We start from the raw sequence: 55,334 nt of genomic DNA on the forward strand, positions 1-55,334 counted from the left end.
AAGTGAGGCGCTGCCTCCGCTCCCCCGCCCGGCACCGTTTTGGTCGTGCTGCCGTTGAGGGGCATCGCGGTGGCCGCGCTCACCCTGCCAGACCGCTGCAGCCAGCGCGAGGACGCGCTGGGCGACGCGGACGGCAACGCCCTCGAAGGTCCGGCCGCCGTGCTGTTCCAGGACGCCGTCGCGCAGCGGGCACCTATGGGTGGTAGAGGGCGTGGGCGAGAGCCAGATCGGCAAGCCCGTCCTGACCGAGGTTGAAGAAGTAGTTCACCTGCCATGCCTGCGTGCTGCGGGCCTGCCGGTTGATCGTGGTCACCCACGGCGGGTAGACGCGGAATCCGCGCTTCCCGCCGAAGCCGTTACAGGAGACGATGTTGCGCTCGCACAACACCTCGCACGGGAAGACGAACTGTCCGAAGCCGTCGTCGTCGCAGCTGCTGATGACGAAGAGGTCCACTCCGTCGTCGGCGTCGAAGGGCCGGATCGGCCCCTCTTCAGACCGCTGCCACACGGTGACGAACTGGCCCACCTTCGCCGGGGTGGTCTTGGCCACGCGGAACCGAACCGAGCGGTCATCGAGCGTGAACGTGCAAGCCGCGTACTCGGCACTCTCCGGTTCGGGCACCGGCAGCGAGCAGACGAAACCGCTCGGGTCGTACACCAATGCCTTCGCTGCCAGCAGGTCACCGTGAAGCCCCGTCCACGGCTGATTCGAAACCATGCCGTCATCCTGCCATCGGCACCCGTGCGCACTGTTTTGGCCCTCATACCGCTAGCCGCGCACCGCCACCCCCGAACCCGAGGTACATCCTCCGGACAGAGCCCAGGCGAGTCGTTCCGAATACCGACGGTGTGTCCGGGAACACGGACAGGGCATCCAAGATCGATCTGTGATGAATGACGGACATTGTTGACGGCGGTGGAGACAGGGCGGGCGTCCAGATGGCCGGAGGCGGGGGTCGCGAGCAGAGCGCGGCGTGGTGCGGCTGCCGGGCCGTGGGCTGTGCGTGGCACACGCCCGACACTGCGGTCCGGCCGGTCCGGCACCGTGAGGAGCTTGAGCAGGCGCGGTGCGGGGGCCCGGTGGTCCTGGCGGTGTACGGGGACCGGTTCGGGCGGTTGTGGCGGGTCGCGGAGATCTGTGCACGGTGCGCGGCCGCCGTGCCCGACTGCCGCGTCCTGCCGGCCGCGTCACAGATCGCTGCCCTTCGCGGGCAGCCCCACCAGGCCCCGTCGATCATGGCCCGCAGGAGTCCACGCCGCGGACCGGCGCCGGACGGTCGAGGCGGGGAACGGAGCTGTCTTCGCTGTGGTCCGTGGTGCCCCTGTGAAGACCGACGGACTGCGCTTGGCGGCTTGCCCCTTGGGGCTCACTGGGTGCTGGTCAGGGCCCCGGGGAGAGTCCTGTTCGTCCGACTTGATCACGTGTCGGCGCGGCCCGATCCGGCTCGGAATCAGAGTTCAGTTGGCGGCAGGCCGAGGTGGTCGTGCCATGCTTCGCGTCCTGCGGGTGTCACGAGCAGGGCGCGGGTGGTGCCGACGCGCGTCATCCATCCGGTGGTGAGTGCGTGGGTGCACAGGGCGGCGCCCACGGCGCCGGCCAGGTGGGGACGGCGCTCGGTCCAGTCAAGACATGCGCGTACTGGTGGGCGGCGTGAACCGGTGGGCACCGTGATGCCGATCCCGGCAAGCCAGAGGGCGCCCTTGTCGGTCAGGCCCGGTTCGGGTCCCCACTCCAGCAGTCCGCGTTCGACCATCGCGTCGGTGATCGCCAGTGCGACGGTTCCGGCCAGGTGGTCGTAGCACAGCCGGGCGCGGGCGAGTGCCTGCTGTCGGCCGGAGGCCGACAGTGAACGTGGCCGGGCTTTGTCCTGCGGGGCCAGCGCGGCGAGGCTTTCGATCAGTTCGACCACCCTGCGGTCGGCTACCCGTACATAGCGGTGGCGCCCGTGTCGCTCCTCGACGAGGAGTCCGCCGTTCACGAGCAGGTTCAGGTGTGAGGTCGCGGTGGACGGTGCGATGCCGGCGTAACGCGCGAGCTCATTTGCCGTCCACGCCCGGCCGTCGAGCAGCGCGAGGCAGAAGGCAGCCCGGGTGCCGTCGGCCAGTAGTTTGGCCACCCCTGCCAGGTCCACGCCCACGTCCTGACCTGCGCGCTGAATGTCCACGGTGTCCATTGTCGCCGACGTCTCTTCGACGGCCGTCGAAGCGTCCGCGTCCTAGCGTCGGCACGTGCGCAGGGCTCACCGGCCCCGCATCTGCCCGCGAGGCCGCACCGCCTCCGCTCACGTACTGGAGCAACCATGACTTCGTCCGACATTGCCGTCACGGGCTCCCACCAGCCTGAATCCCGGACGGGCTTCGTACTCACGGACGCCCCCGCCCCGGCGGACATCGCGGCGATCTCCGATGCGCTGGACCGCTTCAACGTCGAGCACACGGGGATCGCCGACCGCAGACCTCTGGCCGTCCTGGTCCGTGATCCCGCAACGCGGCAGGTGGTCGGCGGGCTGACCGGGCGTACCTCGCTCGGGCTGTTCTTCCTCGACCTCTTCTACCTGCCACCCCGGTTGCGGGGCAGCGGGCTGGGAACACAGATCCTCCGGAAGGCCGAGGACGAGGCCCGTGCTCGTGGCTGCCGCACGGCCACGCTCTACACGATCACCTTCCAGGCTCCCGGCTTCTACCAGAAGCACGGGTGGAAGCGGCTGGGAGAGGTGCCCTGCGATCCGCCGGGCACCAGCCGCGTCTTCATGACCAAGGACCTCACCGCACCAAGCGGCGAATCAGTTCGGTCCCGGTAAGGTCGCCGTGCTCGTTGCACCATCATCTGTTCCGTCCGCTCCGCTCCTGCCACAGGCCGCGTCCCGGGTGTCACGGGCCGAGGCGGTGGTGCCGTCCGGGCTGCTCGACGCGCTGGCCCGGGTGCCCGATCCGCGCAATCCGCGCGGCGTGCGGTTCCGGCTGGCGACGCTGCTCGCGGTCGGAGTGTGTGCTCTCACCAGCGCCGGCCACAACTCCCTGACCGCTGTCGCCGAGTGGGTACGCCGCTGCGACCAGGATGTCCTGGCTCGACTGGGCTGCCCCTTCGATCCCTTTACCGGACGGTTCAAGGCTCCGGGCGAGCGCACCCTGCGCGATGTGTTCGCCCGCCTCGACCCCGCGCTACTCACTGCCGCCGGCTTCGCCAGGCTCACCACACTCCGGCCCCGCCCGGTCTGCCCGACAGCCCCGGACGGGACCGTCGAGCGCGAACAGCGCCGCGCCCAGCGCGAGACAGACCCTCCGCAACCGCGTCGTACGGCCTTCGCCGTGGACGGCAAATGCCTGCGCGGAGCGGTCCGCGCGAACGGCAGCCGCGTCTTCGTCCTGTCCGCAGTGCGCCACCACGATGCGTTGACTGCCGCTCTGCGCGAGATCGGCGCGAAGACGAACGAGATACCCGAGTTCGCTCCGCTGCTGGACACCCTCGATGATCAGGACCTGACCGGCTCCGTCGTCACCGTCGACGCCCTGCACGCCCAGACGAGCCACGCCCGCTACCTCGTCAAGGACCGAAACGCCCACTACCTGCTGTCGGTGAAGAACAACCAGCCCACCCTGGCAAGCCAGTTGACGAATCTGCCCTGGAATCAGGCACCGGTCCTCAACCGCTCCCGCGACCGCGGACACGGCCGGGACGAGGTCCGCGAGGTGAAGGTGGTGAGCGTGGACGGCCTGCTGTTCCCCCATGCCCGCCAGGTTGTTCGCATCCACCGAAAACGCCGCCGGATCAACACATCGAAGTGGCGGACCGAGACTGTCTACGCCGTCACCGATCTCGCGGCACACCAGGCGACTCCCGCTGAGATCGCAGCCTGGGCACGCGGCCACTGGATCATCGAGAACACCGTCCACTGGACCAAAGACGTGACCTTCGCCGAAGACGCCAGCCAGATCCGCCGCCACCGCACCCCCGCGGTCATGAGCGCCCTGCGCGATCTCGCCCGCGCCACCCTCCACCGCTCCGGATGGGCCAACATCGCCAGCGGCCGACGAGCCCACACCCATCCCGCAGCCACACTCACCCTCCACGGGATTCCATGATCAAACCAGGCGAACGCGACTCTCCCCGGGGCCCTGGGGTGCTGGTGTAGGCCAGGAAGTCGGCAACGGCGGGTATTCCGCGGCGACGGGTGAGTTTTTTGCGGAGGTCCGCGAGGGTGTTGGTGCCGCGTGCGGAGGTGACGCCTCCCATCCGGTCGACGGCGTCGTGGGCGGTGGCTACGGCGGCGTCGACGTCGCCAAGGCTGAGGTGGGCTTCGGCGAGCCGGGACAGGTAGATGGCGTGGCCGCGGGGGAAGGCATCTGCGTTGTATGCCTCCTGGGCATCAGAGGCTTCCAGGAAGTGAGCGAGGGCCCGCTTGGGGTTGCCGAGGTTGAGGGCGGAGCTGCCGAGTAGTTGGTGCGCTTCGCCGAGGTTGTACCAGTAGACGCAGGGAAGATCGTCTTCGATGGGCCCGGCGTGCTCGTAGGCGTCCAGGGCGGCGTTGGCGGACCGGTCGGCGGCACGGGTGTCGCCGGCGTGCGCGTGGGCCCGGCAGGCGCGGGCGTGGAGCATGGAGGTCATGCGGGCTGAACCGGTCCTCGGGGCCTGGGAGAGGGCGGCCTCGATGAGGTCGACGGCACCGCGGGGGTTGCCGGTCGAGTAGTGCTGGATGGCCCAGAACGAAAGGGTGTTCGCTGCGACCACGGGGTCGTCGGCGCTGGCGGCGGCCCGCAGGGCGGTGGCGTAGTGGCGTTCGGCGGCGGCCGTCTTCCCGCTGTCGTAGGCCGTCCAGCCCGCGGAGCGGGACGCTTCGGCTGCGGCCCCGAACAGGCGGCGCTCGACGCCTTCGCCGAAGGAGGCGGTCTTGAGGGTGGTGGTGATCAGGCGGAGTTCGGCGCGGGCCGCGTCGTAGACGTCGCCGGAGCCGACGGTGTCATCCAGCCGGCGCAGGCCCTCAAGGCGGTGCTCGAAGAGGGCGGGGACGTCGGCGCCGATCCGGCGGCCGGCGGTGGGTGCGGTTCCCGCTGGGGAGGCGGCGGACCATTGCGCCACAGTGGCGCCGAGGGTGACGGACGTGGTGATCAGAAATTGCCTGCGGTCCACCGGACCTCCTGTGATCTCCAGCGCGTGCACCGTCCCCGTGGACGTCCACGGGAGGGCGAAGAGGGTGTGGTCCGGCAGGGCTACGAGGAGCCAGCCCGGCCAGCCGTTGGCGTGGATGGCCTCGGGCGGGATGCCTTCGAGGGTGGCCATCGCGAGCTGGGTGCGGTAGCTGGGCGCGTAGTCGCCCCTGATCCACCGGGATACCTTCTCCCGGCGGTACGCCATCTGCCCGTACCCCATGCGCTGGTGCTGTTCGGCGACACGGAGCAGATATGCCTCCGCCTTCTGCCCGCGTACGGCCAGCAGGTAGGCCAGCGGGTGGCGTTCAGCGGCGTCAGTGGTCACAACCACCCCTTTCGCTAGCGCGACGCCCCCAGTTTCCCGGCTTCTGACGGGCGGCGGAAGGCCGCCGGGGCGAGCGGCAACAGGCGGCAACGACCTGCAACGGGCGGCAACGCCCCACCCCTGTGCTGCAGTTCGCGTCTGCGGTGTCCTTGCACGGCTGCCCGGCAGGGCACGTCCGACGAGATGTCAGGAGGAACCGATGGTCACCACGCTCCCAACGACCGCGGCCGCGACGGAGGTCCCGGCCGACGCCGGGCGGACGGAGGTCGTCGACCAGGTCGCCCGGCTGGCCGACCTGGTCGAGCCCGTCGTCGAGCAGCTGCGGGCCGAGGCGCTCGGGGCGCCGACGCGCGGCGTCGTCGCCTACGGCGCGTACCAGTCCGGCGGCTGGTGGACGGCGTCGCTGCTGGGCCGCTCCGGTGACCCGAGCGACGCCGTGATCGGCGACGGAAAGCCCCGGCCCACCTCCCTGCTAGAGGCGATGCCGGCCACCGCGCGCTTCCTCGACGGGCTGGGGCTGGACTTCATGTGGGTGCGGCTGGCCCGGCTGGAGCCGCACTCCTACCTGTGGGAGCACCGCGACTACGCGGAACTGCGCGACACCGGCCGGCACCGCCTGCACATCCCGCTCGTCACCAACCCCTCGGCGGTCCTGATCACCGCAGGGGCGAGGGTCCACATGGCGGCCGGGGCGCTGTGGAGGCTGACACCGTCGCAGGCACACGGGGTGTGCAACACCACGGGCCCGGACCGGCTCCACCTGATCGCGGACGTGTACGAGGACGACGCCTACCGGGCCCTGGCCGACCGCCCGCACCTACGCGACGGGGACGCTGCCGATCTGCCGGAGATGACCGGGGCGCAGCGGGCCGCACTGCTGTCGCGGGCCGGGCAACTCGCCGATCTCGGCTTCACCACCGCGGCCGAGCAGACGCTGCTGCGCACCTACTACGCCTACGCCCTGCCGGAGGGCGGCGCGTACGACCTGATCGCCGAACTCCACGAGGGCCGCCACGGGGATGCCGACGCCCGCCGGTGGCGCGAGGCGAAGGCCCATCTGCTCGCCCGCCCCTGACCGCCCCGACCGAAAAGGACACCGATGTCCACCTCGGTATCTCCGCGTGAGCTGCCCGCGATCGAGGAACTCGCGTACGCCCACCGGCCGGTACAGCTTGCCGTCCTGGGCGACCTTGTCCATGCCCTGTCCGCCACGACGGCCGTGACGCACCTCCTGGTGCGCGGGTCGCTCGCCACCGGCACCGCCGACCGGCTCTCCGACGTCGATCTGGTCGTCGCCGTCCGCGACGGCCAACTGCCCGCCCTCATGGACAGCCTGGACGCGCTGCTGTCCACCACGTTCGGCGCCCTGCTGCCCGGCTGGCGCGACACCATCGTCGGCGACATGGGCGGCGCCGGGTACGTCTACCTGCTGCCCCGCGACGGCCATCTGCTCCAGCTCGACCTGTACCTGTGCCCGACCAGCGCGGTCGGGACGCTGCGCCGCCGGATCGGCCCCCGCCTGCTGTGGCAGGGCCCCGGCGCCGAAGACACCCCCGACGTCGGCACTCAGGCGCGGACGGCGCAGGAACTGGCCCGCGCAGCACAGGCGCCGACGGACTGCGGCGCTCTCCTGGTCCAGGCGATGGTGCTGCACGCGATGCTCCGCAAGCGCCTGGTCCGGGGCCAGCAGTACATCGCCTACGGCCTCCTGCATGACCTGAACGCCACCTGCCGGGACGTGATCCGCACCGCGCTCGTGCCGCACTCCCGGCACCACGGCTGGTACCACCTGCCCGACGAAGTGGGCCGCACCGCCACCGGCAAGGAGTGCCTGAGGGAGCTGGCGCAGGCGCTGACCAGCCCGCCGGTACCCACCATCGCGCAGGCGGACGAGGCGCTTGAGCGCATCGTCCGCCTGGCCCGGCGGATCGCCCCGCACGCCGTCGACTCGCTGACCGACGAGATCACCGCGTACCGCGCCTACCAGCAGCACGAGAAGGGACTCGCATGAACCGCACCGACCACATCACGGGCCTGACGGTGGCCCTGTTCGCCGGCGTCGTCCCGCCGGATGGCGAGGAACTGCTGGCCGAGGAGGCCGGGGCCGCGCTGGCCCGCGCTGGCTACGCCCTCAAGCACGGCGGCTACAACGGGCTGATGGAGGCGGCCGCGCGCGGCGCCGCGCGCCACGGGGCGAGCGTCACCGCCGTCACGCTGGCCGGCCGTCCTGACTGGGGAGCCCTCAACCCCCACGTCACCACCACCGTGTACGCCCCGACCATGGGCGACCGGCTGCACACCTACCTCGACGGCGCGGACCTGGTCGTGGCGATGGGCGGCGGGGTCGGCACGCTCCATGAACTCACCGCCGCTCTGTACTACGCCACCGCGATCCGTTCCGTGCCCGTGCGGCTGCTCGGCCCCACCGCATGCCGCCTGAGCGCGTTCCTGCGAGCCGAGGGATGGCTGACCCAGGCCCCCACCCGGCCGCTGGGCTTCCTGCGGGAGCTGGCCGATGCCGAAGCACTCGACGCCGACCTCAAGGGTCTCAACGCCGGGCGGTGCCCGCGGTGACCCCGCCCGGCGCCACCCTCGCGGACAGGATCGCGGGCGCCTACCGGCCCGGCCCCTACCGGCTCCCGGACGGCAGCACGCTCCACACGTACTTCGACCCGTACCGGCTGGCCGGTGACCCGGCGCTGCTGGCGGAGACCGCGGCCGCGCTCGCGGGCCTGCTGCCCAACGACACCGAGGCCGTGGCCGGTCCGGCACTGGCCGGGGTCCCGCTGGTCACGGCGGTATCCCTGCACACCGGTCTGCCCGCTGCCTTCGTGCGCCCGGCACCCAAGACGCACGGGACGCGGCAGCAGGTCGAGGGCGCCGACCTCAACGGCCGGCGAACGGTCCTCCTCGACGACACCGCCCGCAGCGGCGCCAGCATCCTGCGCAGCGCCTGGCTGCTGCGGATCGCCGGCGCCCGGGTCGCAACGGCCGTGTGCGTCCTGGATCGGGACGCGGGCGCCACCCCCCTGCTCGCCGGCCACCGCCTGGCCCTGCACGCATTGGTTCGGGACCCGGCGGGTGCACGATGACGGCGCACCGGCCAGCGATGCTGTTCGACCTGGACGGCGTACTGCTGGACAGCGCAAGCGCGGTCCGGGCCACCCTGGCGGGGGTCGCCACCTGCGCAACCGGCCGCCGCGTGATGCCAAGGGACCTCCCGCCCGGCGCCCTGCGGCGCCCCCGCGTCGAGGTCCTCGCGCTCTTGGACGTCGCCGATCCGGACGACGCGTGCGCCCGCTGGTGGGACAGCGCGATGGCGGCGACCCCCATCGCGGCGTTCCCCGGAGTGCTCCCCGGCCTGCAGGCTCTACGCGACCGCGGCGCGGCTCTCGGCGCGGTCACGCTCCAGGACCGCGACCGCCTGCAGTGGCTGCTCCCGCCCGCGGTGGCCGAGCTGCTGGACGTCGTCGTCACCCGACATGACGCGCCGCCCAAACCCGCCCCGGACGGACTCACCGCCGCCCTCAACCGGCTGGACGCCCGGCCGGAGCGCGCGGTGTTCGTCGGGGACAGCCCCACCGACATGGCCGCGGCCCGCGCCGCCGGGGTCCTCGCCCTCGGAGCGACCTGGGGCTTCCACCCGCCCGCCGCCCTGCTTACCGCCGGGGCCGATCACCTTCTGCCCCACCCCACCAGCATCGGACCGTCCCTTCTGCACTACCTGCCCCTAATCGACAGCGCGTGACCCACCAGCCCCACTACAGTGGAGGGAGCCCGTACGGGCTCCCTCCACTTCTGAACTCAGAGGACACAGGCGAATGCGCGTGATGCGGCGACGAGCGCCCAGCGCCGAGCTGGAGCACTGAGACAGCGGACCCCGCTCCTCAGCCCGACTCGCGGACCAGCTCGGCGCGCACCCCACCTGCCACCGAACCTTCCGGATCCCTGAGAGCAGCCCCGATGCCCGTACCGCCCACCAGCGGCCGCCTGCAATGGAACGCCGTCCCCCCGCCGCTGCGCGCCCGCCTCGAAGACGTCCTCGGCGCACCCGTCACCGACACGGTCACCCCCGGCGGCGGCTTCGGCCACCAACTGGCCGCCACGCTCCGCCTGGATGGCGGCCGCCGGGTCTTCATCAAGGCGGCCCCCGACGACGACCCGCTGACCCCCGCCAACCTCCACGAAGCGGCCGTCCTCGGCGCACTGCCGCCCGGCGCCCCGGCCCCGGACCTACTGGGCATCCACCACTCCGGCGGATGGACCGCCGTCGTCATCGCGCACCTCGACGGCCCGCACCCCGACCTGTCGCCGCGCTCCGGCGACGCCGAGCAGACCTTCGCCCTGCTGGACAAACTCACCTCAAGCCCGGCCCCCGCGCCCTACATCGCGGCGGTGCGCACCGCGCCGTCGCCGATGGGGGCTCTGCACGGCTGGAACGAACTGCTCTGCGCCCCGCCGGCCGACCTCGACCCCGCCGCCCGCGCCCGCCTCCCGCAGCTCGCCGAGCTGGAGGCTGCCTGGCCCGCCCTCGCCCACGGCGACCACATCGTCCACGGCGACCTGCGGGCCGACAACATGGTCCACGACCGGCGCCTCGGCGTGACCTTCGTGGACTGGGCACACGCCACCACCGGCCCGGCCTGCACCGACGCCGCCTCCCTCGCCCCGCAACTCGTCCTCGCCGGGCACCAGCCTGCCGACGTCGCCCGCCTGCTTCGCGAACACCCCGCCACCGCCGAAAATCCCGGCACCACCACGGCGTTCCTCGCCGCGCTCACCGGCCACTGGCACCGCAACGCCCGCCGTCCCGCACCCCCCGGCGCCCCCGGCCTGCGCGCCTACCAGCACCGCGCGGCCGCCGCCGGACTCGCTCTCCTCAGCTATTGATGTCACCGACTACACCGACGAGCAACGCGGCTTCGGCGCCTACCTCATCGCCTCCAACGCCGCATACGGCCGCGCCTCCTACGCACCCCCCGACGCCAACCCGATGGCCCCCTGGGAATGGGAAGGCGACATCCCCTGACCGCAGACGCCCGCACGAGCCGCCGCTGACCGGCGGTCTCACCGCGATATCGTCGGCGCGGCGCAGGTCGGCGCGCTGGGCAACCGCCCGTTCCGGCACCCGGGGGCGGAACGCCCAGCGCCGCCGGTGCGGCTGGCACGACGAGCAGCACGGCGCCGCCCCGGCAGGAAGCATCGATGCCCGAAGCGGTGACGGAGCAGGAGGGATCTCGCCTGACGACCGACATGCCCAGCCGCACGCCGACTTCGTCGTCCCGGGTGCCGTCGCACGTCAGCGTGACCGCCGCGCCCTCCCTGGCCCGCCATCGGTGGTGTTGTGCTTCCACACCTCGGCGCGCACGTCGTCGCAGTCACCTCCGGCCGCACGGAGTGGTGGTCCGCCACGCCTCGCGTCTTCGCTCTGCGGTCTCTCGTGTCGATAGCGGCATGCGTACCAATGCAGGCGTCTGAAATCAGGCGACGGACAACTGCTTCCGGATTTGCACGGCGGCCGGAAATGTTGGAGGTGTCACCGCTCTCCGTGGTCCGGGCCCGGGGCGTTCGTTGCGGCGCGCCGGGTGAGCTGCGGCTCTGCCGGGTGATCGTCGCCGATGATGGCGGGTCAGTTCTGATCGAGGTATCGCTGGGGGTACGGATGGCGACGGAGACCGGCACACAGCGCGATCGTGTCACGGGGCGGGTGTGGGCGGTGCGGCTCGACCCTCATGGTCGGCCGGGTGCCGGGGCGGTGCGGTTGTCCTGCTCGGGTCCGGTGTGTGCTGGGCAGCGCTTCGACAACGCGGTCGCGGGGCGCAGGGCCGCGGTCGAGCACGTCAAGGCGCACCTGGGCCGTGTCCGCGCGGAGGGAGGGCCGCGCGGTGCGGCGTGGTGCGGCTGCCGTGCCCTCGGGTGTGTGTGGCATACGCCCGATGCCACGGTCCGGCCGGTCCGGCGCCGCGAGGAGCTTGAGCAGGTGCGGTGCGGGGGCCCGGTGGTCTTGACGGTGTACGGGGACCGGTTCGGGCGGCTGTGGCGGGTGGCGGAGATGTGTGCGCGGTGCGCAGCCGCCGTTCCCGACTGCCGTGTCCTGCAGACGCCGCCTCAGACACCTGCGTCCCACCCCATCCACCACGAGTCGCCCGCCGCGGCGCCGATCGTGCGGAGGGCAGAGGCCGAGGGGCCGGTGACGGTGGTGTTCTCCGACGGCCGCTCGGCGGCGGTTCCCCGGGCCCGGAGCGGGGCGGCGCCGAGGAGCGCGCCCCGGCCGGAGGGAAGGATCGCGCAACGGATCGTGCCGGCGAACCTTGAGCCCGAGGCTCTGCGGGTGGAGCTGGTCGCGTTGGGGGATGCCTTCCGCGCCTATCAACAACGGGCCGCGCCCGATCTGGCGGCTCTCTCCGACCTCCACGAACGCAAGGCCCGTGCCTTCGCCCAGTGGGCCCAGGTGAGCAGCGATGAGGTCCTGCGCCGCGAGGCCGAACGCGCAGAGAAGTCCGCGGCCACCACCCGCGAGATGCACGAGAACCGTATGGCCGGGCAGGTGACCGGATCTGAGGGCGACGGACCGGCGGTGGTGGAGCGGCTGCTGACCCGGGGCGAGGCGGGGCACCTGCGCACCGTGATGGCGCACGTCCCCGCCCAGGCGCCGCGCGGGGAAGCTGCGGTGCACCTGGCGGTGCTCATGCTCACCCTGCGCGCCGCGCAGGCCGGGACCGGGAACGTCACCGGGCAGGACCTCACCGGCTGGCTCGCGGACGGCGCCACCTCGGCGGTGGAGCACCTGCTCACGACCGGCTGGGTGGTGATGCCCGGCACCATCGCCGAGATCATGTCCTCCCGGTCCGAGGGCCCTGTCGGCTTCACCGTCCCGTCGCTGCTGCCGGACATGCCGCGGCCGTTCTCGTTCGGCAAGAAGATCCGCTCAAAGCTCTCCGGTTGGACGCAGAAGGTCGTCACCGACCGGCAGCTCCGCAAGCAGAAGGCGGGCGCCGCGACAAGGCTCTTGGCCCTGTACGTTGCCGCTCATGTCCAGCCCGACGGCCAGCTCGGCCGGGGCCAGGACGGCGGGCTGCTCCTGGACGATGCCGCCGCGTTCTGCGCCTTGACGCCCAGGGACGTCGCCGGACACGCGGAGTTGCTGGTGGCCGCAGGTTGGCTCACCGAGGTCGAGGTGGTGGAAGGGCAGTTGCGGGGGCGTCTGGCTGAGCGGTCCTGGCCGCTGGGCGGGGTGTTGTAACCGCACGCGGGCTCGGCGGTTCGTCGGCGGGCTGGGCCGGACGACCGGGGCGCCGAGCGTCTGCTGGACTGGCGATCAAGTGACCACTGGTCTTCCGAGCCCCGCCCCTGCCGGCACTGCTCCCGCCTGACGAACCTGCTGGACCATGAGGGCGCGCCCTCCCACAAGACGTGCACGGAAGCGCGCCTCCTGTCCGCCCACCGGCCGCTGCCGGAAGGACACACCCCTCGTCGCCGTGAACGCGTCGTCCAAGCCGCCGAAGACGGCCGCTCTTCCATGCCCGGGCTCATCCCGCAGTCGTAATGCGACCGCCAGACCCCGTTCTTCGAACCGTGGATGGGGGCGGCTCCGCAAATGGTCGTGCGCTACCACGCTGCGTCGGCTCCCTACAGCATCAGCCCGGAATCTGAACTGCGGAGAGTGGCCGTCGGCTCATGGTGGGCCTGGTGGACCTGACGTTGTTGAAACCCGGCCTATTACCTGACGGTAGGTCGGTTCGTCAACCATCCAGATGGCTATGGGGGATACGAATTCCCGATGAATCGACTTGTGGGTGTACCGTCGTTCAACCGGACGCGTAGCTGGGAGTGACCGTACGGTGAGCTGGAGTAGTAGCCCTGCGGCGTGTGGCGTCCGGGCAGGACAAAGGAGAACAACTCCCGTGGTGAACCTTCACCGTGACGCGACGGCGCGTCCGGTTAGCGGCCCGCCCGGCGGGCGGTTGTGATGTCTGCCTTCCATACACCGCCGCACCTCGGTCAGTTGCCGAAGCTCCACGTCTACGTTGACGAGACGGGGGATCGCGGGTTCAGTGAGAGGTCCCGGAAGCAGTCCCCGTTCTTCGCCATGACGGCGCTCTTGGTCCCACAGGAGGACGAGTGGACCGTCAAGGTCGCCGCGGGAGGCCTGCGTGCCCTCGTCCACGGCAGCCAGCCCCAGGAGCACCTCAAGCCGATCCACTGGGTCGAGCACTTCCGCGCCAAGCGTCCCGAGCGGCGTGCTCAGGCGGCGCACGTCCTGGCGAACATGCCGACGGCGCAGGTCATTCACGTGGTCGCGCACAAGGACACTCTCAACGGCGACAACGGCCTGCGGCGGGATAAAGGCATCTTCTACAACTACACCACCCGCCTGCTGCTGGAGCGCGTCGCGCGCACGGCCTGTGCATGGCCGGGCGGGCCGCGGCTGGCCATCGTCCGGCTCGGCCAGGTCAAGCACGAGGACCACGCAGCATCGGCCCGCTACCTCACCCGCGTGCGCAGCGGCGACACAGAGACGTACGGCGTTCCGTGGCAGCACATCAAGTGGCCTCCGATGTGGGAGAACACCCAGCGCGACGGCATCCAGCTCGCCGACGTCCACGCCGGAGTCCTCAACAGCGCACTCAGCGGGCACCCCGACGACCTGGGCTGCGCGGAGAACCTTCTGCGCTGCGGTCACCAACTCCGGCGCTCCGCCCGCGGCGATCTCCTGGGCTACGGAATCAAGGTCATCGGGAAGCCGGAGTTCATCACGCAACGTGCGTGGTGGCCCGAGCTGAAAGACGCCTGACCAGCGCAAAAGCCCCCGGGGGGACTCCCGGGGGCCACAACCACCTCAAGGGTGGAGGGATCCAGTTCCCTGGTTCCGACCGTCATCCCGGCAGCCCGCCAAGGGGCTCCTGCTTCACCCCAAACTCTACCCGCCAAGTCCGCAATCGCACCCGGGACAGGGGGTGGATCGCAACACATTCACCCGGCAGGCCGCCGGATTCGTACTCGTTTACCCCACGCCTTCCCACGCCATGAGAAAACGCGATGTGGCACCGCCTCCGACCGCCCGCACAGCGGGGCGCCTTCGCTCGGGTGCTCGAAGCACTCCGGGGAGGAAGCGCCGGACCCGAGTTGCCGGCACCGCTGCCGGCGAAAACCACTCGAGACAGTGACTGCCCGTCACTTCCATGCTTCGTCGGCGCCCACAGGGCCGCGCCCCGACGTGGAGCGGACGATGTCACATGGCGATCGCTCGGCGCGGCCGCAGGTCATGCCAGGGCGTAGGTGAGTTCGGTGTCGGGGCAGGCGGCGACAAGACCCTGGAGGGCGTCGCGTTCGGTGTGGTCGACGGTCAGGGACCAGCGCAGTTTCGTGGAGATCCAGTCGGCCAGATAGGTGCAGCGCGCCTCGGCGGCCGGCGGCATCCACTGGGCGGGGTCCTGGTCGGCCTTGGAACGGTTGGTCTTCGCGGTGACGGCGACCAGGGAGCGGGAGGCGTCGAGGTCGTTCGCGTAGGCCTGGCGGCGGGCCGCGGTCCACTGGGAGGCGCCGGAGTCCCAGGCTTCGGCGAGCGGGACCATGTGGTCGATGTCGAGCTTCTTGGGGTCGGCAACATGCTGCTGGTCGTAGTAGGAGAACCACTCCCCCGAGACGATCTTGCACTTGGGCCCCATCTCGACGGGTGTGCGGGACTCGGCGATCAGGACCTCCGCGCGGGTGTTGCACCCGTCGCGGTCAGCGTCGACCCAGTGCTTGAAGCTGGTGCGCTGGTACCCGTCCCGGGACTCGGCGGCCAGGGGAAGTCGGTCGACGGCCTCGTGCAGGCGGGTGCTGTCGGCGTGGGCGGGGGATGCCGCGGCCAGCGGCAGCAACGCGAGTGCGGCGCACACGGCCGTCCGGAAGGTCTTCATGAGCATGGGGAGTTGATATCGCGCGGGTGCTGCTGCGCGGGGGCCTTCCCAAGGCGGCCACTCGTGCGGGTGGTTCGCCGATGGTGGTTGACGCTGCGGGCACCGGTCCGTCGACGAGCAGGCTGGCCGACTGTGCCGGACGTCGTCGGGTGTCTGGTCAGCGGACGTCAGGGGCTGGTCCTCAAGGCGCGTCCCGCCGGGTGGCTCAGGCGTCCGTGGGGAGGCGGCGGGCGAGGGCTCCGGCGAGGTGCCGGGCCGCCAGCCGCCGGACGGTGCGCCGCCGCGTGCCCGCAAGGGAGCCGTGGAGAGCGTGTCGAGCGGGGTGCGCTCCTCGATGTCGACGGGTCTCACCCGGCCCGCCGCGGCACCGGGAGTTCCTGGCAGCCTCTGGCGTTCGGGGTCGTGGTGCGGCTGGCCTTGTCGGCGCGGGCGCGGCGGCGGGCGGCTTGCCAGGACTGCTCACGGGCGACGGCATCGTCGTCCACCGGGTCTTCGGTCGCCCCGTAGGCGGCGAGGTGGACTTCTTCCGGTTCGCGGTGGCGGCGCAGTCCGTCGGTATGGGCTTCGACGGCGGCTCGGGTGCGTTGCTGTATGGCGGTGGTGGGGCGATTGGCGCGGTACTCCTGGTGGGCGGCGAGGGCGCTTTGGTAGCCGGCCGAGGGGGGCTTTCGGGGCTGGGTCGGGACGTCGGCCGCGGGTCGTGCGGTGGCGGGGGGCGAGGTGCGAGCGGCTGGTGAGGGCGGTGAGGCACCGAAGGGCAGGACACGGATCGTGCGGACGGGACCGCCTCCGTCTTGGGCGGCGCCGTCTCCGGCGGGGCGGTTGGCGGCGGCGATGATCTGCGGGGTGATGAGGCCGAGTTGCATTCCGTAGGCGGGCGAGTCGGGGCGGAGGTCGAGTTGCCGGGTCTCGGGGTGGTAGGCGACGGCGGTTACGTGATGGGGCAGTTGCGGGGAGACAGCGGCGGCGATGTCCGGCCAGCGGTCGAGGATGCTGCCGCCGCTGACGCCGAGGTCCCAGGCGCGTTCGGCCAGCAGGCCGGCCACGACGGTGGACAGGCCGGCCGGGTCGCGGCCTTCCCGTTTCCCTGGGGCGGGGCGGCGGCGCGGGGCGCGGGTCTGGTTGCCGTGAGCCTTGGCGTCCTGGCGGGCCTGGCGGAAGGCGAGGCGGGCGAGGTCGGCTCCGGACGGCTCCGTACCGCTGCTGCTGTTGCTGCTGGTGGCCGGCTCAGGTGTCGAGGGCTGGTTCATGTCGATCGCCCCTGCTGGTAGGTCGTCAGCAAGCCGTGGGTCATGCCCGCGGCCTTGAGGGCGCGGTGCACCAGGTCCGCGCCGTAGACGCGCTCGGCTTCGGGGCGCCCCATGGCGTCCACCGCGATCGTGATGAAGTCGGTCTCGCCCGCCTGCAGCAGAGCCCACCCGGTCGCCCGATGCTCCGCCAGGCCAAGCCCGGCCGACTCCGACCCCGTCTCCGCCGGGGGCTGCGGGGCCGGTGCGCAGGCGAAGCTGTCGAGCTGCGGGGGTTCACCGGAGGCGAGCCGGTGGACCTGGGCGCAGGCATCCTGGGCCTGCCGCTGCACGGGGAGGCTGGTCGCGGGCTCCCAGGCCCCGTCGTAGCTCTCGGAGCGGGCACGCAGCTGTCGGATGCGGCTGCGGCGGGCGGCCTCCTGCGCGGTGCGCCATTGGTCGATGGCGTCGGTGCGCTTGTGGGGGGCGTCGAGGATGTTTTCGGCGTTGTTCAGCAGGACGGCGAGCATGCCGGAGCCGCGGCGGACGTGGGAGACCTCGCCGCCGCGCAGGTGCAGCCAGCCCAGGACCTCCTCGACAGTCCATTCGGCGTCGGCGACGTGGCGGACCACCCAGGCAATCCGGGGTACGGCGCAGCCGCGCAGCCAGTCCAGCGCCTGGATGAGCTCGCGGGCCAGCTCGAAACGGCGACCGACGCGGTTCAGCTTCCGGCGGCCGCCGGTCTTCGCCTTGAGCTTCTTCGGGGTGGGGGAATCGCTCTGCCCGCTGGCGACGCTTTTCTCAGGGGGAACCGTAGAACTACCCGCCGCAGAACCACCCTGAGCACTACCCCCCATTGGGGTGCAACGGCCGACCCCCGAAACAGGCCCGCTCGACGCCCCGTCAGCATGCTTCACTGTGCCCGTTTTCGACTGCTTCGAGGAGGACGCCTTCGTCCGCGGCCGGCGGACCTTGCGGGCGGCCATCTTCGCCAGACGGGCCATCAGCTTCCGGCCTTCGTCCGCGATCCCGGTCACCCGCCGCTCGCAGCCACCCTCCGACATCCGGATGCCCAGGGCGTCGTCGTACTCGGGCGGGATCACGCGAACGAACTCCGACGCCTGCGCTCGCTCGCCGGACACCCTGGTGCCCCGCACGCGGTAGGCAAGCAGACCGGTCTCCCGTAGCGCGGCCAGGTGGTACTGCACCGCGCGCTCCGACAGCCCCGTCCGCCGCATCAGGTACTCGATCCCGGGGAAACACGGCGTCAGCTCGGCGAGCAGCTGCGCGATGTAGACCGTCATCCGACCGAACGACCGCACCCCGTAGGACCGGTGACGCCGCGGCTGATACAGCCCGGAACCGGAGACCCAGTGCACCGCCTGCATCCAGGAGTACGACTCCAGCGCGTGGCGACTCGCGGTCGTTGACGCCCACTGCCGCGCCGGCGGCACGAACAACTCTGGCAGCACGACCGTGTCGACGACGTCCGCCGAGCTGCGCGGGGAGGGAACCTTCACGGCGTCCGGCGCCGTAGCAGGGCTCATCGCCGCCGTCCGGCCGTACGCGGCGCCCCGGCGACGGCAGCGCCGGATGCCGTGAGGGGCGTGTCCAGCGAGTGGATCACGGAGGGAACGCTGCGGAGGCGGGCCCGAGAGGAGCGCCGGGAGCGCGGCGACGTGCTGAGGGACGGCAGTCGGTCAGCGGCGCCGATGCCGCCGGAGTGAGGGACGAACGCCCCGAAAACCGACCCAGCAGAATGCAGAAAACACCCATTTCCGGCCATCCGGGCATGGGTGAGCTGACAGACCGCAGCCTGATGCTGCATGATGGACATGTCCTCCTGAGTGGGACAGGAAAAAGCCCCGTTTCGACGGGGGAAGGCCCCGCCTCGGTGGGGTTGGTTCTGGGAGAACCGAATTGAACGGTCGAAGCCGGCTGCAACCGGGTCGACCACTCGCTGGTCAGGACTGCAATCCTGACCAGCAGTAGAGGCCGCAGGGTCCCATCGGTGCCGGCAAGCACCAGAGAGGATCAGCGGCCAGCGGTTGAGGAAGCGCTCCCCGTCACGGGGAGCGGGAGACCTCCCGCAGGCACGACTACGTCATATCCGCCCCTCACCATCTGTAGGGGTGCGTCCCGAGCAGGTGCCGCGCGGGTGGTTCGTGAGCCCGCGGCGCCGCTCGATTACGAGTGTGGGCGCGGCGCTACGGGGGGCGGCCTTCTGCACGGCAGCATCAGCGGGGAGATGACACCCGCCGACGGCGGTCACTGGAGGCCGTAAGCAGTGGGGACAGCGGATCCGCTATGCAGCACCGGTGTGATCGTCACGGCGCTGGCGGGAGTCCCGCTGTGTGCAGACCCAGATGTACGGGTACTCTGACCCATGTCGCTGGCCTTTCCTTGAGTGTGGCTGGCGATGGCCGGGGTGGTACCCGGCAACGACCCCGCAGCGATCCCGGTATCCAGCCGGAGGAGCGGGGTCGCTCCATTTTTGTGGTTTGACTGGCTGTCAACACCAGCATGGTGATCAGCCGTATCAAGCACCCTACCGTCTGCGCTCATGCCTCATCCACCACCTGACGACGTGTCTGATGATCCGGCCACAGAGTCAGATTCGGTTGCTGAAAATACCGGAATTCGACCATCGGGAGTGGCTGCGATTTCCTTCCACGGTGGCGGGCCAGTGGACCACTTGAACCCCGGGGGGACGATTACCGGGTGAGTCTCACCGGTTTCGTAGTCCGGGAAATGGATGATTCGCGGGCCGTCGTAACCCGGCTCAGCCTCAACGTAGTAAACCGGCTCCTGAGACACGTGGCGAGGGACTTCCAACTCCTTCCGAGGCCGAGGACGGAACAGTCCGTCGCCAAGGGAGATAGCGGCGCGGAACGCCTCGACAGGATCCTCTCCGAGATCGAACCACTCGCCATGCAAGCGGTGTTCTGCGAAGTGGCGGTGTAGCGCAGTCTCAAGCTCGTGGCTGCCCGGGTGCGTAGCGAGGACCGAGAGTGGCAGTGGACAACCGGTTTGGAACCCCGCGAGACGCTTTTCTGGGTCCTTGCTACGGCCAATCTTCGCCGTCGAGGACCCAGGTGAGCCGATCAAGTAGACGTGTTCCGTCACGGGCGCTCCCTTCCCGCCCAGCATTTCCCCACCCGAATCCCCTCCGTCATCATGGCCGCGAGCCCAGGGCCCGGCCCGAATTCTCATGTGGTCGAAAGCTCCTGCACATGATCACGCACGGGTTTCGACAACCGCTTGTGATGTCACCATCGCTGTGCTGTAGGTGTGACTGCCCCCACAGTCACGATGCGAATTGCGGGGGCTCGCTCGCTCAGGTGTTGTCTACGAGAGATGTGGTCCATCGGAGGATGGTCGCGCCTCCGGTGATCTTGACGGCTACTTCGACGACCCGGTCGTCTGTCAGCGTCACGGTGCGCACGACCTGGCTGACCACCACATCACCAGCGGTGAGGCCCAGATGCTCCTTCTCCGCCCCCGTGGCCAGACGCGACGTCACTTCTTCCAGAACACGATCCTGGGCGTGACCGAGTCGTGCGGCTGCCAGCTCACGCGACCCTCCAGTGGAGACCGGTTCCGCCAGTTCCGGGGCTGCTGCGATCACGTAGGCCGGGTAGTAGGAGCTGCTGATGTGAACCGGCATGCCGCCGCGGCTGACAAGGCGCCGGCGTACATGAACTGGCGTTCCCGGTGCGACATCGAGGCGCGGGGCCACCAACTCGTCTGCGCCAACGGTTCCCACCTCCAGGATCCTCGATGACTCTCCCCCATCGAGGGCCTTCCCGGTGTTCTCGAACAGCTGGACTCGCGACCCGATGTTGTTGCTGATCGGGCCAGCAACAACCGTGCCCACGCCGGCCTTCGCGATGGTCAGACCTTCCATCTTGAGGGCGCGGTAGGCCCTGTTCGCAGTCGTTTGGGCCACGCCATAGCGCTCACAAACCTGCCTCAACGACGGCATGGTCTCGCCCGGACTCAGCGTTCCGTCTTGGATCTGCTTGCGATAGTTCGCGGCGATCTCTGCGTATCCGACTGTGTTGGACATCCCGGTCTCCCTCCGCGAGTGCACGCGCCGCACCGCGTTAGGTGCAGCTCTATACCTAGCAGAGTACGACACGTAAACCTCTAGCGCTACCACTGGCGCTAGAGGGCGCTAGTGGTCTACGTTGTGTTTGTCGCTCACAGCGGACCGGAGCCCCCGTGGATTTCTGGCTGCTGCCTTTGCTGCCATGAGGAAAGGACCACCGCACATGAACGCCACCGCTGCCCTCACCGCCCTGTACCTCGACTCCGCTGCCCGCCTGACCGGTCACGTCGCCGCTCTTCTCGCCGGGGACGACCACCCGCACCTCGACGTCCAGCATGACGACGTCACGCAGGAGGTGTGGTTGCGCGCCGCACAGCAGGACCCGCTGCCCGACTGGCTGTGGCTGGAGGAAGAGGTCACGCAGATCATCGAGGAGATGGTGGTTGTGGCGGTGGGGCGACAGGAAGAGCTGGTCGGCCCCCGCCGACTGTCCGAGGCCGCGGTGGTGGAGAATTTCACCGAGCCGATCCTCGACTCCCTCTCCTACCGACCGGCGGCTCGTACGACGGAGGACTTCCGGGCGGAGCACGGCGATCTCGCGGGGTGGAACTCCGTGGACTTTGAGGTGTTCGAGAACCTCGCCCGGATGCAGCCGAAGCCGAAGGCGGAGGTTATCGACTTCCGCCCCCTCCGACCGGCGGCATCGCTGGCGCGGCAGGCCCGGCACGCGCTGACCGCGCTCGCCCGCACCACCCCCGGCCGCCGCCGCCTCATCCGGGACTGCGCCGAGACGTACCTGTCCCAGGTCGAGCGCCGGGCGCTCCCCGTGGGCTACGACCAGCCGATCACCAGCGACGTAGCCAACCGCGTAGACGCCTACCGGATGCGCGGCGGGAGCCAGTTCGCCCGGATGCTCGGCGTCTCCTGCCGCCCGGCTAATGAGGACCTGCCCGCCACCGCCCGCGCGGTTATCGCCGCCCTCGACGCGCCCGTCGACGCACTCACTGCGGTAGCCATCCGCACCCAGGACCCTGCCGGGACCGCCGTGGCGTGGATCGTGGCCGGAGCCCTGACCGCGCAGGTCTCCGACGAGTTCGCCCACGGACTCGCCGCAGCCTGAACCACCCGCCGGGTCCGCACCGGACCCGGCTTTCCCACCCGGAACCGCCCGCGCGGCGGCGTCGGATGAGGGAGCCGGACCCGATCCGAGCCCCTACGCACCACCGCAGTAGTCGTCCGTCCTTCGGGACGGCCGGGGTAGTCCTCAGTCTCTGAGGGCGCGAGAGCTTCATCAAACTCCCCCGGAGCCTGACGGCCGCGACAACTGCGCGCACGTCGCAGCGCTGTGCGTTGTCTGTCCCGCGGGACGCCGACCTCATGCCGTGTGACCCGCAGGGCGGAGAGAGTACCGCCGCCCCCTCCCCACCACTCCAGTTCGCGAGGAGTTCGTATGCCTGTTTCCACCACGGAACCGACCGCTCGCACTGCCCGCCCCCGCCGGAGCCGGACACGCTCCCGCATCGTCAGCAGCCTCCCGGCACTCGTCCTCTCCACCCTCAAGCCCCACCAGTACGACCTGCGCCCCGCCTGTGCGTCGCTGACCTGCCCCGACTGCAAGACGGTGGTGCCGATCACCGGCCTCCAGACCAAGAGGCCCAAGCTCGTGTCGCACGACACCGGCCGAGCGGGCAAGGCCCCGGCCGTCCGCTGCCGGAGCAGCAATCGCCTGGTCACAGTCGACGTCACGGTACGGAAGTGGCAGGAACGCCTGGAGGACGGCAGCGTTGAAGCCGCCGCCCGCCGCGCCACCGCCGTGCGCCGCAAGCCGAAGACCCCGCCGACCCCGCCGCTCAGCCGCGTCGTCCCCGGCCCGCGTACCGCCGACGACGCCCACAAGGTGTACGTCACCCACCGCCGCCGCTGCACCGCCTGCTCCAAGCCCCGTGACCAGCACGGCAAGCTCCTCAAGCAAGCCCTCGACAAGCACGGCAATCTGCTCGCCTGCGCTGACGGTCGGCGTCTCGGACAGATCTACGTCGTGCTCCAGTGGCAGGACGCCGCACGCCGACGGGGCTCCGAGCTCGAAGAGCGGCTCGCGCAGTATGCGGAGCATGAGCGGGCCCGCAGCTTGCCCGTGCGGCGAGCCGCCGAGGTCGCCCGGTACGTACCCGCGGTCAACCGCGCGAATGAGCAGCGTGTGCGCGATGAGCTCGACGCCACGCTCCTTGAGCTGCAGGACCACAAGACCGGCCGGTACCGAAAGCTCGACCACTTCGAGCGTGCCGCACTCGACGCCAGGGTTGGCGCGCTGTTCGAAGTCCTGCGCCGCGAAGCCGCCCGCGCCTGACGGGCGGATACGAACTCTGAGAGGAACCGCCGATGAACTCCGCACCCTGGCCTGCGAACGTCCGTGCCCGTTACCTCACCGTCGGCGGCGCCACCGTCGACGTCCAAGACGGCTCCGCCACCAGCCTCGCGAAGGCGCTCTGCACCGGCTGCGCGGAGGAGAAGACGCCCTTCGACTACACAGGCCACTACCTGGACTGCGGGTTCAGCGTGGCGGCGGCCGAAGCCGAGGCCGAAGACGCCGCCCGGGAGGACTCCGCCCGCTGGGCCCAGACCCACGCCGAGCAGTGCCGCGCCATGCCCCGCCCGGACAGTCCCTGAGCACCACCGCCAGCAACAAGACCTCACTGCACCCCGGGGCCCCAAGCGCACAGCTTGGGGCCCCGACGGCTTATCTGACCAGGAGCGCCGAGATGACCGTCACCCCGCTGTCTGCTGCCCGCCGCGGTACCGGCCCGCGCCGCTACTCGCCGAAGGAGCACCTCTTCATCGGCCACCAGGAGCAGCTGCTCGCCCTGGTCCGGGATCAGCTGCCGGACGCCTCCGCGCAGACGGTTGAGGCGGTGGTCCAGGACGCTTGGACCGGTGCCGCCCTCCGTGGTCTCCTGCGTCTCGCCTCGGACGGGTCCCTGCCGACGAAGCTGGTGCGCGCCGCCGGTGAGGCCATCGGTCGGCGCGCGGCCCAGGACGCCGCCGAGCAGGAGGTGGTTGAGCTGCTCGGCCCCGACAAGGCCTGGCCGAACCACTGGCACCAGCTGCGCCGCGAGGGCGGGCGCCTCGCGCTCCTCCAGCGCGCTGTGCACGACATCGAGGCGGGCGCTGTGCAGCGGCCGCTCGCCACCGCCGCCTGACTTCCGGCTCGTACCAGCTGCCAGGTTCCGCGACCCCACCGGGGCCGCGGTTCCCGGCTGCTCGTCTGACAGCCGAAAAGGCGACAGCCCCGGCGACTTGGAACCCCCCGGGGCTGTCCAGGACCGAATCGAGGACCTGATGACCACCATCATGCACCACCCGCCCCGCCGCAAGACCCCCACCCGACCCCAGCACACCATTGCCCCCGACGCGCTGCTGCGCGATCTGCACCGTGAGGTCGCACACCGCATCGCCACCGACGACGCCCGCATCGTCACCCCGGCACCGCGCATGCTCGACGCGATGCGCGACCGCCTCCCCCTGCCCCTCCCCCGCGAGCCGCGTACCGGCCAGGAAACCTCCGGCACCGTGGCCTTGGCCGCGGACGACGCCTGCCCGCTCTGCGGATACTGGCGCTGCCACTGCGCCAAGCCGGCGGCGACCCGATGACACGACGCATCGACTCCCCCGGCTCCCTCCCGGCAACAGGCCGGGGCCGTGTGCAGCCTCAGCCCGCAGGGTTCGTGTGCCGGGAGGACGAGGTCGGACAGGCGACCTGCGGAGGGTGCGGATTCACGGTTGGCACCGTGAATGGCCGCTATGGCTGCCCTATCTGCGGCTATTCCAACTGACCGCACCTTCCAGGAGCCCGAATCCCTGACCTCATACGCCGCGCCCGCGCCGCCCAGTACCGGGCGGCGCGGGCGCTCCACTCGCTCGGCCTGCACCATTCCGCAGCCCGAGCCCTGCTCGCCGCCGCTGCCCGCGCGGCGCAGCGCGCCTCCGATGCCGGTCACTGGGTGCGCGACATCCATCCCTCTCGGCCGCCGGCCGACGACGGGCATCCCACTTCGCCGCAGCTGCCGCCCCACTCCTGATCGGGCCGGCCGCCGTGGTGCTCCTCCACCTCGTGTAGCCGCCGCCCTTCCCCCGGGAGCTGACATGACCTACCGCACCAGCCCGCTGACGTCCGCGGAGCGCCGGGACTACGACACCTGGTCCCCCCGCAGCGCCTGCCAGGGCAAGGACCCCGAGATGTTCTCCACACGGAGCCGCATCCCCGAGGCCAAGGCCGTCTGCGACACCTGCCCCGTCAGGCGCAGCTGCCTCTCCTGGGCCCTGGAGACCGACCAGACCGGCGGCGTCTGGGGCGGACTGGCCGAGCAGGAGCGCCTCCAGCTCCAGCTCCGCATCGCCGCCTAACCGGCCACCGCAGTTGACCGCCTCCGTTTCCCGAAGGAGTCCCACATGACCGCGTACCCGCCCCGCAGGCGTACTGCCGCCCAGCGCCGCCGCGCCGGTTCTCCGCGCCACACCCCCGCCTCGGACGACCGCGGCGCCGGGCTGCGGACTGCGGCCGAGTACGCCGCGCTGGCGGAGACCGCCATGCACCAGGCGCGGTACGGCACCGAGCCCCGCGAGTCCCGTCGGGACCTAGTCCAGGAGGCCCAGGTCTGGGCCGCGCTCGCGCAGGCCGCGGCCATCACCGAGGGCGCCGCGAGGTCGAAGGCCTTCGACTACGCCCCCGCCTGACCACCCGCACCGGCCATCACCCACTTCGTCTTCTCGGAGGACCGCATGACGACCACCCGCACCCTCACCCAGCGCCTCGACGACTCCGGCCTGCCCCACCGCGCAGCCACCGCCCCGCTGTTGCCGAAGCCGACCACGGCGTCGCCGCAGAGCGACCCGAGCCGCTACCACCACCCCCACTTCCTCGGCTCCGAGCCCGGCTGGCATGTCTCCATCCGCTACTACTTCACGCCATTCACTGGCCGCGAGCGCCGCCCGGCAGTGCCCGACGCCGCCTTCGCCGACCGCACCCTCACCAGCTCGCAGCGCTGCGAGCTGGTGGAGCAGTACCGGGAGGCGGAGGCCCTGTGGTCCATGGCGCACCTTCGCGTGGAGGCGCGCGCCGCTCTGGGCCTGGCCGACGAGCGGTGGCAGCGACTGCTGATCGCCCGCGAGGCGCTCAACGCCGCCTTCCAGGCCCTCTTCCGCACGTCAGATGGCCGGTGGAAGGCGGCCCTCTTGCGTCTGACCTTCGCGGAAGCGGCGACGCGAGTGGCCGCCAAGGCGTGGGACCAGGTGGCCGGACAGCTCGCGCAGCTGGCCGCCGACCAGGTCCGCGTCGCCGGCGGGCACCGTGAGCTGCCCATCACCACGGTCGCCCGGGAGATCGGTCTGGACGCCAGTGCCTGGCGTATCGGCCTGGCCGAGGACTACCAGCCGCGCCCCGACGCCGGTTGGCAGTCGCCTGCGCTGGGCGAGGTGACGCGGGTGATCGCCGAGCAGCGCCTCCACATCCACGAGGCCGCCAACCTCCACGAGGTCATCCGGGGGCGCGATGAGCAGGTCACCGAAGCCCTGACATCCACCATTTGAAAGTGAGTCCTCACGGTGCGTTTCCTCAACCTGCTCGGCATGGTCGGCAGCCTGCTGATCGTCGTCTGCGCGCTGGTCACCGGCCATCTCTAGCCCACTCATAGCTGTCGGCCGATCCCACGGTGAGCGCCCCGGCGCCGCCCCGGCAAGAGCGTCGACACCTACCTCCCGCAACCCGGCAGCCACGTGCATCGCGCCTGCTGCCACCGCCTGGACTGACTGCCTGCTGGCCGTCACCACCACCCGAAATGAGGCCCACATGCCCACGAACATCGCCCCCGCCACCACCGCCGTGTTCACCGACGCGACGCTGGACACGGCCGCCGCACTCGCCGCCGACGCCTACCGGCCGGTGTGGACCGGCCCCTCCGGCGAGGAGTCCTCCAGCGAAACCGTCGCCCGCCATCTGGAGGCCACCATCGCCCTCCTGAACCAGGAGGGCTGGGTCCGCACCTACGCCCAGAACACGCAGAAGCCGACCGATGAGGACCTCGTCGACGACGACTCCATGACGATCAAGCAGATGGTCCGGGCCCTGCTGCGCATCGTGCGTGCCGAGATCGGCGACCCCCTGCAGCCGACCCTGCCCCTCGCCCTGAACCGCATCGGCGTGGACGGCATCCACGGCGACATGGACACCGTCCACGTGTCGCTCCGCGTGCTGGACCTGATCATCCGGGCCCACACCGGATCGGACTCCGCCTCCGCCACGTTGTGGGCGGAGCGGCAGCACCGCACCCACGCGGACGTCACCGCCCTGCTGACCGCCGCCGCGAGCTTCGCCCGTACCTACGGTCCCGCCGCGCGAGCGGCGGCCTGACGACCGCCCGCACCTCATACACAACGGCCCGCCGAGCCCCCAGCATCAGCACTGCCGGGGCCCCGGCGGGCCTGTTCATGACCCTACCGGCCGACCTCCCCCGGCCGCGGCGACCTCCGAAACGAGGCGCCCAAATGTACGAGAGGACCTCCCCGTGGCCCCCAAGACCGCCACGCGCCGCAAGCGCAAGGCCGCCGCCTCGGCGGCGAAGGCCCGCGCCACCAGGCCCGCCCTGGCGGCGACGAAGCTGGCCGCCCCCGACGCCGCCCCCACCCCTGCAGTGTTTCCGCAGGCCGATCCGGTCCTCGCCGACGCCGCCGACCGCGCCGCCGACGTCCACGACCTGGCGGCCGACTACCTGATCGCCGACGGCCAGACCCGCGCCAACGAACTGCTGGACGCAGCCCGCTCCCAGGCCGCCGCGATCACGGACGCGGCCACCACCGAGCAGACCCGCCTCCTCACCGACGCCCGCACCGAAGCCGACCAGCTCCGCACCACCGCCGCGGCGTCCGCGGCCACCGACGCCGAGCAGACCCGCGCCAACGCCGAAGCCGCCGCACAGCAGCTGCTCGCCGACGCGCGCACCGAGGCCGACGCCGCCACCGAGGCAGCTGCCGGCCGGGCCGAGAAGATCCTCGCCGATGCCGAAGCTGAGGCGGAGCAGCGGCTCGCTGCCGCCCGTACCGAGGCCGAAGCCCTCACCACCGAGGCACGCGCGGCGGGCGAGGAAGTCCGTCGCACAGCCGATGAGGAAGCGGTCCAGGTTCGCGCCGACAGTGAAGCTGCCGCGAAGCGGACCCGCGCCGAGGCCGAAGCCGCCGCGGAGAAGCTGATCGCCGACGCGCGCATCGAGGCGGACGCCGTCATCAAGGCGGCTGCCGACCGGGCCGAGAAGGCCGTCACGGATGCCGCAGAGGCCGCGGAGCAGCTGCTCGTCGACGCGCGCCGCCAGACCGACACGCTCGTCGCCGACGCGCAGAAGACGGCCGACGCACTCCGGGCCACCGCAGACCAGGACGCCGACTCGATCCGTACGGACGCCGAGGCCGAGCGCACCGAGCTGCTGACCGCAGCCGAGCGAACTGCGGACGAGACCCGCAGCAGCGCCACTCGCGATGCCGACGAGGTCCTGCGGCAGGCCCGAGTGGAGACCGACCGTCTGAATGCCGAAGCGCAGCAGGCCGCCGCCGCACTGCATGCCGAGGCCAACCAGGAGGCCGAGGAGACCCGCACGCGGGCACGGGCCGAGGCACGAGAGCTGCGAGAGGCTGCTGAGCAGGAAGCGCAGGAAGAGCGCGAGCAGCTCCTCAGCACGGCCCGCAGCGAAGCTGACCGCCTCCGCTCCCGCGCCGAAACCGACGCCACGCAGCTGCGCCGCGCCGGCGAGGACGACAAGTCCGCAGCGCAGACCGAGGCCGAGGTCCTCAAGGAAGAGGCGGCCCGGCTGAGGAAGTCGGCGCAGGAGGAGAACGCCAAGGTCGCGGCTGCCCGTGCGGAGGTTGACAAGCTCCGTGCCGCTGCTGCCGAGGCGATGCACAAGGCGACCAACCGCACCGAGCAGAAGATCGCCCGCAAGGAGCTCAAGCGCAGCGCCCGCAACCGCCGGCGCGAAGAGGAGGACGCGCGGAAGGTCAAGCAGCGTGAGGACGCGGCCGCCCGTAAGGCCAAGGGCCGCGCCGGCCGCCCCACCCTCGCCGACCGCCTGGCGAAGGTGGGCACCTGGTTCAAGAAGCTGAGCGCGGATCAGGCCCGCCGGGTTCTGGTCGCCGGGCCGATCCTCGCCCCGATGGCCGTGGCCTGGTGGTCGCAGATGGACTACGCCAAGACCACCTTCCATTGGTGGACGGTCTTCGCCATCGGCTTCGCGGCCGCCTGGGAACTCACCACCGCCTTCACCGGCTGGATGTACCACCAGGCCCGCAAGGCAGGCGACGCCGGCCTCATCTACCGGGTCTTCACCTGGATCTTCGCCAGCGGCGCCGCCGCCATGAACTACGCCCACCACTGCGGCCCCAACGGCGCGCCGACGCAGTCCGCCATCGCTTTCGCGACGATGTCCATCGTCGGCATGACCCTGTGGGAGCTGTACGCCTCCCTCCTGCACCGCAAGGCACTGCGGGCCAAGGGGCTGGCCGCGAAGGCCCGACCGCGCATCGGCCTCATCCGCTGGGTCCGCTACACCAAGCACTCGTGGACCGCCTGGTCCCTCACCATCACCGACGCCTCCTTGACCACCCTGGAGGCAGCCTGGACCGCGGCCGGTCCCGTCCTCGAAGACCGGACCGCGGTCCGGGAAGGCCGGACCCTGCACCGCGTGGTCATCCCCCGCCTACGGACCGACGACCACGGTCCGGCCGCCATCCCCGCCGTCCTCACCCTCACCCGGACCGACCGCCCCGGACCGGCCTTCCCGGCCCGACCGGTGCTCACGGACCGCTCCGGTCCGCACGCGGTAGAGGCGGACCACGACGGTCCGAGCCACGCGGCCCCGGTCCATGACGCGGTCCGGCCTGCTCTCGGACCGGACCGCCCGACCGGTCCGAGTCGGGAACTGTCTTCCGGTCCGGACCGGAAGACAGGCGCCGACCAGCGCCGATCCGTCGGACCGGACCAGGCCGGACCGGACCAGCCCAGCCACCAGGCCTCAGGCGCGCAGCAGAACGTCGCGGTCCCCACCGGCACGCTCCACGACACCGGCGGACCTGCCCTCGCGGACCGGACCGCCAAAGACACCACGGACCGGACTGCGAAGCAGGCGCCCGTGGGCCGCGAGAAGGGCTCCGGTCCGGACCGCGGACCGGCCGCCGGACCAGAGCAGACCGTCATCACACTCACGCCCCAGGAACGCGAAGCCCTGGACCGGCTGCGGTCCGAACGTCGACCGGTCAATCGCGACAACCTCGCCAAGACGGTCCGGTCCATGGGCGGCTCCATCGCGACGAACCGCGCCGGTCAGATCTCCGTCGCACTCCGGCAGCACGCGATCCGCTGACCGACCGAGGCCACACACCCCACCGCTACCCGCTTAGCCCAGCACACCGATGAAGGAGTTCTCGTGGCCGAGTCCCGCGTCCGCATCAACCTCACCGGCAAGGCCCCCAAGGAGCAGCCGCAGGAGGAGAAGCCCACCGAGCAGCCGCCGCAGTCCCGCGTGCGGATCAACCTCACCGGCAAGCGCCGCTGAGCGGCGCCGCTCAGCGAACAACGGAGGTCCCGGCCTGTTCGGCCGGGACCTCCGCCTTCTCCGGACGGCCGCTTGCTGCCAGGCGCCGGCCGTCCGAACCCGTCCCGAACGAGACAGGAGCACAGCATGACACCGCACCCCGACCTGCAGGCGCCCGCCCTCAACACCTCGCTGCGAGGTGAGCGTTGATGGCGCTCTTCGGCTTGATCGGCAACGACCGCGAGATGGCTGCCACGACCTACAGCGGCCGCGAATCCGCCTCCGACGAGGCTGCCCGGAAGCGCCGCGAGGGGCACCAGCGCAACGCGACGGCCACCTACCGCGAGGGTCAAAAGTGGGAGGACGACGAGCGCGAGCGCCAGGACGGCCGCGGTCGGCGACGCCGATAACCCGACTGCGGCAACGCCCCTCAGCCCCCGAAAAACATGACGCAAAGTAGCGACACTTCGGTGGATTGATCCGTCTGCGATCCGTCGCTGATCTGTGGCCGATCCGTCCCTTGGACAGGTCAGCCACAGATCAGCATCAGATCCCAAAACCGATCACTACCTGCGAAGACAGGTCAGGCGGATCAGATTCACCTGCCCCCGGGCCGGCACCGGTTCCCCCGGGAATGAGGCCCCGCGCACCTTCGTCCGACCGCCACGCGCCACCCTCCCCGAGTAGCTACTCATTGTGAGAATCGGCGACTTCGTCAGTCGCTCCCCCGCTTGCTTCACCGGCTCTCCAGACGCCGGTTGACGGGCCCCAGCTCATCCACGCGCCTGCCCCGCCGGCGCGCCGCCCGCGGCCTTCCCCCTTCCAAGGAGCTTTCGTGCTGCTCGCCTGTCTGTACCTCCGCCGCCCACGCCGTCTGCGCCATCTCCGGCGTCTGGCCGAGGCCGCCCCCACGGCCCCCCGCACCCGAACCCGCCTGCCCGCCCCGACCGCCACGTCATGGCCGCCAACCGCCAGCCCCACCACAACGGCTGAGCCGGACCGCCACGAGCGGGCGGTCCACGGCTGGCTGCACCACGACCAATACGGCCAGCCCGCCCCCGCCCCCGGCGCGGGCCACGAACACACCGAGGTCCCGCGATGAGCACCTGCAGGAAGGCCCCGTCGCCTGTGTCGGAGCCCGCCCCGCGGCCGAAGCCCGAGCCCGTCCCGGCGCCTGAGCGCGAGGCACCTACCACCCCCGAACCGGAGCGGCGGTTGAGTGCGGCGAGCCCGGCGGTGGGCGTCTGCACCCTGAGGGGCCGACATGTGTGACCTGGACTGGGTCTGCGTCGCGCTGGGCGTGTTCGTGGCGTTCACGCCGACCTCGACCCGCCGGGCCCTGTGCGCCCACCCCTTCGCCCTCGGCATCACCGTCGGCTCCCTCGGCCTCGGTGTGTACGCCCTCGCGCATCTCCTCGGAGCCCCCCATGTCTGACCCCCTGTCGCCCTCGGCCTCACCCCGGAACATCACACCTAGCGCGATCACCCCGCCGCCGCCCGCGGCCGGGCCGCACGTCCCGCCGCAGCCACCGCGCCCCCGGCCGGTCCCTCCGCCTTGGGCCACCACCGCTTGGCCGTCCACGAGGCACCCTGCCGCCCCAGCCGGGCCGGAGCTGGGTGCCCGCGGCCAGCTCCACCACGACCCATTCGACCACCCCGCCCCCGGCGCGGGCCACGAACACACCGAGGTCCTGCGATGAGCACCACACACCTCTCCAGCGCCGACCACGATCAGCCCACCGAGGTGGACACCTCAGGTGAACTCGGCCGAGGAAAAACCGAGGGTACGGAGTCCGGGCCTCCTTCGTCGTCTTCCGGGGGGCTGCCCGCCCCCCTCATCATCGACCTCGCCACCGAAGGGGAATTCCTCACCGACGACGAACCCACGGGCCCGCCTCCGCCGCCGTCCGGGCCGCCCGCCGCGCCGCCCGCCGCGCCGTCGCCGCCCCCGCCTCCTCCGCCGGGTGGCGGGATGGCGCCGCCCGGCGGCCCGGCCACCTACGTGACCAACAACCACTACTACCCGGCCGCACCCGCGGCGCAGGCCCCGCCGAAGTTCACCTTCGCCCGCCTCAAACCGGTCAAGAACGGCAGCGCCCTGATCGGCGGGCTCATCCTGCTCCAGCCGACCAGCCAGTTCCTGCACGTCACCGGCGACGAGCCCGGCATGATGATCGCCCTCCTCGTCGCCGCCGGTCTCCTGGAGCTGCTGCGCCTGGCCCGCCGCCGTGAGTGGGTGATCCGTGCCTGGCTGATCCGGGCCGTGACGTTCGACGTCCTCGCCGCCAGCGTCTCCACGGGCGCCGGGCTGCACCTGTTCGGCTACCTGGTCGCAGGGGTGTGGAAGTGAACGACGTCATGCTCTTCAGCGGCCTCGCAGGAACAGTCCTGCTGGCGTGGCTGTGGCTGAGGGCCGGCCACTCACCGCCGCGGGTCCTGATCGATGGATTCCTGGTCGGTTTGTTCGTCTGCCTGTGCTCGTACAGCCTGCTCGGCGACGATGCCCAACTTCTGATCCACGGCGCCGTCGAGAGCTTCAGCACTCTGACCTTGAAGCTGTGCGGAGCGGTGCGATGACGCCTGCACAGCTCTCGCTCGGCGGCCTCGCCCTGGCTGTCATCGTGCTGGTCTTCACCCTCGTCCGCTGGTGGCGCAACGGCCACCCCGCCCCCTCGGCCGCGGCCTTGGCCGGGGGACTGCTCATCGGCCTGCTCGGTGCCCTGTGCTCCGGCGGCCTGCTCGGCCTCGCCTCCCACCTCCTGGTCACCCGCGTCACCAACCCCCTCGGCAACAAGATTTCCGGCGGCGGAAGTGCCTGGCTGCTGCCCCACGTCGCCCCCGCCACCGGCCTGACGCCGGGGGGCGCCGTCACCACCGTCGTGCTTCTCGGCGCGGTGATCCTCGCCTGGATCTGCTGCGACAACGACCTGCGCCGAAAGATCACCGCCGGAGCGGTCGTCGGCACCGCCGCCGGACTGATCGGCGCCGTCTCCGGTCTGGCCGCGGCCACGCTCATCCCCGCCGCCAACGCCCTCGGCGACCACATCACCGCCTCCCTGCCCTTCCAGTAACCCACCCCTCTTTCACACACTGCCGGAGCCCTGATGAACATCCCCGCGACCGCACTGACCATCGGCGGCCTCTTCGTCGGCCTCGCCATCCCCCTGTGGCACCTCACCCGATTCGTGATCGTCCACATCAAGAAGCGCAGCCAGATCCTCGCAGGCGCCAAGGACCTCATCCCCCTCGCCGCCGGCATTGGCTACGGCGGCCTGGCCACCGCCACCACCTCCGGCCTTATCGGCGGCCTGACCGGTGGCATCACCTGGTTCGGCAACGCTGCCGGGTCCCTGGCCATGTGGGGCGCCACCGGCGGCAACGCCCTGCTGTCCGCCCGCAGCAACACCGCCAGCCTCACCGGCATGGGCAACCTCGTCCTGATGCTGGTCACCGTGGCCGTGCTCAGCGCGTGGTTTGTCATTCCGGCCAAGGCCAAGCCCGGCATGTTCCAGGGCCTGATCTCCGGTGTCCTGCTCGGCCTGTCCGCCACCCTCGGCGGCGCCTTCGCCGAATACGTCATCCCTACCGCCAACTCCGCGGGCGCCTCCCTCGTCGGCAGCATCGCCTGACCGTCCGGGCGTCTCCGGTCGCCCACGCCCCGCCCGTCCGGCCCGCCGGGCGGATGCGGGGCGCCGGCGGCCGAACCCGCCCCGCCATCCACCCGTTCACCACTGCCGCTGGAGGCCGTGTGTCCACGCATCTGCCCGAACGCCTCGTCATCGACCTGGAGGCCGAAGGGGAATTCCTCACCGACGACCCGTCCCCCACCCCCGAATCACACACCGCGCCGGGCGCCGACATCGGCTTCGACACCGAAGCCGAACAGCAGAACACCAACGACGCTTCCACCACCCCGCCCTTCGGCCCGGCGCAGCGCCTGGCGACCGGCGCCGTGCGCCTGGCCCGCCGCGAAGCCAACGCGCTGCGTACCGGCGCACGCGTCCTGGCCGCCGAGCGCGGCTCCTGGCTCAACGCCGCAGCCGAGACGCCCGCCCACCTGCGCGCCGACCTCCTCAACCGCCGCTACCGCACCTGGACCGCCCGCCGCCGCAGCGAGGCCGGGCGCCTGGAGGAGAAGGCCACCGCACTCGACAAGCAGGCCACCACCCTCGACCGGCGCGCCGAGCGGCTGCTCGCCGACGCCGCAGGCACCCCGGAGCACACCGGCACGCAGGCCGGCGCCTTGCGCAAGGAGGCCGCCGACCTGCGCAAGCAGGCCACGGCCTGGCGTGTCCAGGCCCAGGAGACCGAGCAGCAGCCCTACACCGGCCACCAGGAGCCCGTCGAGAAGCAGTTGGAACGTCACCGCCGCCGTACCGCGCGGCGGCGGTGGGCGGCCACCGCTGCTCTCGGCCTGGCGATCGGTTGGGGTGAACTCGCCCTCGGTGGCGCGCTGCCCGTCCTGACTGCGGCGGGCATTGCCGCTGCGTCGTGGGCCAAGGGGCGTTTCCCCGGCTGGCGCCGTGACCTGCCCGACGTCCCGGCCCTCACCTACGAGTCCGCCTCCGGCAAACCCACCACCGAAGCGACCGCCGGCGAGGAGCAGGCCACGGTCAACCTGACCAAGAACCAGACCACCACACCCGGGACCGGACCCACCGCGACCGCGAACAGCACCGCCCCGTTCGCGATCCACCAGGCGAACTCCCCCGACGAGGCCACCGAATGTGTCCGGCGGGCCCTGACCGCCGAGGGTGTGCCGCTCGCGCAGGTCGAGCAGGCCGTCTCCTACCCCTGGGGCTGGGAGGCGGTCTTCCGTGTCGCCGAAGGCACCCCGGGGGACGTCGCCGACAAGCTCGGCGCCCTGGAGACCCGCTTCGACGTCGGCGACGGCGACGTCATCCTCCAGCCCAACCGCAAACGCACCGCCGAAGCCCTCCTGCGCGTCGTCACCGGCGACCTGTTCGGCGCGATGAAGCCGCCCCCTTACCGGGCCCCGCTCTCCGTTGACATCACCGACCGCGGTGTCTTCGGTATGAGCGCCGACGGCAGTGACCTCGCTTTCTCTGTCGCCGAGTTGATGGGCGAGGCTATCGCCCGCTCCGGCGGCGGCAAGTCCACCATCATGCGCGACCTGCTGGACTGGACGACCGCGGCCCACAACGCGGTCACCTTGTTCCTCGACCCCTCAGGCGACGGGCCGGGCCAGTTCACCGACGCCGTCAAGCTGACCGCCACGAACCCGATCCACATCGAATTCATCCTGCTGTCGCTCTACCGGTTCGCCGCCGGGCGGGCCCGCATCCGCCGCAAGCTCGGCATGGGCGACGCCTGGCGCTGCTCCCCGGAGCACCCGGCGATCGTCATCCTCATCGACGAGTTCCCCAAGCTCAACAAACGCAGCAAGCAGATCATCGCCGAGCTGATGCTCGTCGGCCGCAAGGAAGGCGTGTGGATCCTCTTCGCCGCCCAGGGCGCCACGAAGGAACTGCTCGGCAGCAACATCGCCGAGCACCCCGCCCTGAAGATCATCGGTGCCTGCCGGGCCGTCGACACCACCGGGGCCCTCGGCGGCGGCGCCAGCGAATTCGGCTACCTGCCCCACCGCCTGCGCCCCAAGTCCGGCACTGAGCTCAACGACTGCGCCAAGACCTACATCGTCGGCGCCCCCGGCCTGTCCGAGGACCCGATGCTCCACAAATGGCACTACATCCCCGACGACGAAGGTGGCCGCCGCGCAGCCGAACGGCTCGCCGCCGGACTCGTCGACGTCGACCAGGCGTCGATCAACGCCGCCCTCAAGGCCCCGAACCCACCCGGCCTGAAATTCGGCGACGACGAAGAGGAGTACCTGCACTACATCCCGTGGCCCGAGCTGTTCCGCCTGGTCGCCGAACCCGACGACGAAGACGATGTTGCCGTCCCGGACCTGTCACCGATCCTGCAGGCGCTTCGGGACGCCTTCGCCGCCGACGGCGACCCCGACTTCCTCCTCACCGACCAGGTCCTCGACCATCTCGCCGCCACCGGCACCGAATGGCGGCAGTGGGACGACAGGGAACCCGCCGACCGCCGCCGTGAAGGTGCCAAGAAGATCGCCCGCCACCTCAAGAAGGAAGCCGGCATCGACACCCTCAAAACCGTCCGCCGCACCGACCTCGACAAGGACAACCCGCCCTCCGGCTACCTCCTGGAACACATCGAAGCCGCCATCACCACCCTCCAAGAACAGCACGCCATGTGACCACCAGCGGCGAAGGGGAGATCGCCGCCGCGCCAGCGCTGAAAAGTCCCGCCTACCACCTGTGCGCCCACGAGGCGCCCTCACCCGAAGGGAATCTGATGACGCAGAATGCCGAGCTCTGGGTCGGCACCTGCCACGGGAGCCACGACGGCCACCCCGCCACGGTCACCGTCACTCGCGACGCCGCCCTCCCGGAGCCGTACGGCTGGACGTGCACGTGCGGGGAGTCTCGGCGCTGTCCCACCGAGGTGGGTGTGTCCTCCGCTGCCTGGCGGCACACCCACCCCACCCGCCTCGACCGGCTGCGGCAGCGGGCAGCCCGCCGGTTCTCCACCCGCACCACCCGCTGACCTGACGCCCTGCCTGGTCCTCGCCGGTTCCGCCCGCGGGCCGCCGAAGACCAGGCAGACCGACACGGGGACGCGACACCGGCTCAGCGCAGCCGGGGCCGGTCCCACACCGGATCGTCGGGGGCGGGGCGCCCCATGATCCGCTGCAAGGGCGGCCCGGGTGCGGTCAGCTTCTGACGGACCTGCTCGTTGAACATCAGGCGCGCGGCCTCCACCCGTTCCCGTCGCTCAAACCAGTCCTCAGCCGGAGCCGGGCTACGCCGCACTTCCAGGTGCACTCGCCAGATCTCTTCATCGAGGGCATTGGCCGCCTCCACGATGCGGTGGTCCGCGACGAGCGCCACTTCGGCGAGCGTCCTATTCCATGCCTGCCAGTCCGGAACAGCCGACGACGACGAGCACCGCCCGCTCAGCACGGACAGTCCGACGAGCAGCGACGAGGACTCGCGCAGCACCGCCAGACACGCGCTCGTTTGACGGTCGAGCGACCACTGGCGCTGCTGGGAGCGCCTGCTCAACGCGGCGCCCGTCACGACACCGACAAGCGTCGTCAGCGCCGTCACGATCGCATCCCACGGTGCCCCCATCCGGGCAGTGTCCCGCAACACACGGCCGCACGACAGAGGCCCCGACGCCGCTTCCTTGCCCGGGGCTCGGCACCGGACACCGTCCGCGACCGGGCCTGCCCCAGCGCACGTCCTGACCACCAGACGCGCAGCACCGAACCGTCTACCGCCCGTCCCCGCGGCCATTCCACGAGCCCGCCGGTCCACCGCACTCTCTTCCCGAAAGGTCACCATGCTCCGCATCATCCGCACGTCCCGGCTCAACAGCCAGGCCAGTGCCCTCCTCCAGGCCCAAGGAGAGCGCGACCAGCTCCTGGACGCGAACCAGAAGCTGACGTCGTCCCTGGAAACCGAGCGCCAGCATGCACAGGATCTGAAGGCGAGCTGCAAGCAGCTGGGCGAACAGTTCGAGAGGCAGAAGGCCGCCTACACCCGGGCCTGCGACGAGCGCGTTCAGGAAGCCAGGCAGCAGGCCGAGGAGCTGCAGGCGAGGGCCGTCACCGTCCCGGAGCCGGAGCCCGAGGAGCTCCTCTACCGGTACAAGAACCAGGTTCTGACCGACGTCACCATCACCCTGCGCACCAAGAAGGTCGAGCTCGCCTACGGCCCGCGCGTGGAACTGACGCTCATCCTGCGGTGCGCCGGCTGCGACTTCACGAGGACCGACGCCTCCCTGTGCGTGGCCGACGACCCCGAGTCCCGGCAGAACTTCCTCGCCGACGACGCCTACGGCGGCGCGGTGAAGGGCGATGCGCAGCGGCACGCCGAGAGGTGCCGCGCCGTCCCGCTCGATTCCGAGCCCCCGGCCTGACCCGCCGCGGCACTCGACATCGGGCACCGCGGGCGTGGCCGAGTCCCAGACGGTGCCCGGCGGTGCTGCGGTGGGTCGCCGTCCGGCCAGCTGCGGCCCCGGAATCTCGTCCCCGGCCGGGTGGATGCCCCGCCGGGCCGTACGCCCTGCCCTGGGCCGTGCAGGGCGTGATCGGGGCTTCGTGCGGCAGGAGTGCCTCTTTGTCGCGGGCAACGCCGTCTCGGCCGGGGAGCGCGACCGCGGCGGTTGCTCACCCGGATGTGCGTATCGGCCCGTGCTGCCGGGGCGCTCCCGGTTGTCGCGGCCCGCGTTCGGCAAGGACTGTAGCCGCTTTGACGCCGCTGGCCCCCGGGGTGTGTGCGGGACATGAGGGAGGAGAACCGCGCTGACCGCCACCCGCGGTCCGGCGGTCAGCCGCCTCGGCCGGGAGAGCGTTCCACGCCCTGGCCAAAATGCATAGTCCATGAATGCATTTACTTGAAATGCATTCACTGAGAGTGCATTCTGGGTGTCGTGCCACACCGCACCACCGACGGGGCACACCGCCCGCCCCTGCCCAACACCCTTCGACAGGAGACGCCATGACCACTCGAGAGCCGGTACAGCTCGCCGCCGACGCGATCCGTGAGGCCATCACCTGCGACCGCGCAGAGTGCACGCCGCAGCAACACGAGAAGTTCGTCGCCGAAAACTTCCAGATCGCCGCCGAGCGGATCCGGAACGGCGACTGACGAGCCGACGCCCACCGACCGGCGCCCCTGCGGACCACCGACCCCGACCTGACCACTCGCCCACTGATGCCCCAGGAAGGACACCCACACATGAGCGTCACGATCACGAACACGTACGGCACCGTGCACAACGTCAGCGAGACCAACCCGGCCCACGTCACGAGCTGCGACTCCTACCGGCTGCCCCTCGTCGGCGCCATCGCCCCGGGCAACCCCGGCTATGAGGACATGGTCGAGATGCTGCAGGGCAACGGCCACGACACCCGCCCTGAGGGGTACGGGCTGGTCTTCCTGGAGTCCGAGGAGTTCAGCGCGACGTACTTCGGATCGATCGAGCAGATCGAGGAGTACCAGCGCGAGAACATCGACGGCACGGCGACCTTCGACGCCTCGCAGGGCGTCACGTACGCGAAGTGGCCCCACGGCAAGGGCTGGGACACCTTCCTCCCCCGCGTCTTTTGGAACATGAAGGCGCGCGGTGCGATCGCGGACGGCGTCGGCCTCGTCACCGCCTTCGCACACACCGAGACCCCGGGCGCCGAGGTCATCGTCTACGAGTTCGAAGGCGCGTGGCGCCCCGGCGGCGAGCCGGAGCAGTTGGTCACCTACCACTGCACCGCCTGCCACATGGACACCTTCCACGACAGCGGCCACGTCCACGAGAACACCGGACCCGACCTCCGCCGCTGGGCCGCCCGCCAGGCCCGCCAGCACATCATCAGCGCCGCCCGGCACGGCGTCGGCGACAAGAACAGCGCCTGCCGTCCCAACAACGGCGAGATGCTGCGCGCCGTGAACGCGGTCGCCCGCGACATGTGGGGCAACACCGGCAACGTCCTGCCGGACACCGACGACGCGTACTGCGCCACCAAGGGCCCCTGCTCAATCATCCGCGAACTCCGCGCCGGCGTCCGCCCGTCCGTCTACCGCGCCTGACGGCCTGACGGCTGCCAGAGCACCCGATCCGAAGGAATCCCGCGATGACCACCCTGAGCGCAGCTCGACTCCACCGCATCCTGCAGCAGACCACCCTGCACATGAGCGACGACGAGACCCTCCCCGTCATTCACGGCCTGCGCCTCGACTCCGACGGCGTCACCCTCCACGCCATCGGCACCGACCGCTACACCCTCGCCATCGCCCGCACGCCCCTCCACCAGCAGGGAGACGCCTGGGCCCGCACCCTCCCCGCCACCGAAATCTCGACACTGAACGTCTGGTTGTCCGGCCGCGCCGACGACGAGCGCACCCTCACCCTGACCCCCGGGGACGACACCCTCACCGTCGCCGACGGCGCCGCCCGCCTCACCGTCCCCACCCTCACCACCGACTACCCCGCCTGGCGCGACATCGCCCGCACCGCGCTGGTCAACCCCCTCTCCCCCACGCCCACCCGCCTCCGCCCCGCCCTCCTCGCCCGATTCAGGAACGCGGGCGAGACCGCGCAGGTCTGGCACTCCACCCCCGGCAAGCCGCTGATCGTCCTCGCCGAGGACTACCTCGGCCTCCAGGTCCCGACGCGCACCGGCGCCCAGGAGCCCGACCAGGCCGATGCGCTCGCGCAGTGGGCCACGACCCTGGGTACCACCGGCCCCCGCGCACAGCTGGTGCCGCCCCGCCCCGCTCCCGGAGCCGCCGAAAAACTCAACGAGCAGCTGCTGCAGCAGACGATCCTCGACCTCGACGAGGCCCACGCCGCCACCACCAACAACTTGCCCCTCTACAGCGCGTGGGCCGACGCCGCCGTCAACGCCTGGACCGCACACCGCCTGCTGGCCGCCCTGCGCATCGCGGACCCCGACCGCGCCGCCGCGCTCGCCGAAACCCTCACCGAGGAAGTCGAGGGCGCCCTCGGCGAGCTCGCCCACGATGCCGCCCGAGCTGACGGATACGACCCACTCCGCTGGCAGCAGGAGTACGCCGCGGACAAGGCCGAGCGCGCCGCCCTTCGCGCCCCGATCACCGCCTGACAGGTCTGGCGGTTGCCTGATCCACCCGCACCGCCGTACGCGGCCCGGGTGGTGACGGGGAGCCGGACAGCCCGCCCGGCCGGAAGGAATCCGACATGGCCCTCGACATCACCCCGGACACCTCGCCCACGACGTCATGCGACCTGAGCAAGAACCTCGACGACGCATCCAGGACGCCCTCGGACTGCTCCTAGCCGCCGCCCTCGCTGTCACCTGCTGAGCAGCGGATGCCATTCCACGTACACCTCGCGTCCATCGGACGCCTCCACGGCCCTGCCCCTCGATCGAGGACACCACAACCGTGCCCACCTCGGCTCTCCCCCAGTGCGCCGGCTCCCGTCACCGCACCGTCGACCGGACCAAGGAGTCCTGACATGAAGACCTGCGCCTTCTGCGCCATCGTCGCCGGGGAGGCCCCGGCCCAGATCGTCCGCGAATGGCCCGACGCCATCGCCATCCGCCCCCGCAGCGGCGGCTGCACCGACGGACACGTCTTCGTCATCTCGCGAATCCACGTGAAGGACGCGGGCGAAGACCCGGACCTGTACGGCGCCGTGAGCGTTCGCGCGGGTCAGCTGATGGCCGAGCACCCCGCCGCCAACATCCTCACCAGCAAGGGCCCCGAGGCAACGCAGAGCATCTTCCACCTCCACATTCACCTTGTCCCCCGCGTGCTGGACGACGGCCTGCCGTTGCCCTGGACCCCGCAGCACGCCGCCCGCGCCGCTATCGCCGCCGCGCAGAATGGAGCCACCACATGAGCGCCGTCAACCTGGTCATGGCCCGAGAGCCCCTCCCGGGCGGTCCGTCCGTCTTCCTCGCCGGCCCCACCCCCGACAGGAGCGCGCCTGTCCCATCCTGGCGGCCCGAGGCCGCCCGCGCCCTGGCCGCGCAGTGGACCGGTGACCAGCCACTGACCGTCCTGAGCCCCGAATCCCGGAACGGCAAACGCGCCGACCGCTACGAGACCCAGGTCGACTGGGAGACCGCGGCCCGCGCAGCGGCTGGGGCAATCCTCTTCTGGATCCCGCGTGACGTGCAGAAGATGCCCGGATTCACGACCAACGTTGAGTTCGGCCTGGACGTTGCGACGGGCCGGGCAGTGCTGGGCTGCCCGCCGGACTGTCCCAACCCCGAGCGCAACCGCTACTTGATCTACGTGGCCCGCCGCCACGGCGTACCGGTGTGCACCACCCTGACCGACACCGCAGCCGCGGCACTCGCCGTGGTCACGGCCAACGGCGGCCCGGCAGCCCGATAGGGCGCCGGACGGCTGCGCCACCACTCTGACCAATCCCACCCCGTGAGTAGGACACCGTGCACCTGCATTTGCCATGGATGAGCCGTTCGGAGCGCGAGCGATGGAAGACCGCCCCCACCCCACCCTCACCCGCCACACCCCCGCGCTCGCCGCCGCCAACCGCGCCGGGTTCCTCGTCATGGCCGCCCAGGCCAGCCTCGCCAACGGTCCGCTGCAGCTGAAGGCCGCGGTACAAGGCTTCGCCACCGACCCGGCGCTCATCCGCCGCCTGGTCGACGCCGCCGAAGACGCCGGACTCACCATCGTCCTCAACGATCACCTCGACGCCGAGAAGGGGCCGGGCGACGGCATCACGGTCGCCACTTTTGACGGCCGGGAAACCAGCGTCTTCGGTGAAGCGCTCGGGCTGGACGACATCCAGGCCATGTGGCCGCGCCTTCCCCACGCCGTGGAAGCGATCTTCCCTGCCCTGCAGATCACGCTCACCAATCCCGAGTTCGGCCCCAGCGAACTGTTGTGGGACACCCTCACCGCAGCCGCCGCCGTCCACACCGCCCCGCTGTCGTGACCGCTCGCCGCCTGCGCGCCGCCCTGCTGCTGCCGCCGTCCAGGCCACCGCGGCGACGTTCGCCGCCGTGCTCAAGGCCAACCACCTCAAGGTCTACGCCGACCGGCACCGCATCAAGATCACCGCTCTGCCCCTGCCCACCTGCCCAGACTGCCACGGCGAAGGCGGCTGCTGGATCGCAGGCGCCTTCCCCGAGATGGAGGCGTGCGGCTGCTGGGCCGACCGGCGCGAACTCCACGTACGGCTCCTTCCCCTCACAGCTTGGGACGAGCCGCCGTTCTGAACCCACCGCTCCGGGCCGGGCTCCGGCCGGGAGCAAGACCCACGGGCGGCCGCGGTACCAGCCCAAGCCGACCGCCCCACGCGTCCCGCCCCGAACCCCGAGAAGAGGAGAACCCAGCATGACCGAGCGCCTCCGCGCCATCGAGGGCCTCGCCCTGGTCGCCGCCCTCACCAGCGTCTTCAGCGAATTCCACCCGCTTTGCGAACAGTTCGTACAGAACAGCCACGACGCATCGACCAAGGGCATGCACGGCGACCACCCCGTCTACCGCAGCGACGGCTCCCCGGTGGAAGGCACCCCTCAGCGGCACGGGCACGCAGGCCGCACCTGCACCGCCAGCGCCTACGGCCGCCGCTCCGCCGCCCGACACGTCGCCAGCTACACCGCCGTGCAGCTGGCCGCGACCGTCGCCCTCACCCACACCCTCGGCTACCGCGTCCCGCCCAAGGCCCTGCTGACCGGCGCCGCGATCAACGCCGTCACCCACGGCATCATCGACCGCCGTGACCCGCTGATCTGGCTCGCGAAGAAGGCTGGCAAGGACAGCTACATCAAGCACGCCACCGTCGTCCGCAAGGTCGGCGGCGAGGGAACCGAGCACCCCGAGCCGGTCCAGGACATCGCAGGCCCCGGCACGGCCCTGATGGAGCTGGACCAGGCGGCCCACCGCGCGATCGGTGTCGCCGCCGCCCTGGTCACCACATGGATCACCCTGCGCAAGGGACGCCGGTGACCTCCACCACCGTCCCGGCCCTGCCCGCCATTGCCTGAGGCGCCGGTCCCGCCCGGACACCGGCCGGGCGGCACCGGCCCGTCAGCTCGCACCACAGGAGGAACCGTGTCCCGCTCCACCCTCACCACGATGGCCCCGGCCGGACGTCTCACCACCGTCCTCGCGGACGTTCTCGGCACCGACTGGGCCAGGCTCACGTCGGACTGGCCCGTTGTCTTCGGCAACGAGGCCGTCGACCGGCAGCTCACCGTCTACCCGGACCGGCTCAACCACCGGCTCGTCTTCATCAGCACACCGCAGGCCTGCGACGACTTCGCCCAGCAGCGCTTCGCGAAGTACACGCCCGACCTGACCGGCCACGACAGCATCGACAGCTGGCTCGCCGACGGCGACCTGGACACCGTCGCCGACGCCCTGGCCATCATCCTGGAGCGGCTCGTCGAACAGCCCCTCCCCGAGCGGGCCACGCACAACGACCCGCTGCAGACCGAGCGCGAGCACCTCGCCGAGCAGGCCACCAAACTGGCCGCGCACGCCTCCCGCTTCGCCGCCGGCCTCATCTGGGGCCAACCCGTCACCGACGGCGCCCAGCGCCTCGCCACCCTCGCCCTCAACCTCGCGCACACCGCGACCCGCGTGGACGAGCTGCGCGGCTACCCCCAGCGCCACCGCTGACCAACCCCGGCACGTTCTGACTGACACGGAGGAAGCCATGACACGCAGCGCCCGGCCCGCCGTCCACTATCTCGCGACCCGGCCCGACGGCACCGTCCCGCCCACCAGCCCCCGCCTCGTCCCCCACGGCGAGGGCGTGCCGACCGTCAACCTCGCCGACCACATCGGCCAGGTCGTCGACCACCCCAGCCCCGGGGCGAAGTGGTACACCGACACGCCCTTCAGCTACTTCCACCTGTACGCCCGGCCCGGCGAGATCCTGGAGCGCATCGAGGACGGCTGGCCGATCCGGCTGTTCGTCGTCGAGCCGCGTGGTGAGACCGGCAACTGGGGCGCGGACTTCGCTCCGTACTGGCTGATGTCCCACCAGATCTACGTCGTGGAAGAGACCGAGGCGTGGCGGGCGTTCGGACACCGTGGCGCCCAGGTCCTGACCGTGCTGGCCGAGCTGCCTGAACTCGCCCGGCAGTGGGCCGCGGAATGGGCCGCCGACCCCGACGGCACCGCCCGCGCCTACGCCGCATGGCACTCCAGGATGGACGAGACGCACGCTCTGGGCTGGTGGGCGTTCCACCGGGCCCGCTCCTCCCGCCGCGCGGCCGCCCTGAAGGCAGCCGACCAACTCGCCCACGACGCCGCCGTGCAGGCCACGACCGCGGTCGGCGCCGAACCGCACGCCGCCGACATGATCCGCCTACGTGCCCGCGCCCTGACCGCCGGGCAGCTCCTGCACGACCGGATCTGCTCGGGCCAGTACGAGCGGTCGGTCCGCGGCCTGCTCCTTGGCACCGGGCTCGACAAGTCCGCCTCCCGCGTGGCCTGACCAAACCACGCTCCTCCCGCCGCCCCGCCGCCCCGCCGCCCCGCCGCCCCGCCGCCCCGGCCTCTGGCCGGGGCGGTCGTGTTGTTCCGCCCAGCAGATGCAGACCCGAGGCCGGTAGTCCGGGCCAATCCCGGCACCGCCTCGGGCACCGATCCCGTACGAGACCGAGGGAGCCCCAGAATGTCCTCCAGCGCGCGCGTACCCGGCCAGCCCCCGCATCGCGCCCTGATCATCACCGGCATCGTGGTGCCGCTGACCGGCTGGACCGTCCACGCCGTCACCCTGCACCGCCGCCTCCGGGAGGACCCCCTCACCGGGCTCCTCAACCGCGACGGCTACACCGCCCGAGCCCAGAAGATCGCCCGTCGGCACCCCGTCACCGGCCTTGTCCTCCTGATCGACGTCGACCACTTCAAGACGATCAACGACACCCGTGGCCACGCCGTCGGCGACCGCGTCCTGGCCGTCACCGCACGACGCCTTGCCGCCTGGACGGGCAATCGCGGCGTGGCCGGCCGCCTCGGCGGCGACGAGTTCGCCGCAGCCCTCCAGGTCACACCCTCCCGACGCCTTGCCGCCTGGACGAGTTGACCGCGATGCTCGCCCGGCCGGTCCACACCCTCGACGGCAAGGGCAGCACGGTCGACGTCGCCGTGTCCGTCGGCGCCGCCACCCCCGAGGAGATCGGCACCACCGACCTTCGCTCCCTGCAACGGGCCGCCGACGCCGCGATGTACGAGGGAAAGCACACCGGCCGCGCTCACCTCGCCACCCGGGCCCACGCCTCCGTGACGTCCATCAACGGGCGCCGTGCCGGCCGTCCCGGCACGGCTGCCGGGGATGTGGAAGCCGCCGCGTGACCATCGGCCGGCCTGCTGCGGGCGGCCTCGCCACCTGCCGCCCGCAGCAGGCCGGTACGCCGGAGCCCGACTGCGCATCACCCACCCGCAGTCGTACGCGCGATCAGCGCGACGCACCGGCCCGGCGCCTCCCGACGACTCGGGAACTGCGTGCGTGGTATGCGGCTTCGCGTCGCTTACCAGGGGGCTGTGACGGCCTTGTGACCTGGGAGAGCTTCCTTGGTAAGCGGGGCGGTAAGGGACGTGAAGAAAGTGGTGGTGTCGGCGGTCGCGGCCCGAGGCTCTGTAAGTCGCCTGCGGAGACGACCACCCTCAAGTCCACCCACATAAATGCATTCTCTTGAAATGCATTCATTCATGATGCACTATTGAGGGGCGGTGCTCCTCCGGAGTGCCGCCCCTCCCGCCATCCCTATGCGAAACGGAGCACCATGTACCCCCTCTACCGCCTCACCGACGGCTACACCGACCCCGACGAGTACGGCTGGACCCTCACCAACGACTCCGCCGACGCCTACCTCCAGAAGACCCACGGGGAGTTCGTCACCAACGCCTCCGAGAAGGAAGAGGCTGACGCCGCCATCGCCTGGGCCAACACGATCATCAAGGAGCCCGTGGTCTGGACTCGCGTGATCGTCGACCGCGGCCACTACACCTTCACGCACTACGAGGCCGACGCCCTCCGCGACCGTGGCCTGGACCGGGTCCGCTACGAGTGCGACTGCGGCGTCACCCTCAGCGTGACCGCCGGCACCGCCGAGACCGCCGAGGTCCTCGCTGCCATCCGCGCCCACACCTGCACCGCCCCCTGACCGCCGCCGGGGCACCGCGGCCGACCGCGTGCGCCCAGCACCCGCACCACGCCGTATGTTGATGCCCGGCCAGCCACCGGCCCCGGGCCGTCCCGAGCGGACCAGGGCCACGACCCCGACCCGCAAGGACCCCGATGCCCCCCAAACCCGACCGCGAAGCCGCCCGCCGCGACCTCGAAGCCGCCCTCCGCCTCGCCAAGGAGCGCTACGACACCGAGCTGCAGGAGATCGACGAGGCCCGCGCCGCCGCCGAACAACGGTTCTGGCACGCCGTCGCCGAACAGCTCGGCCAGTACCACGGCGCCACGGCCGACGCCGAGGAAGTCCTGCCGTGGAAGCGCAACCACATCACCCACATGGCCAACAAGGCGCTCAGGGCCGCCCGCTCCGACGCCGACGACTGACCGGCAGGTCCGGCGGCCCGCACCGTGGCCGCGGCCGCCGGACCAACCGAGAGGCCCCGATGCGACAGCACGCCGCCACCACCGCGCCCCGCCTCCGCGCACCGCTCCCCCCGCCCACCGGCGACGAACCCTGCCACTCCCCCGGCGCCCGCCCGCAGATGTGGACCAGCGCCACCGACCACGAACGCGACCAGGCCCAGCAGGCGTGCCGCACCTGCCCCGCCGTGGAGGCGTGCCTCGCCTGGGCCCTGGACCACCCCGACAGCGCCGGGGACGGCGTCTGGGGCGCCACCACCGCCGCCCACCGCGCCCAACTGACCCGGCGTCACCACCCGCCCCGGCCCCCGTCGCTCCCGCCCGCCCCCTCCGAGCGCGCGCAGATCGTCGCCCGGCTCCTGGACGGACACAGCGCCCCCGACATCCACCTCGCGCACCCCACGGTCAGCCTCGGCACCATCGTGGCCATCGCCGCCACCCTGCCCCCACCGCGCCCGCCCCCTCACAGGAGCCCGAGCCCGCCGACCGCGGCCTGCTGGGCGCCCTCCACTGGGGCGAACGGCACCACCTGCCGCGCGTACGCGCCCTCGCGGCCACCGTCTGGGACACCCTCAACGCCCTCGCCGCCGAGCGAGCCGAGGAGCACCAGGCCCTGGCCGAGGCACGGCGTCTGCAGAGCCGGATCCGCCGCTGGGCGCGCCAGCGCGGCTACCACCTCCACTCCCACGAACCGCTGCCGCGTGGGGTGTTGAAGGAGTGGGCCGCCGCCCACCACCTGTCCCCGCACGCCGACGCTGCCGCGTAATCGCCCACCGCGGCCCGGGCCTCGCTTCCGCGGCCCGCCTCGTCCCGTTCCCTCGTCCGGAGTTGAGATGACATCCGCACCGTCCCCCGCCCGCACCGGCCTGCCCGCCGTCGCCCCTACCGCCCCAGCGTCGGCAGCCCGCCTGCGCCGCATGCTCGACGGCCTCGACGGCGACGTCCGGGCCCTGACCGTCCACCAGCCCTACGCCACCGCCATCGCCCTGGCGGGCCACCACCACTGGACCCTGACCGGCGCCTGGCCGCTGCCCGAACCGGTCCCGGCCCGCGGCCAACTCGGCCTGTGGCGCCCGAAGGCCGACGCGCTTGAAGCCGTCCACCGCCAGCTCGCCGCAGCCCTCGCCGCTACCGGCACCACACCAGCCCGGCCGGTCCCCTCCCCCACCACTTGACGCGCCGCGTGCCGCTCACCACGGCCCGCGGCGGCGCGCGGGGCGGCGGCACCCGCCGGTGAACTGCGATCGCAGCAGAGCCCCGTGTGACCGACCTGCTGTGCACCCCGCCGACGCCCCTGCTCCCGCCGACGAACTCCGTACCGACGCCTGCGCCTTGGAAGGACACCGTGACCGACCAGCACTACGACGAAGCCCGCACCTTCGCGCGCGACCTCGGCGGCCACCTGACCCAGGCCATCCTCCAGCGGCGCCTGCGCCTGCGCCTCCAGGACGCCACCGCGATCCTCGACCGCCTCGCTCACGACGGCCACATCGTCGCCGAAGCCCGTGAGGCCGACCGCCGCCACAACCTGGCACGCGCACTGCACTCCTACACCCAGGCGCTGACGGGATGCGCCCACTACGAGACGGCCGGGCACGGGGGCAGCCTGCCGCTCCACGGATGGGCCAGCCACCACGACGCACGCCAGGTCGCCGCCGATGCCCGCACCACAGCCCTGACCCTCGGCGCCACCACCGCCCAACTCCACGACGCCGCCCACCAAGCCCGGACCAACGCAGAGAGCAACGGGGCCCGTCATGACGGCTGACTGCTACCTCGTCGTCACCTGCGACGCCCCCGACCCCGCCGAGCCGGACGGCCGCTGCGCCTCCGAAGGCCACTGGCCGGTCCGCGTCGCCCACCGATGCAGCGGACCGTGAAAGGAACCTGGCAATGGCCAACTGCTACCGGTCCATGACCCCCAACGACCACGCGATGATCGCGGCTCGCGCCCCTATCGCCACCGGCACACTCGTGGCCCTGATCGGACCCGCCGGGAGCGGCAAGACCCAGTTCACCCACGGGGTGCCCTCCCACGAGGTCATCTGCCTGGACGCGCTGCGCGCCATGGTGAGCGGTGACCCGGGCGACCAGGACGCCACCGCCGAGGCCGTCCGCCTGCAGAACATCCTGATCGACGCCCGGCTCACCCGGTCCCAGACGCTCTACCTCGACTCGACGAACGTGGAAGTCGCGGTCAGGGCCCGGCTCGTTGAGCGGGCCCGCCGGCAGGAACGCCCCCTGCTGGCGATCGTCTTCACCACCCCGCTCGACATCTGTCTGCGGCGAAACTCGGAAAGGCCGACAAACCGAAGGGTGCCGCCGGACGTGCTGCGCTGACAGCACCAGCTCGCGGTCGACGCCCTTCCCAGGCTGGAGGACGAAGGCTTCGACGAGGTCCGCCTCTATCCGGCGGTGAACCGCTCCGGGCGCTGACGCCGCCCATCATCGCGCAGGCCCTGCGGATTCTGCGCCGCCCATCCGATCCATGACTGAAGGGACCACCTCCCATGACCTCCCCCGAGACCCGTGAGATCACCATCGACACCTGGTCGATCGAGCTCGACAACGGCGAGAACCTGCGTGACCTCAACATCGGCGATGCCGTCGACCTGCACACCGGAACCGACTTCGATGGCCTGTGGATCGCCAAGGAGTTCATCGATCAGGGAGCTGTCATCACCCTGCAGGCCGCCAAAGTCGTTGAGAACTGTGGTGGCGACGCGGTGACCTCTTGCCGCTACTCCGGCACTCGCCACGCGCACCCGGTTGATATCAACGGCCGAGTGCTTCGACGCCCTGAGACCGCGGCCGCGTCGTCCTGATGTACACGATCAGCGGCCCCGCCGCACGTCCGGCGGGGCCGCAGCGAATGGGACTCCCCGAGAACCGCGCGATCGGCACCCTGCTCACCGGGCTGTACGGCGCGACGACGCTACTGGTTCCTGAACACAAGAACTTGACAGGGAACAACACGCACGTCCACCAGCACCTGCGAACCGCGCTGCTCAACCCGCCCCTGACTGCCCTCCTGGAGCGGAACGCCGCCCGCACCCGCCAGGTCCCCGACGACATCCTTGTCGCCTTCCACCCGGCTGGTGGAAGTCCTCGTGTGAAATCGGTGGACGACTCGCCGCGCTCAGCCCCGGCAGGTCGTCCACCGCACCCACAGCGACCGGCGGGCCACCCCGCCCGTACCCCGACGACCTCATCCACGCCCTCCCCGAGCTCTGCCCGGCGGGCAACAGCGGTGGACCAACACCGTCGACGTGAACGGCATCAGCAGCTCCGTCACGGCGGCCAGCTGCGGCCTCGCTGCCCTCCGAATAGCGACGTACCAGCCGCTCCGCAACCCCCACCAGCAGGAAGGCACCAGCCATGGCACACCTCACCCTCGAAGGACTGCTCGACGGCCCGCCCAGGCCCGGCGACGAGCACTCCACCACCGCACGCCTCGTACTCCGCGCCCGCCCGTCAGGGGAGCACACCACCCGCTGGCCCGTGACGTGCCACATCACGGACCCCGTCATCGCGCACACCGTGCTCACCGACCTCACCCCCGGCACCGCACTCCGCGCCTTCGGCTACCTCCACGAACACGAACACCTCTCCCCCGGCGACGAGCCTGTCCTCGCCGTCACGCGCCTCGAAGTCCTCGCCGACCACCCGCTGCCCCACCGCCAGGACGCGCCCGACGTCGACGCCGACGGCATCCCCCGGCAGCGAGGCGCCTACATCCCCAGTGCCGAACTCCGCCTCAAAGAGATCGCCGCCCTCATCTCCCGCCAGCAGAACACCCTCACCCAGGACGAATCGCTGTCCCGCGAGATCCTCAACCTCCTCACCAGGCCCGTCTACTGCGTACCGCCGAGCCGCTGGTGCCCCCGCTGCCACATCGCCGACGTCGAGGACTACAACCTCCCCATCCCCCACACCGACGACACCGCCCCCTGCGCCCGCTGCCGCCGCTGCAACCACACCTGGGCCCTGGACCCCGCCGCCAACGGAACCTGCCCCATCTGCGGCGGCAGCGGAAGCACGGGAAACCAGCACTACCGCGACCCGCGGTGCCCGTGTACAGACGGCTACGTGGCCGCGACGAACTGAGCAACAGGCAGACCCGCACTCCGAAGCCCTGCCCCGACCCCACTGGGACAGGGCTTCTTGCGTTTCGGCACCCTTCGGTAAGTCGCCCCTGCCAACTGGCCGACACCGTGATCCGTGATCGCGACCTCCAGGGACAACGGAATCTCCATTTCGGCCTCTACCCAAGGGCAAAAGTCCACAGGATCGCGCCTAACGGCCTCCCAGGCCCCCGGGCGCCCATTCATACCGCCCCTCCCCTGGAAGGCCGTGAGCGGGCAATCTGCGGCGTATGCTTTTGCGGGTTTATGCCCCATTTGGGTAATTGCTCGGCCTGGGGGCACGCCTCCCGGAGATTTACGGCAACTCGGCAAGTCCTCAGCGGCAGCAACGCAGAAGGAAGCGGCGACACCGTCCGATGCCCCTGACGCCGTCACGGAAGGAATGCAAAGCACCCATGAGGAGAGCCAGTCCACCGAGCTGGACCGGCAGGACTCCGTGAGGTCTCAGCGGGCGCGCACGTCACTGCCTTACTGATTCCGTTGCCCTGCGCCGACGCCCCCGAGCTCCGGAATCCCCGTGCTCTCTCCTGCATTTCGGCCCCGTTGCGCGACGAGCCAGCCGCAAACGAAACGGGCTCGCCGGAAATTTGCGGCTCCACCACGAGGTCCACCTTGGAGCCCTGCAATCCGACCAGCGGGGCGCGCGCTGACGGAGTGCGCACCTCGTCGCGGCACTGTCACTGGAGGGTCTTCCTGTGCAAGGGAAGCGTGAGAGCAGGGCGTCAGGAGCGAGAGATCGGCAATGCGGATTCCCACTCCAAACACCGCCCATTCGCGCACGAAGCCTCCTGAGCGCAGCGGCAGTGGCCACCGGATTGCTGCCGGACTGAATGCCCACAGGGAGCAGCAGCCGCTCGGACCTGGACGCTGGGCAAGAGTGCTTGCTGCGCACCCTGGAGCGCCTGCAAGGTTCCTCCGCGATCCGCATGGCGGCTCGCAAGATCTAGCCTTGCTTCGTGGAATAGCGCCAATTTCAAACGGAGATCCAGGACTGAATCTCATAGCGCGTACGACCGAAATGGCATTCAAGGGCCCACCCTGAGGAGCCGGAGGCACTGGTGTAGCGCAGGCGCCGGCTCTCAACGGGCTGGCGATGGCGCACCATTTTGTGGTCCGCAGAGGGGCCACGCCGGGCGAGGGCCCGCCATCGATTTATGAGACAGGCCGAGTGATCTCTTCGTGCCGAAGGGGCGCCAGGATGACGACTCGTGAGCGCCTTCACGCCTTGCCACGGCGAAGCGGGACGAGAGGTGGCGATGGCGGAGTGAGGGCACCCCCTGAGGGCTGCGGCGCCGCTCTCTCGCCTAGCAGCTATCCACTCAACCTTGGGCTCAGGTGCATCCACGAAGTGCGCCTGAAGGACCTGCTGCTGATGGGCTGGGCTTGGTGTGGGTGTCCAGGCGAACGGGTCACCACTCGCTCGGGGCGTCGATGACTCCCTCCCCTCCAGCGAAGGGCGCCGCCTGGCGGATGGGGTGTCAGTTGCGCATCCATGCTGTGCGAGCGGAAGGCTACCCAACCGCGAGGCAGCGCTCGTGGCCAACCGATGCGGCGAGGGCGCCACTCTCCGGCCTCCCAGGGGGCGCTCGGGCGTTTTCGAAGGCTGCTGAGTGCGGCGGGGCAAGTGGCCAGAAGCGGGCCCGAAGAGGGCTTCCTGAGCCAGCCTGCCCCTTTGCGGCGAGAGAGCCAACCCTGCTCTCGCAGGTCTGGCGGGGCGGTGAGAGCAGGCGGAAGTACGGCAAGGGTGGAGCCCCCTGGCCAGTCATTGCTTGACTCTGCCCGCGAGCGCCAAAGGGGCACTCAAACAAGATGCCAAACAAGGCACCAAACGTAGGATCAAGTTTGGACTCAAACATGAACGTTGGCGTGGCCCCAGCGTGAGCAGCGTGCTTGTTTGGAACCATGCGCGCCTCCAAAGTTGTCACTTTGGTCTCTCCATCGCTCCAGATCGTGCCCGCGCGGGTTGCCCAGGTGCCGCGTACAGACCTGCCTCAACCGAGGTCGACTAGTCGGATTGCCAGCGGGTTTTGGGTCTAGATTGAACTGATTGACGCCTTTCCGTCAGGGTTCCAGCGTGATGCCCTGCGAGGGAGATGTTTAGCAAGCCTGAGGGGCCTCCTGTGAACTAGATGAAATCATCCATTGCATGCAAGCGCGTAGGTGTGTTGAGTGAGCTGCTGCGGTGTTGTAATGGGTATTCGCTGGCCAGGAATCGCCGCATCTTGCACACCTTGTGGCATTGTTGCGATGCTGTGTGATGCCGGGTGTGCATTAGTGGTGCCGTTAGTATTTTCAATACTGCCTGCTAGCCCAAGAGTTGATGTGTAGAATCGCCCTCATGCCCTCTTGACTATGAACTCCTCAAGTAGCTTGTCAACTTACCTAGGGCATCACGGGTGAACAGCTTGCGTGGCGAGTCCGCTAATGTTCCTGTTACTGGTAATTGGTGCCTCTTGGTTGCATCGCGGCGCGACTCGATGCACGTCTCCACTGCCTCATTTCTCAGCAGTTAGCGGGGCGTGTGACTGGGTCCGCACGTTGATAGCTCACAGCAGACTTGATGGGAAGCAACGGTGGAGACAAGGCGCGCTCACTCGTCGGCGCGGCATTCTGTCGTCTCTCCTGTGGTGTCGTCAGAAAGGTTCTATGAGTGCATACCCGTTTGAACCAGCGTCCGCATTGCTGCTCGGATGCAAGGTCGCAACCCCAGTAGCGACGTCGGCAGGCTATACGCGAAGATGACTGAAGGGGCGCTGGGTAGCAGGTGAGTGCGCTACACGGCCCAGCGATCCGATGAGTGTTGTTGCCTGTGCGATTCAGGCTGATGTTGGGTCACTGCGGGGATACGCCAGGGCGACTGGAGTGTGGCTTCACAGGGTGTGGTGTGAGCGTGGCACAATGTGGCCCGTTGTTGCCGCCGGCCCTAATCCATGCGTAGGGCCCATCGTCGCCGAGGTGCGTATGAGCTCTCCAGCCCCTCCAGGGTCTTTCGCAATGTCAGCAGCCGCCATGGGCATTGACCACGGGCTTTTCGGCAACGTCTTCGTACAGGGAAACGGCAAGGGTGGGGTCGGGAAGACCACGCTGACCGGCAACATGGCAGCGAAGACTGCGCGCGAAGGACTGCTGACCCTGGGCATCGACGTCAACGGTCAGGGCAATCTCCGTCGTGAACTCGGATACGGGGTTCAGGACAACGGTGCCGCCTTCGCCGAGTCCATGCGCAAGGGGACACCCCTCGTTCCCATCAGCGTTCGCGACAACCTCGATGTCGTACCGGGCGGGTCCCACGTCCGGGAGCTCAACGACATCTTCCTCTCGCTCGCCACGAGCCAGGGCCCTCTTGCCGCCTTCCTCCGCCTCGCTCAGTGCCTTCAGCCTCTCCTGTCGAAGTACGACATTGTCTTCATCGACAGCCCACCTGAGAACCCGAACCTGCTCATCATGTGCCTCGCCGCAGCGCGGTGGGTCGTCACGCCGGTCAAGAGTGACGCGGCATCCCTCGAAGACGGCCTGACCGACTTCGCGCAGTCCTTCGGGATGGTGAAGTCACAAATCAACCCGATGCTGACGCTGCTGGGCGTTGTGCATTTCGCGTCCGCGCGAAACGCAACGAACGTCCACAAGGATGTGGCCAGACGGTCCCGGAAGATCCTCGGGAAGGTCGCGCATACCTTCTCCACCGTCATTGGCCAGTCGGAGGCGACAGCCAAGCTGGCACGAGAAGAGCGCTACTCCCGCCCGGTGTATGACCTCAACCAACTGCGGATCCAGGGTGACCGGGAGATTCCTGAGGCCGCGCAGGCTCTGGCCGACGATCACGACGCCCTGACCCTTG

The 55,334-nt window shown here is 70.8% G+C and carries 62 protein-coding genes (2 of these 62 cut by a window edge); 53 read left to right on the forward strand and 9 right to left on the reverse strand.

Going from position 1 to position 55,334, the window contains the following annotated elements:
• On the forward strand, positions 1-6 hold the end of the coding sequence (locus tag OG422_RS31120) for an N-acetyltransferase (RefSeq protein ID WP_331759982.1). It extends 534 nt beyond the left edge of the window; only the last 6 of its 540 coding nucleotides appear in the window; its start codon lies beyond the left edge, outside the window; its stop codon occupies positions 4-6.
• A gap of 187 nt (positions 7-193) precedes the next feature.
• On the opposite strand, the gene OG422_RS31125 is transcribed toward OG422_RS31120, so the two are convergent.
• Both OG422_RS31125 and OG422_RS31130 read right to left on the reverse strand, forming a co-directional pair.
• Complete coding sequence (locus tag OG422_RS31125; RefSeq protein WP_331759859.1) at positions 194-718, reverse strand: MepB family protein; 525 nt, start codon at positions 716-718, stop codon at positions 194-196.
• Between the two features lie 733 nt (positions 719-1,451).
• Entirely contained in the window at positions 1,452-2,174 is a 723-nt protein-coding gene (locus tag OG422_RS31130) for a winged helix-turn-helix domain-containing protein (protein WP_331759860.1), read from the reverse strand.
• Positions 2,175-2,300: 126 nt separating this feature from the next.
• Between OG422_RS31130 and OG422_RS31135 the strand changes: the two genes are divergently transcribed.
• Positions 2,301-2,801, forward strand: a complete 501-nt coding sequence (locus tag OG422_RS31135) for a GNAT family N-acetyltransferase (protein WP_331759862.1) — start codon at positions 2,301-2,303, stop codon at positions 2,799-2,801.
• Between the two features lie 7 nt (positions 2,802-2,808).
• A complete protein-coding gene (locus OG422_RS31140) occupies positions 2,809-4,083 on the forward strand; it encodes an ISAs1 family transposase (RefSeq protein WP_405748151.1) in 1,275 nt (424 codons plus the stop codon).
• Here OG422_RS31140 and OG422_RS31145 read toward each other — a convergent pair.
• Complete coding sequence (locus OG422_RS31145; RefSeq protein ID WP_331759866.1) at positions 4,061-5,473, reverse strand: transcriptional regulator; 1,413 nt, start codon at positions 5,471-5,473, stop codon at positions 4,061-4,063. The genes OG422_RS31140 and OG422_RS31145 overlap by 23 nt on opposite strands.
• Positions 5,474-5,672: 199 nt before the next feature.
• On the opposite strand from OG422_RS31145, the gene OG422_RS31150 reads away from it, so the two are divergent.
• The 8 genes from OG422_RS31150 (at position 5,673) to OG422_RS31185 (ending at position 14,267) form a co-directional block, all read left to right on the forward strand.
• The gene (locus tag OG422_RS31150) at positions 5,673-6,548 is read left to right on the forward strand and encodes an aspartyl/asparaginyl beta-hydroxylase domain-containing protein (RefSeq protein WP_331759867.1); all 876 of its coding nucleotides are present in this window, start codon (positions 5,673-5,675) and stop codon (positions 6,546-6,548) included.
• A gap of 24 nt (positions 6,549-6,572) precedes the next feature.
• Positions 6,573-7,484: a nucleotidyltransferase domain-containing protein gene (locus OG422_RS31155; RefSeq protein WP_331759869.1), complete on the forward strand. Its 912-nt coding sequence runs from the start codon at positions 6,573-6,575 to the stop codon at positions 7,482-7,484.
• A complete protein-coding gene (locus OG422_RS31160) occupies positions 7,481-8,047 on the forward strand; it encodes an LOG family protein (RefSeq protein ID WP_331759870.1) in 567 nt (188 codons plus the stop codon). Before OG422_RS31155 ends, OG422_RS31160 begins: the two co-directional genes overlap by 4 nt.
• Positions 8,044-8,565, forward strand: coding sequence for a phosphoribosyltransferase family protein (locus OG422_RS31165; protein ID WP_331759872.1), 522 nt, complete (start codon positions 8,044-8,046; stop codon positions 8,563-8,565). Before OG422_RS31160 ends, OG422_RS31165 begins: the two co-directional genes overlap by 4 nt.
• 17 nt (positions 8,566-8,582) lie before the next feature.
• A complete protein-coding gene (locus OG422_RS31170; RefSeq protein WP_331759874.1) occupies positions 8,583-9,221 on the forward strand; it encodes an HAD family hydrolase in 639 nt (212 codons plus the stop codon).
• A 215-nt stretch (positions 9,222-9,436) separates the two neighbouring features.
• Positions 9,437-10,363, forward strand: a complete 927-nt coding sequence (locus tag OG422_RS31175) for a phosphotransferase (RefSeq protein WP_331759876.1) — start codon at positions 9,437-9,439, stop codon at positions 10,361-10,363.
• Between the two features lie 1,408 nt (positions 10,364-11,771).
• Entirely contained in the window at positions 11,772-12,716 is a 945-nt protein-coding gene (locus tag OG422_RS31180; RefSeq protein WP_405748154.1) for a hypothetical protein, read from the forward strand.
• Between the two features lie 726 nt (positions 12,717-13,442).
• On the forward strand, positions 13,443-14,267 hold the full coding sequence (locus OG422_RS31185) for a DUF3800 domain-containing protein (protein ID WP_331759880.1): 825 nt from the start codon (positions 13,443-13,445) through the stop codon (positions 14,265-14,267).
• A 469-nt stretch (positions 14,268-14,736) separates the two neighbouring features.
• Here the strand turns inward: OG422_RS31185 and OG422_RS31190 are convergent, their stop codons facing one another.
• From OG422_RS31190 to OG422_RS31210, 5 genes are all read right to left on the reverse strand, one after another.
• A complete protein-coding gene (locus OG422_RS31190; protein ID WP_331759882.1) occupies positions 14,737-15,384 on the reverse strand; it encodes an HNH endonuclease family protein in 648 nt (215 codons plus the stop codon).
• 341 nt (positions 15,385-15,725) lie between these two features.
• Positions 15,726-16,628, reverse strand: a complete 903-nt coding sequence (locus tag OG422_RS31195) for a DUF721 domain-containing protein (protein ID WP_331759884.1) — start codon at positions 16,626-16,628, stop codon at positions 15,726-15,728.
• A complete protein-coding gene (locus tag OG422_RS31200) occupies positions 16,625-18,151 on the reverse strand; it encodes a transcriptional regulator (protein WP_331759885.1) in 1,527 nt (508 codons plus the stop codon). The genes OG422_RS31195 and OG422_RS31200 overlap by 4 nt, the downstream gene beginning before the upstream one ends.
• Before the next feature lie 1,021 nt (positions 18,152-19,172).
• The gene (locus tag OG422_RS31205; RefSeq protein WP_331759887.1) at positions 19,173-19,817 is read right to left on the reverse strand and encodes a GIY-YIG nuclease family protein; all 645 of its coding nucleotides are present in this window, start codon (positions 19,815-19,817) and stop codon (positions 19,173-19,175) included.
• 124 nt (positions 19,818-19,941) lie between these two features.
• Positions 19,942-20,673, reverse strand: a complete 732-nt coding sequence (locus tag OG422_RS31210; protein ID WP_331759888.1) for a GntR family transcriptional regulator — start codon at positions 20,671-20,673, stop codon at positions 19,942-19,944.
• A gap of 205 nt (positions 20,674-20,878) precedes the next feature.
• Here OG422_RS31210 and OG422_RS31215 point away from each other — a divergent pair, with 205 nt between their 5' ends.
• The 19 genes from OG422_RS31215 to OG422_RS31305 all read left to right on the forward strand — a co-directional run bounded on the left by OG422_RS31215 (position 20,879) and on the right by OG422_RS31305 (position 36,818).
• Positions 20,879-21,775 (forward strand): hypothetical protein, encoded by an 897-nt coding sequence (locus OG422_RS31215; protein WP_331759889.1) that lies wholly within the window; start codon positions 20,879-20,881, stop codon positions 21,773-21,775.
• A gap of 330 nt (positions 21,776-22,105) precedes the next feature.
• Complete coding sequence (locus OG422_RS31220) at positions 22,106-23,002, forward strand: hypothetical protein (protein ID WP_331759890.1); 897 nt, start codon at positions 22,106-22,108, stop codon at positions 23,000-23,002.
• Between the two features lie 32 nt (positions 23,003-23,034).
• Positions 23,035-23,322, forward strand: coding sequence for a hypothetical protein (locus tag OG422_RS31225; protein WP_331759892.1), 288 nt, complete (start codon positions 23,035-23,037; stop codon positions 23,320-23,322).
• A 92-nt stretch (positions 23,323-23,414) separates the two neighbouring features.
• On the forward strand, positions 23,415-23,852 hold the full coding sequence (locus tag OG422_RS31230; RefSeq protein ID WP_331759894.1) for a hypothetical protein: 438 nt from the start codon (positions 23,415-23,417) through the stop codon (positions 23,850-23,852).
• Positions 23,853-23,991: 139 nt separating this feature from the next.
• Positions 23,992-24,303, forward strand: coding sequence for a hypothetical protein (locus OG422_RS31235; RefSeq protein WP_331759895.1), 312 nt, complete (start codon positions 23,992-23,994; stop codon positions 24,301-24,303).
• A gap of 492 nt (positions 24,304-24,795) precedes the next feature.
• A complete protein-coding gene (locus OG422_RS31240; protein WP_331759897.1) occupies positions 24,796-25,056 on the forward strand; it encodes a WhiB family transcriptional regulator in 261 nt (86 codons plus the stop codon).
• A gap of 45 nt (positions 25,057-25,101) precedes the next feature.
• Positions 25,102-25,386 (forward strand): hypothetical protein, encoded by a 285-nt coding sequence (locus OG422_RS31245; RefSeq protein ID WP_331759899.1) that lies wholly within the window; start codon positions 25,102-25,104, stop codon positions 25,384-25,386.
• Between the two features lie 45 nt (positions 25,387-25,431).
• A complete protein-coding gene (locus OG422_RS31250; protein WP_331759902.1) occupies positions 25,432-26,238 on the forward strand; it encodes a hypothetical protein in 807 nt (268 codons plus the stop codon).
• A gap of 259 nt (positions 26,239-26,497) precedes the next feature.
• Positions 26,498-27,058 carry a hypothetical protein gene (locus OG422_RS31255; protein WP_331759904.1) on the forward strand — a complete coding sequence of 187 codons (561 nt, stop codon included), beginning with the start codon at positions 26,498-26,500 and terminating at the stop codon, positions 27,056-27,058.
• A 154-nt stretch (positions 27,059-27,212) separates the two neighbouring features.
• Positions 27,213-30,053: a hypothetical protein gene (locus OG422_RS31260; RefSeq protein ID WP_331759906.1), complete on the forward strand. Its 2,841-nt coding sequence runs from the start codon at positions 27,213-27,215 to the stop codon at positions 30,051-30,053.
• Positions 30,054-30,116: 63 nt separating this feature from the next.
• Positions 30,117-30,245, forward strand: a complete 129-nt coding sequence (locus OG422_RS31265) for a hypothetical protein (RefSeq protein WP_331759908.1) — start codon at positions 30,117-30,119, stop codon at positions 30,243-30,245.
• A gap of 188 nt (positions 30,246-30,433) precedes the next feature.
• A complete protein-coding gene (locus OG422_RS31270; protein ID WP_331759910.1) occupies positions 30,434-30,634 on the forward strand; it encodes a hypothetical protein in 201 nt (66 codons plus the stop codon).
• An 854-nt stretch (positions 30,635-31,488) separates the two neighbouring features.
• On the forward strand, positions 31,489-31,659 hold the full coding sequence (locus OG422_RS31275; protein ID WP_331759912.1) for a hypothetical protein: 171 nt from the start codon (positions 31,489-31,491) through the stop codon (positions 31,657-31,659).
• Positions 31,660-31,920: 261 nt separating this feature from the next.
• The gene (locus OG422_RS31280) at positions 31,921-32,574 is read left to right on the forward strand and encodes a hypothetical protein (protein WP_331759914.1); all 654 of its coding nucleotides are present in this window, start codon (positions 31,921-31,923) and stop codon (positions 32,572-32,574) included.
• Positions 32,571-32,801 carry a hypothetical protein gene (locus tag OG422_RS31285; RefSeq protein ID WP_405748160.1) on the forward strand — a complete coding sequence of 77 codons (231 nt, stop codon included), beginning with the start codon at positions 32,571-32,573 and terminating at the stop codon, positions 32,799-32,801. Before OG422_RS31280 ends, OG422_RS31285 begins: the two co-directional genes overlap by 4 nt.
• On the forward strand, positions 32,798-33,295 hold the full coding sequence (locus OG422_RS31290; RefSeq protein ID WP_331759918.1) for a hypothetical protein: 498 nt from the start codon (positions 32,798-32,800) through the stop codon (positions 33,293-33,295). Before OG422_RS31285 ends, OG422_RS31290 begins: the two co-directional genes overlap by 4 nt.
• A 33-nt stretch (positions 33,296-33,328) precedes the next feature.
• The gene (locus OG422_RS31295) at positions 33,329-33,853 is read left to right on the forward strand and encodes a hypothetical protein (protein WP_331759920.1); all 525 of its coding nucleotides are present in this window, start codon (positions 33,329-33,331) and stop codon (positions 33,851-33,853) included.
• A gap of 119 nt (positions 33,854-33,972) precedes the next feature.
• Positions 33,973-36,468 carry a hypothetical protein gene (locus tag OG422_RS31300; protein ID WP_331759922.1) on the forward strand — a complete coding sequence of 832 codons (2,496 nt, stop codon included), beginning with the start codon at positions 33,973-33,975 and terminating at the stop codon, positions 36,466-36,468.
• A gap of 98 nt (positions 36,469-36,566) precedes the next feature.
• The gene (locus OG422_RS31305; RefSeq protein WP_405748163.1) at positions 36,567-36,818 is read left to right on the forward strand and encodes a hypothetical protein; all 252 of its coding nucleotides are present in this window, start codon (positions 36,567-36,569) and stop codon (positions 36,816-36,818) included.
• 83 nt (positions 36,819-36,901) lie between these two features.
• Here OG422_RS31305 and OG422_RS31310 read toward each other — a convergent pair whose 3' ends face one another.
• Positions 36,902-37,381: a hypothetical protein gene (locus tag OG422_RS31310; protein WP_405748165.1), complete on the reverse strand. Its 480-nt coding sequence runs from the start codon at positions 37,379-37,381 to the stop codon at positions 36,902-36,904.
• A 235-nt stretch (positions 37,382-37,616) separates the two neighbouring features.
• Here OG422_RS31310 and OG422_RS31315 point away from each other — a divergent pair, with 235 nt between their 5' ends.
• The 23 genes from OG422_RS31315 to OG422_RS31425 all read left to right on the forward strand — a co-directional run.
• A complete protein-coding gene (locus tag OG422_RS31315) occupies positions 37,617-38,195 on the forward strand; it encodes a hypothetical protein (RefSeq protein WP_331759926.1) in 579 nt (192 codons plus the stop codon).
• 581 nt (positions 38,196-38,776) lie between these two features.
• Positions 38,777-38,926, forward strand: coding sequence for a hypothetical protein (locus OG422_RS31320; protein WP_331759927.1), 150 nt, complete (start codon positions 38,777-38,779; stop codon positions 38,924-38,926).
• Between the two features lie 90 nt (positions 38,927-39,016).
• On the forward strand, positions 39,017-39,862 hold the full coding sequence (locus OG422_RS31325) for a hypothetical protein (RefSeq protein ID WP_331759929.1): 846 nt from the start codon (positions 39,017-39,019) through the stop codon (positions 39,860-39,862).
• A 44-nt stretch (positions 39,863-39,906) separates the two neighbouring features.
• Positions 39,907-40,896 carry a hypothetical protein gene (locus OG422_RS31330; RefSeq protein WP_331759931.1) on the forward strand — a complete coding sequence of 330 codons (990 nt, stop codon included), beginning with the start codon at positions 39,907-39,909 and terminating at the stop codon, positions 40,894-40,896.
• A gap of 374 nt (positions 40,897-41,270) precedes the next feature.
• The gene (locus OG422_RS31335; protein ID WP_331759933.1) at positions 41,271-41,657 is read left to right on the forward strand and encodes an HIT domain-containing protein; all 387 of its coding nucleotides are present in this window, start codon (positions 41,271-41,273) and stop codon (positions 41,655-41,657) included.
• Positions 41,654-42,157, forward strand: coding sequence for a nucleoside 2-deoxyribosyltransferase domain-containing protein (locus OG422_RS31340; RefSeq protein ID WP_331759935.1), 504 nt, complete (start codon positions 41,654-41,656; stop codon positions 42,155-42,157). Before OG422_RS31335 ends, OG422_RS31340 begins: the two co-directional genes overlap by 4 nt.
• 100 nt (positions 42,158-42,257) lie before the next feature.
• Positions 42,258-42,725 (forward strand): DUF6919 domain-containing protein, encoded by a 468-nt coding sequence (locus OG422_RS31345; protein ID WP_405748168.1) that lies wholly within the window; start codon positions 42,258-42,260, stop codon positions 42,723-42,725.
• A 67-nt stretch (positions 42,726-42,792) separates the two neighbouring features.
• Positions 42,793-43,008 carry a hypothetical protein gene (locus tag OG422_RS31350; RefSeq protein ID WP_331759939.1) on the forward strand — a complete coding sequence of 72 codons (216 nt, stop codon included), beginning with the start codon at positions 42,793-42,795 and terminating at the stop codon, positions 43,006-43,008.
• 118 nt (positions 43,009-43,126) lie between these two features.
• On the forward strand, positions 43,127-43,741 hold the full coding sequence (locus OG422_RS31355) for a hypothetical protein (RefSeq protein ID WP_331759941.1): 615 nt from the start codon (positions 43,127-43,129) through the stop codon (positions 43,739-43,741).
• Positions 43,742-43,846: 105 nt separating this feature from the next.
• On the forward strand, positions 43,847-44,416 hold the full coding sequence (locus OG422_RS31360) for a hypothetical protein (RefSeq protein ID WP_405748171.1): 570 nt from the start codon (positions 43,847-43,849) through the stop codon (positions 44,414-44,416).
• 37 nt (positions 44,417-44,453) lie between these two features.
• A complete protein-coding gene (locus tag OG422_RS31365) occupies positions 44,454-45,239 on the forward strand; it encodes a hypothetical protein (protein ID WP_331759945.1) in 786 nt (261 codons plus the stop codon).
• 180 nt (positions 45,240-45,419) lie between these two features.
• The gene (locus OG422_RS31370) at positions 45,420-45,830 is read left to right on the forward strand and encodes a GGDEF domain-containing protein (RefSeq protein WP_331759947.1); all 411 of its coding nucleotides are present in this window, start codon (positions 45,420-45,422) and stop codon (positions 45,828-45,830) included.
• Positions 45,831-45,835: 5 nt separating this feature from the next.
• Positions 45,836-46,099 (forward strand): hypothetical protein, encoded by a 264-nt coding sequence (locus OG422_RS31375; RefSeq protein WP_331759949.1) that lies wholly within the window; start codon positions 45,836-45,838, stop codon positions 46,097-46,099.
• Between the two features lie 431 nt (positions 46,100-46,530).
• Positions 46,531-46,911 carry a hypothetical protein gene (locus OG422_RS31380; RefSeq protein ID WP_331759951.1) on the forward strand — a complete coding sequence of 127 codons (381 nt, stop codon included), beginning with the start codon at positions 46,531-46,533 and terminating at the stop codon, positions 46,909-46,911.
• A gap of 134 nt (positions 46,912-47,045) precedes the next feature.
• A complete protein-coding gene (locus OG422_RS31385) occupies positions 47,046-47,315 on the forward strand; it encodes a hypothetical protein (protein WP_331759953.1) in 270 nt (89 codons plus the stop codon).
• Positions 47,316-47,374: 59 nt separating this feature from the next.
• Complete coding sequence (locus tag OG422_RS31390; protein WP_405748173.1) at positions 47,375-48,064, forward strand: WhiB family transcriptional regulator; 690 nt, start codon at positions 47,375-47,377, stop codon at positions 48,062-48,064.
• 120 nt (positions 48,065-48,184) lie between these two features.
• A complete protein-coding gene (locus tag OG422_RS31395) occupies positions 48,185-48,526 on the forward strand; it encodes a hypothetical protein (RefSeq protein WP_405748174.1) in 342 nt (113 codons plus the stop codon).
• A gap of 86 nt (positions 48,527-48,612) precedes the next feature.
• Complete coding sequence (locus tag OG422_RS31400) at positions 48,613-49,119, forward strand: hypothetical protein (protein ID WP_331759959.1); 507 nt, start codon at positions 48,613-48,615, stop codon at positions 49,117-49,119.
• Entirely contained in the window at positions 49,109-49,231 is a 123-nt protein-coding gene (locus tag OG422_RS31405) for a hypothetical protein (RefSeq protein WP_405748176.1), read from the forward strand. Before OG422_RS31400 ends, OG422_RS31405 begins: the two co-directional genes overlap by 11 nt.
• Positions 49,232-49,244: 13 nt before the next feature.
• On the forward strand, positions 49,245-49,691 hold the full coding sequence (locus OG422_RS31410) for an ATP-binding protein (protein WP_331759961.1): 447 nt from the start codon (positions 49,245-49,247) through the stop codon (positions 49,689-49,691).
• 170 nt (positions 49,692-49,861) lie between these two features.
• A complete protein-coding gene (locus tag OG422_RS31415) occupies positions 49,862-50,176 on the forward strand; it encodes a hypothetical protein (protein WP_331759963.1) in 315 nt (104 codons plus the stop codon).
• A 553-nt stretch (positions 50,177-50,729) separates the two neighbouring features.
• Positions 50,730-51,458 (forward strand): hypothetical protein, encoded by a 729-nt coding sequence (locus OG422_RS31420; RefSeq protein WP_331759967.1) that lies wholly within the window; start codon positions 50,730-50,732, stop codon positions 51,456-51,458.
• A gap of 3,032 nt (positions 51,459-54,490) precedes the next feature.
• A protein-coding gene (locus OG422_RS31425; RefSeq protein ID WP_331759969.1) for an AAA family ATPase crosses the window boundary here: on the forward strand, positions 54,491-55,334 show its 5' portion. Its footprint extends 41 nt past the window's final position; 844 of the gene's 885 nt are visible here — the first part of the coding sequence; the start codon lies at positions 54,491-54,493; the stop codon falls past the right edge of the window.

The sequence above is a fragment of the Streptomyces sp. NBC_01525 genome (genome assembly GCF_045040405.1).
In the GTDB taxonomy this organism is placed as follows: Bacteria; Actinomycetota; Actinomycetes; order Streptomycetales; family Streptomycetaceae; genus Streptomyces; species Streptomyces benahoarensis.

Excerpts from the sequence above, each read along its gene's own strand:
- OG422_RS31125 (WP_331759859.1), bottom strand. The coding sequence starts at position 718 with ATGGTTTCGAATCAGCCGTGGACGGGGCTTCACGGTGACCTGCTGGCA.
- OG422_RS31130 (WP_331759860.1), bottom strand. The coding sequence starts at position 2,174 with ATGGACACCGTGGACATTCAGCGCGCAGGTCAGGACGTGGGCGTGGAC.
- OG422_RS31135 (WP_331759862.1), top strand. The coding sequence starts at position 2,301 with ATGACTTCGTCCGACATTGCCGTCACGGGCTCCCACCAGCCTGAATCC.
- OG422_RS31150 (WP_331759867.1), top strand. The coding sequence starts at position 5,673 with ATGGTCACCACGCTCCCAACGACCGCGGCCGCGACGGAGGTCCCGGCC.
- OG422_RS31155 (WP_331759869.1), top strand. The coding sequence starts at position 6,573 with ATGTCCACCTCGGTATCTCCGCGTGAGCTGCCCGCGATCGAGGAACTC.
- OG422_RS31160 (WP_331759870.1), top strand. The coding sequence starts at position 7,481 with ATGAACCGCACCGACCACATCACGGGCCTGACGGTGGCCCTGTTCGCC.
- OG422_RS31170 (WP_331759874.1), top strand. The coding sequence starts at position 8,583 with ATGCTGTTCGACCTGGACGGCGTACTGCTGGACAGCGCAAGCGCGGTC.
- OG422_RS31175 (WP_331759876.1), top strand. The coding sequence starts at position 9,437 with ATGCCCGTACCGCCCACCAGCGGCCGCCTGCAATGGAACGCCGTCCCC.
- OG422_RS31185 (WP_331759880.1), top strand. The coding sequence starts at position 13,443 with ATGTCTGCCTTCCATACACCGCCGCACCTCGGTCAGTTGCCGAAGCTC.
- OG422_RS31190 (WP_331759882.1), bottom strand. The coding sequence starts at position 15,384 with ATGCTCATGAAGACCTTCCGGACGGCCGTGTGCGCCGCACTCGCGTTG.
- OG422_RS31195 (WP_331759884.1), bottom strand. The coding sequence starts at position 16,628 with ATGAACCAGCCCTCGACACCTGAGCCGGCCACCAGCAGCAACAGCAGC.
- OG422_RS31200 (WP_331759885.1), bottom strand. The coding sequence starts at position 18,151 with ATGAGCCCTGCTACGGCGCCGGACGCCGTGAAGGTTCCCTCCCCGCGC.
- OG422_RS31205 (WP_331759887.1), bottom strand. The coding sequence starts at position 19,817 with ATGAGAATTCGGGCCGGGCCCTGGGCTCGCGGCCATGATGACGGAGGG.
- OG422_RS31210 (WP_331759888.1), bottom strand. The coding sequence starts at position 20,673 with ATGTCCAACACAGTCGGATACGCAGAGATCGCCGCGAACTATCGCAAG.
- OG422_RS31215 (WP_331759889.1), top strand. The coding sequence starts at position 20,879 with ATGAACGCCACCGCTGCCCTCACCGCCCTGTACCTCGACTCCGCTGCC.
- OG422_RS31220 (WP_331759890.1), top strand. The coding sequence starts at position 22,106 with ATGCCTGTTTCCACCACGGAACCGACCGCTCGCACTGCCCGCCCCCGC.
- OG422_RS31225 (WP_331759892.1), top strand. The coding sequence starts at position 23,035 with ATGAACTCCGCACCCTGGCCTGCGAACGTCCGTGCCCGTTACCTCACC.
- OG422_RS31230 (WP_331759894.1), top strand. The coding sequence starts at position 23,415 with ATGACCGTCACCCCGCTGTCTGCTGCCCGCCGCGGTACCGGCCCGCGC.
- OG422_RS31235 (WP_331759895.1), top strand. The coding sequence starts at position 23,992 with ATGACCACCATCATGCACCACCCGCCCCGCCGCAAGACCCCCACCCGA.
- OG422_RS31240 (WP_331759897.1), top strand. The coding sequence starts at position 24,796 with ATGACCTACCGCACCAGCCCGCTGACGTCCGCGGAGCGCCGGGACTAC.
- OG422_RS31245 (WP_331759899.1), top strand. The coding sequence starts at position 25,102 with ATGACCGCGTACCCGCCCCGCAGGCGTACTGCCGCCCAGCGCCGCCGC.
- OG422_RS31250 (WP_331759902.1), top strand. The coding sequence starts at position 25,432 with ATGACGACCACCCGCACCCTCACCCAGCGCCTCGACGACTCCGGCCTG.
- OG422_RS31255 (WP_331759904.1), top strand. The coding sequence starts at position 26,498 with ATGCCCACGAACATCGCCCCCGCCACCACCGCCGTGTTCACCGACGCG.
- OG422_RS31270 (WP_331759910.1), top strand. The coding sequence starts at position 30,434 with ATGGCGCTCTTCGGCTTGATCGGCAACGACCGCGAGATGGCTGCCACG.
- OG422_RS31275 (WP_331759912.1), top strand. The coding sequence starts at position 31,489 with ATGTGTGACCTGGACTGGGTCTGCGTCGCGCTGGGCGTGTTCGTGGCG.
- OG422_RS31280 (WP_331759914.1), top strand. The coding sequence starts at position 31,921 with ATGAGCACCACACACCTCTCCAGCGCCGACCACGATCAGCCCACCGAG.
- OG422_RS31290 (WP_331759918.1), top strand. The coding sequence starts at position 32,798 with ATGACGCCTGCACAGCTCTCGCTCGGCGGCCTCGCCCTGGCTGTCATC.
- OG422_RS31295 (WP_331759920.1), top strand. The coding sequence starts at position 33,329 with ATGAACATCCCCGCGACCGCACTGACCATCGGCGGCCTCTTCGTCGGC.
- OG422_RS31305 (WP_405748163.1), top strand. The coding sequence starts at position 36,567 with ATGACGCAGAATGCCGAGCTCTGGGTCGGCACCTGCCACGGGAGCCAC.
- OG422_RS31315 (WP_331759926.1), top strand. The coding sequence starts at position 37,617 with ATGCTCCGCATCATCCGCACGTCCCGGCTCAACAGCCAGGCCAGTGCC.
- OG422_RS31320 (WP_331759927.1), top strand. The coding sequence starts at position 38,777 with ATGACCACTCGAGAGCCGGTACAGCTCGCCGCCGACGCGATCCGTGAG.
- OG422_RS31325 (WP_331759929.1), top strand. The coding sequence starts at position 39,017 with ATGAGCGTCACGATCACGAACACGTACGGCACCGTGCACAACGTCAGC.
- OG422_RS31330 (WP_331759931.1), top strand. The coding sequence starts at position 39,907 with ATGACCACCCTGAGCGCAGCTCGACTCCACCGCATCCTGCAGCAGACC.
- OG422_RS31335 (WP_331759933.1), top strand. The coding sequence starts at position 41,271 with ATGAAGACCTGCGCCTTCTGCGCCATCGTCGCCGGGGAGGCCCCGGCC.
- OG422_RS31340 (WP_331759935.1), top strand. The coding sequence starts at position 41,654 with ATGAGCGCCGTCAACCTGGTCATGGCCCGAGAGCCCCTCCCGGGCGGT.
- OG422_RS31345 (WP_405748168.1), top strand. The coding sequence starts at position 42,258 with ATGGAAGACCGCCCCCACCCCACCCTCACCCGCCACACCCCCGCGCTC.
- OG422_RS31355 (WP_331759941.1), top strand. The coding sequence starts at position 43,127 with ATGACCGAGCGCCTCCGCGCCATCGAGGGCCTCGCCCTGGTCGCCGCC.
- OG422_RS31365 (WP_331759945.1), top strand. The coding sequence starts at position 44,454 with ATGACACGCAGCGCCCGGCCCGCCGTCCACTATCTCGCGACCCGGCCC.
- OG422_RS31370 (WP_331759947.1), top strand. The coding sequence starts at position 45,420 with ATGTCCTCCAGCGCGCGCGTACCCGGCCAGCCCCCGCATCGCGCCCTG.
- OG422_RS31375 (WP_331759949.1), top strand. The coding sequence starts at position 45,836 with ATGCTCGCCCGGCCGGTCCACACCCTCGACGGCAAGGGCAGCACGGTC.
- OG422_RS31380 (WP_331759951.1), top strand. The coding sequence starts at position 46,531 with ATGTACCCCCTCTACCGCCTCACCGACGGCTACACCGACCCCGACGAG.
- OG422_RS31385 (WP_331759953.1), top strand. The coding sequence starts at position 47,046 with ATGCCCCCCAAACCCGACCGCGAAGCCGCCCGCCGCGACCTCGAAGCC.
- OG422_RS31390 (WP_405748173.1), top strand. The coding sequence starts at position 47,375 with ATGCGACAGCACGCCGCCACCACCGCGCCCCGCCTCCGCGCACCGCTC.
- OG422_RS31395 (WP_405748174.1), top strand. The coding sequence starts at position 48,185 with ATGACATCCGCACCGTCCCCCGCCCGCACCGGCCTGCCCGCCGTCGCC.
- OG422_RS31405 (WP_405748176.1), top strand. The coding sequence starts at position 49,109 with ATGACGGCTGACTGCTACCTCGTCGTCACCTGCGACGCCCCCGACCCC.
- OG422_RS31410 (WP_331759961.1), top strand. The coding sequence starts at position 49,245 with ATGGCCAACTGCTACCGGTCCATGACCCCCAACGACCACGCGATGATC.
- OG422_RS31415 (WP_331759963.1), top strand. The coding sequence starts at position 49,862 with ATGACCTCCCCCGAGACCCGTGAGATCACCATCGACACCTGGTCGATC.
- OG422_RS31420 (WP_331759967.1), top strand. The coding sequence starts at position 50,730 with ATGGCACACCTCACCCTCGAAGGACTGCTCGACGGCCCGCCCAGGCCC.